The 57,671-nt window shown below is 62.5% G+C and carries 45 protein-coding genes and 2 pseudogenes (2 of these 47 cut by a window edge); 31 read left to right on the top strand and 16 right to left on the bottom strand.

What is annotated here, in order from left to right; translation table 11 throughout:
• Nucleotides 1-232, top strand: the 3' portion of a protein-coding gene (locus M0D65_RS13195) for a DUF3597 domain-containing protein (protein ID WP_266253052.1). It extends 170 nt beyond the left edge of the window; only the last 232 of its 402 coding nucleotides appear in the window; its start codon lies beyond the left edge, outside the window; its stop codon occupies nucleotides 230-232.
• A 99-nt stretch (nucleotides 233-331) separates the two neighbouring features.
• Here M0D65_RS13195 and M0D65_RS13190 read toward each other — a convergent pair whose 3' ends face one another.
• Entirely contained in the window at nucleotides 332-1,246 is a 915-nt protein-coding gene (locus M0D65_RS13190) for a LysR family transcriptional regulator (RefSeq protein ID WP_266253051.1), read from the bottom strand.
• 139 nt (nucleotides 1,247-1,385) lie between these two features.
• Between M0D65_RS13190 and mdlC the strand changes: the two genes are divergently transcribed.
• The 9 genes from mdlC (at nucleotide 1,386) to M0D65_RS13145 (ending at nucleotide 12,301) form a co-directional block, all read left to right on the top strand.
• Nucleotides 1,386-3,023 carry a benzoylformate decarboxylase gene (gene mdlC, locus M0D65_RS13185; RefSeq protein WP_266253049.1) on the top strand — a complete coding sequence of 546 codons (1,638 nt, stop codon included), beginning with the start codon at nucleotides 1,386-1,388 and terminating at the stop codon, nucleotides 3,021-3,023.
• A 49-nt stretch (nucleotides 3,024-3,072) separates the two neighbouring features.
• On the top strand, nucleotides 3,073-4,524 hold the full coding sequence (locus M0D65_RS13180) for an aldehyde dehydrogenase (RefSeq protein ID WP_266253047.1): 1,452 nt from the start codon (nucleotides 3,073-3,075) through the stop codon (nucleotides 4,522-4,524).
• A 124-nt stretch (nucleotides 4,525-4,648) separates the two neighbouring features.
• Nucleotides 4,649-6,061 carry an MFS transporter gene (locus tag M0D65_RS13175; protein ID WP_266253046.1) on the top strand — a complete coding sequence of 471 codons (1,413 nt, stop codon included), beginning with the start codon at nucleotides 4,649-4,651 and terminating at the stop codon, nucleotides 6,059-6,061.
• 582 nt (nucleotides 6,062-6,643) lie between these two features.
• Complete coding sequence (locus tag M0D65_RS13170) at nucleotides 6,644-7,696, top strand: glycosyltransferase family 2 protein (protein WP_266253045.1); 1,053 nt, start codon at nucleotides 6,644-6,646, stop codon at nucleotides 7,694-7,696.
• A 63-nt stretch (nucleotides 7,697-7,759) separates the two neighbouring features.
• Nucleotides 7,760-8,803, top strand: a complete 1,044-nt coding sequence (locus M0D65_RS13165) for a hypothetical protein (RefSeq protein WP_266253044.1) — start codon at nucleotides 7,760-7,762, stop codon at nucleotides 8,801-8,803.
• Nucleotides 8,800-9,573, top strand: a complete 774-nt coding sequence (locus tag M0D65_RS13160; protein ID WP_266253042.1) for a hypothetical protein — start codon at nucleotides 8,800-8,802, stop codon at nucleotides 9,571-9,573. The genes M0D65_RS13165 and M0D65_RS13160 overlap by 4 nt, the downstream gene beginning before the upstream one ends.
• The gene (locus M0D65_RS13155) at nucleotides 9,570-10,688 is read left to right on the top strand and encodes a hypothetical protein (protein ID WP_266253041.1); all 1,119 of its coding nucleotides are present in this window, start codon (nucleotides 9,570-9,572) and stop codon (nucleotides 10,686-10,688) included. The genes M0D65_RS13160 and M0D65_RS13155 overlap by 4 nt, the downstream gene beginning before the upstream one ends.
• Before the next feature lie 28 nt (nucleotides 10,689-10,716).
• Complete coding sequence (locus M0D65_RS13150) at nucleotides 10,717-11,349, top strand: phosphatase PAP2 family protein (protein ID WP_266253040.1); 633 nt, start codon at nucleotides 10,717-10,719, stop codon at nucleotides 11,347-11,349.
• On the top strand, nucleotides 11,336-12,301 hold the full coding sequence (locus M0D65_RS13145; protein WP_266253039.1) for a fatty acid desaturase family protein: 966 nt from the start codon (nucleotides 11,336-11,338) through the stop codon (nucleotides 12,299-12,301). Before M0D65_RS13150 ends, M0D65_RS13145 begins: the two co-directional genes overlap by 14 nt.
• Nucleotides 12,302-12,314: 13 nt before the next feature.
• On the opposite strand, the gene gabD is transcribed toward M0D65_RS13145, so the two are convergent.
• Both gabD and M0D65_RS13135 read right to left on the bottom strand, forming a co-directional pair.
• Complete coding sequence (gene gabD / locus M0D65_RS13140) at nucleotides 12,315-13,775, bottom strand: NADP-dependent succinate-semialdehyde dehydrogenase (RefSeq protein WP_266253038.1); 1,461 nt, start codon at nucleotides 13,773-13,775, stop codon at nucleotides 12,315-12,317.
• Nucleotides 13,776-13,856: 81 nt separating this feature from the next.
• Nucleotides 13,857-15,140, bottom strand: coding sequence for a 4-aminobutyrate--2-oxoglutarate transaminase (locus tag M0D65_RS13135; protein ID WP_266253401.1), 1,284 nt, complete (start codon nucleotides 15,138-15,140; stop codon nucleotides 13,857-13,859).
• Nucleotides 15,141-15,317: 177 nt separating this feature from the next.
• Between M0D65_RS13135 and M0D65_RS13130 the strand changes: the two genes are divergently transcribed.
• Nucleotides 15,318-16,823 (top strand): PLP-dependent aminotransferase family protein, encoded by a 1,506-nt coding sequence (locus M0D65_RS13130; protein WP_266253037.1) that lies wholly within the window; start codon nucleotides 15,318-15,320, stop codon nucleotides 16,821-16,823.
• A gap of 7 nt (nucleotides 16,824-16,830) precedes the next feature.
• On the opposite strand, the gene M0D65_RS13125 is transcribed toward M0D65_RS13130, so the two are convergent.
• The gene (locus M0D65_RS13125; RefSeq protein WP_091007646.1) at nucleotides 16,831-17,715 is read right to left on the bottom strand and encodes a LysR substrate-binding domain-containing protein; all 885 of its coding nucleotides are present in this window, start codon (nucleotides 17,713-17,715) and stop codon (nucleotides 16,831-16,833) included.
• 180 nt (nucleotides 17,716-17,895) lie between these two features.
• Here M0D65_RS13125 and M0D65_RS13120 point away from each other — a divergent pair, with 180 nt between their 5' ends.
• Nucleotides 17,896-18,534 carry a hypothetical protein gene (locus M0D65_RS13120; RefSeq protein WP_266253035.1) on the top strand — a complete coding sequence of 213 codons (639 nt, stop codon included), beginning with the start codon at nucleotides 17,896-17,898 and terminating at the stop codon, nucleotides 18,532-18,534.
• A gap of 13 nt (nucleotides 18,535-18,547) precedes the next feature.
• On the opposite strand, the gene phnE is transcribed toward M0D65_RS13120, so the two are convergent.
• The 3 genes from phnE to phnC are packed head-to-tail and all read right to left on the bottom strand — an operon-like array spanning nucleotide 18,548 to nucleotide 21,293.
• Nucleotides 18,548-19,399, bottom strand: coding sequence for a phosphonate ABC transporter, permease protein PhnE (phnE, locus tag M0D65_RS13115; RefSeq protein WP_266253033.1), 852 nt, complete (start codon nucleotides 19,397-19,399; stop codon nucleotides 18,548-18,550).
• Nucleotides 19,396-20,361, bottom strand: coding sequence for a phosphonate ABC transporter substrate-binding protein (phnD, locus tag M0D65_RS13110; RefSeq protein WP_266253032.1), 966 nt, complete (start codon nucleotides 20,359-20,361; stop codon nucleotides 19,396-19,398). The genes phnE and phnD overlap by 4 nt, the downstream gene beginning before the upstream one ends.
• A 53-nt stretch (nucleotides 20,362-20,414) precedes the next feature.
• The gene (phnC, locus tag M0D65_RS13105) at nucleotides 20,415-21,293 is read right to left on the bottom strand and encodes a phosphonate ABC transporter ATP-binding protein (protein WP_266253030.1); all 879 of its coding nucleotides are present in this window, start codon (nucleotides 21,291-21,293) and stop codon (nucleotides 20,415-20,417) included.
• 262 nt (nucleotides 21,294-21,555) lie between these two features.
• On the opposite strand from phnC, the gene M0D65_RS13100 reads away from it, so the two are divergent.
• From M0D65_RS13100 to M0D65_RS13085, 4 genes are all read left to right on the top strand, one after another.
• Nucleotides 21,556-22,590: a M14 family zinc carboxypeptidase gene (locus tag M0D65_RS13100; RefSeq protein WP_266253029.1), complete on the top strand. Its 1,035-nt coding sequence runs from the start codon at nucleotides 21,556-21,558 to the stop codon at nucleotides 22,588-22,590.
• The gene (locus tag M0D65_RS13095; RefSeq protein ID WP_266253027.1) at nucleotides 22,587-23,360 is read left to right on the top strand and encodes an alpha/beta fold hydrolase; all 774 of its coding nucleotides are present in this window, start codon (nucleotides 22,587-22,589) and stop codon (nucleotides 23,358-23,360) included. The genes M0D65_RS13100 and M0D65_RS13095 overlap by 4 nt, the downstream gene beginning before the upstream one ends.
• A 68-nt stretch (nucleotides 23,361-23,428) precedes the next feature.
• A complete protein-coding gene (locus tag M0D65_RS13090; RefSeq protein WP_266253026.1) occupies nucleotides 23,429-28,312 on the top strand; it encodes an NAD-glutamate dehydrogenase in 4,884 nt (1,627 codons plus the stop codon).
• Between the two features lie 77 nt (nucleotides 28,313-28,389).
• The gene (locus M0D65_RS13085) at nucleotides 28,390-29,298 is read left to right on the top strand and encodes a cation diffusion facilitator family transporter (RefSeq protein WP_266253025.1); all 909 of its coding nucleotides are present in this window, start codon (nucleotides 28,390-28,392) and stop codon (nucleotides 29,296-29,298) included.
• Nucleotides 29,299-29,322: 24 nt separating this feature from the next.
• On the opposite strand, the gene M0D65_RS13080 is transcribed toward M0D65_RS13085, so the two are convergent.
• Nucleotides 29,323-30,021: a glutathione S-transferase gene (locus tag M0D65_RS13080; RefSeq protein ID WP_266253023.1), complete on the bottom strand. Its 699-nt coding sequence runs from the start codon at nucleotides 30,019-30,021 to the stop codon at nucleotides 29,323-29,325.
• Between the two features lie 94 nt (nucleotides 30,022-30,115).
• Between M0D65_RS13080 and M0D65_RS13075 the strand changes: the two genes are divergently transcribed.
• The 5 genes from M0D65_RS13075 (at nucleotide 30,116) to M0D65_RS13055 (ending at nucleotide 37,061) form a co-directional block, all read left to right on the top strand.
• The gene (locus M0D65_RS13075; RefSeq protein WP_266253022.1) at nucleotides 30,116-30,691 is read left to right on the top strand and encodes a TetR/AcrR family transcriptional regulator; all 576 of its coding nucleotides are present in this window, start codon (nucleotides 30,116-30,118) and stop codon (nucleotides 30,689-30,691) included.
• 312 nt (nucleotides 30,692-31,003) lie between these two features.
• Entirely contained in the window at nucleotides 31,004-32,215 is a 1,212-nt protein-coding gene (locus tag M0D65_RS13070) for an aminotransferase class I/II-fold pyridoxal phosphate-dependent enzyme (protein ID WP_266253021.1), read from the top strand.
• Nucleotides 32,208-33,428, top strand: coding sequence for an MFS transporter (locus M0D65_RS13065; RefSeq protein WP_266253020.1), 1,221 nt, complete (start codon nucleotides 32,208-32,210; stop codon nucleotides 33,426-33,428). The genes M0D65_RS13070 and M0D65_RS13065 overlap by 8 nt, the downstream gene beginning before the upstream one ends.
• A 110-nt stretch (nucleotides 33,429-33,538) precedes the next feature.
• Nucleotides 33,539-35,089 (top strand): carboxyl transferase domain-containing protein, encoded by a 1,551-nt coding sequence (locus M0D65_RS13060; RefSeq protein ID WP_266253400.1) that lies wholly within the window; start codon nucleotides 33,539-33,541, stop codon nucleotides 35,087-35,089.
• A 4-nt stretch (nucleotides 35,090-35,093) separates the two neighbouring features.
• Nucleotides 35,094-37,061: a biotin carboxylase N-terminal domain-containing protein gene (locus M0D65_RS13055; protein ID WP_266253019.1), complete on the top strand. Its 1,968-nt coding sequence runs from the start codon at nucleotides 35,094-35,096 to the stop codon at nucleotides 37,059-37,061.
• A 55-nt stretch (nucleotides 37,062-37,116) separates the two neighbouring features.
• On the opposite strand, the gene M0D65_RS13050 is transcribed toward M0D65_RS13055, so the two are convergent.
• Nucleotides 37,117-38,229 carry a serine hydrolase gene (locus tag M0D65_RS13050; protein ID WP_266253018.1) on the bottom strand — a complete coding sequence of 371 codons (1,113 nt, stop codon included), beginning with the start codon at nucleotides 38,227-38,229 and terminating at the stop codon, nucleotides 37,117-37,119.
• A gap of 250 nt (nucleotides 38,230-38,479) precedes the next feature.
• On the opposite strand from M0D65_RS13050, the gene M0D65_RS13045 reads away from it, so the two are divergent.
• Complete coding sequence (locus tag M0D65_RS13045) at nucleotides 38,480-38,944, top strand: GNAT family N-acetyltransferase (protein ID WP_266253399.1); 465 nt, start codon at nucleotides 38,480-38,482, stop codon at nucleotides 38,942-38,944.
• Nucleotides 38,945-39,019: 75 nt separating this feature from the next.
• Nucleotides 39,020-39,712: an aspartyl/asparaginyl beta-hydroxylase domain-containing protein gene (locus tag M0D65_RS13040; RefSeq protein ID WP_266253398.1), complete on the top strand. Its 693-nt coding sequence runs from the start codon at nucleotides 39,020-39,022 to the stop codon at nucleotides 39,710-39,712.
• On the opposite strand, the gene M0D65_RS13035 is transcribed toward M0D65_RS13040, so the two are convergent.
• The 5 genes from M0D65_RS13035 to M0D65_RS13015 form a co-directional block, all read right to left on the bottom strand.
• Nucleotides 39,713-40,945, bottom strand: a complete 1,233-nt coding sequence (locus M0D65_RS13035; RefSeq protein ID WP_266253017.1) for an MFS transporter — start codon at nucleotides 40,943-40,945, stop codon at nucleotides 39,713-39,715.
• Nucleotides 40,942-41,271 carry a hypothetical protein gene (locus M0D65_RS13030; protein WP_266253016.1) on the bottom strand — a complete coding sequence of 110 codons (330 nt, stop codon included), beginning with the start codon at nucleotides 41,269-41,271 and terminating at the stop codon, nucleotides 40,942-40,944. Before M0D65_RS13030 ends, M0D65_RS13035 begins: the two co-directional genes overlap by 4 nt.
• A gap of 2 nt (nucleotides 41,272-41,273) precedes the next feature.
• Nucleotides 41,274-41,837, bottom strand: a complete 564-nt coding sequence (locus M0D65_RS13025; RefSeq protein WP_266253015.1) for an isochorismatase family protein — start codon at nucleotides 41,835-41,837, stop codon at nucleotides 41,274-41,276.
• Nucleotides 41,838-41,865: 28 nt separating this feature from the next.
• Nucleotides 41,866-42,318, bottom strand: coding sequence for a MarR family winged helix-turn-helix transcriptional regulator (locus tag M0D65_RS13020; protein ID WP_266253014.1), 453 nt, complete (start codon nucleotides 42,316-42,318; stop codon nucleotides 41,866-41,868).
• 171 nt (nucleotides 42,319-42,489) lie between these two features.
• Entirely contained in the window at nucleotides 42,490-43,470 is a 981-nt protein-coding gene (locus tag M0D65_RS13015; protein ID WP_266253013.1) for an aldo/keto reductase, read from the bottom strand.
• A 291-nt stretch (nucleotides 43,471-43,761) separates the two neighbouring features.
• On the opposite strand from M0D65_RS13015, the gene M0D65_RS13010 reads away from it, so the two are divergent.
• Nucleotides 43,762-44,832 (top strand): purine nucleoside permease, encoded by a 1,071-nt coding sequence (locus tag M0D65_RS13010; RefSeq protein WP_091007585.1) that lies wholly within the window; start codon nucleotides 43,762-43,764, stop codon nucleotides 44,830-44,832.
• A gap of 188 nt (nucleotides 44,833-45,020) precedes the next feature.
• Here M0D65_RS13010 and M0D65_RS13005 read toward each other — a convergent pair whose 3' ends face one another.
• Complete coding sequence (locus tag M0D65_RS13005) at nucleotides 45,021-45,332, bottom strand: DUF4148 domain-containing protein (protein ID WP_266253012.1); 312 nt, start codon at nucleotides 45,330-45,332, stop codon at nucleotides 45,021-45,023.
• A gap of 1,080 nt (nucleotides 45,333-46,412) precedes the next feature.
• Entirely contained in the window at nucleotides 46,413-47,417 is a 1,005-nt protein-coding gene (locus tag M0D65_RS13000; protein WP_091007577.1) for a LysR family transcriptional regulator, read from the bottom strand.
• Nucleotides 47,418-47,587: 170 nt separating this feature from the next.
• On the opposite strand from M0D65_RS13000, the pseudogene M0D65_RS12995 reads away from it, so the two are divergent.
• From M0D65_RS12995 to M0D65_RS12965, 7 genes and pseudogenes are all read left to right on the top strand, one after another.
• Nucleotides 47,588-48,427: pseudogene (locus M0D65_RS12995) on the top strand (alpha/beta hydrolase); the annotation flags it as partial.
• Nucleotides 48,428-48,540: 113 nt separating this feature from the next.
• Nucleotides 48,541-49,812, top strand: a complete 1,272-nt coding sequence (locus M0D65_RS12990) for an efflux RND transporter periplasmic adaptor subunit (RefSeq protein ID WP_266253011.1) — start codon at nucleotides 48,541-48,543, stop codon at nucleotides 49,810-49,812.
• Nucleotides 49,813-49,906: 94 nt separating this feature from the next.
• Complete coding sequence (locus M0D65_RS12985) at nucleotides 49,907-53,092, top strand: efflux RND transporter permease subunit (protein WP_266253010.1); 3,186 nt, start codon at nucleotides 49,907-49,909, stop codon at nucleotides 53,090-53,092.
• 13 nt (nucleotides 53,093-53,105) lie between these two features.
• Nucleotides 53,106-54,635, top strand: coding sequence for an efflux transporter outer membrane subunit (locus tag M0D65_RS12980; protein WP_266253008.1), 1,530 nt, complete (start codon nucleotides 53,106-53,108; stop codon nucleotides 54,633-54,635).
• 424 nt (nucleotides 54,636-55,059) lie between these two features.
• Nucleotides 55,060-55,905 (top strand): annotated as a pseudogene (locus M0D65_RS12975) (MetQ/NlpA family ABC transporter substrate-binding protein).
• A gap of 37 nt (nucleotides 55,906-55,942) precedes the next feature.
• Nucleotides 55,943-57,337 (top strand): LLM class flavin-dependent oxidoreductase, encoded by a 1,395-nt coding sequence (locus tag M0D65_RS12970; RefSeq protein ID WP_266253007.1) that lies wholly within the window; start codon nucleotides 55,943-55,945, stop codon nucleotides 57,335-57,337.
• Nucleotides 57,334-57,671: the start of a methionine ABC transporter ATP-binding protein gene (locus M0D65_RS12965; RefSeq protein WP_266253006.1), read on the top strand. The gene runs 835 nt beyond the window's last position; only the first 338 of its 1,173 coding nucleotides appear in the window; the start codon lies at nucleotides 57,334-57,336; its stop codon lies beyond the right edge, outside the window. The genes M0D65_RS12970 and M0D65_RS12965 overlap by 4 nt, the downstream gene beginning before the upstream one ends.

Raw genomic sequence — 57,671 nt, 5'->3', positions numbered from 1 at the left:
CCAGGCGGTTGCGGATAGCGGTCAAACGCTGAACTGGCGCACATCGATCGTCGATACGATGAAGGCGCTCGGTGTCGACAGCAGCCTCGAACACCGCAAGCAGTTGGCCCAGGAACTCAAGTACGACGGCGACACGAACGATTCAGCGAGCATGAACATCTGGTTGCACAAGCAGGTCATGCAGGCGCTGGCAGCAAACGGCGGCAAGTTGCCGGCGGATCTGGCGGGCTGAGTTCGTTTCGAACCGTGCCTCAACAAGGGGCGCTGCGAAAGTCGTGTCATGCGAAGCATGCGCAACTTTCGCAGCGCCCCTTTTCATTAGTACTCGCCGCTAAGGCTGCTTGTATTCCGGCACGATCGTATTGAGTTGTTCCAGCAACTTCAAAGCCGGACTCGGCAAAATCCCCTGACGTCTGCGGAACGCCGTCAACGTGCGCCGCCCGACCAACCCCGGAATCGGCAGCGTATCGAACACGCCCGCGGCGCTCTCCGTGTCGTACATCGGCGCGGCCATCCAGCTCAGAAAACCGGCTCGCGTGACGAGACTCTTCAGCACCGTGATCGAACGCGTTTCGACCGCGATAGCGGGCATGCCCAGTCCATGTTCGGCGAATACCTGCTGCATATGCTCGAACGGACCTGTGCCGCGCGGCGGCGCGCACCATTGCTGATCGAGAGTATCGGCGAGACATAAATCCGCTTTGCGGCGCAACGGATGATCGAGCGCGGCAACCACATGGCTCGTGTCTTCCCAGCGGCAACTGGAGATCGCGACGATCTCGCTGGTGTCGGGCACAGCCATGCTGAGCACGAGATCGATCTCGTGCTTCATCAGGCTATCGGCCAACCGGTCCCACACACCTTCGACGATCTCCACACGCAGATTCGGCCAGCGCGCAAGTACGCTGCTCACCGCGAGCGGCAGCACGAGCGTGGCGATGCTCGCCACGGCGCCGACGCGGATCGTGCCCTTCGCGAGGCCGCGCATCGCGTCGATTTCCTCGTGAGCGCTTTCGGCTTCCCGCAGCAGCAACGTTGCGTGCGGCAGCAGCGCTTCGCCGATCGCGGTCAACCGCATGCCTTTCGAATGACGTTCGAATAGCGCGGCACCGAGCTCCGTTTCGAGTTTCTTGATCGTACGACTGAGGGCAGGTTGCGTGATATGGAGCGCGTCCGCGGCGCGACCGAGACTGCCGCTCGAAATGATCGTCGTGAACGCCTGAAGCTGCGGAAAACTGAAGTTCATCGCTGGCCTACATCGAACTCGGGGAAAGTCATGCCAAAAAGTAATGCCTTTTCGTTAAAAAGGCAATTTCCAGTCTGGCATCGGGGCCTGGATAATGGCGCGATCAAAACCACAACGCACATCCACAGGAGCCCATTGCATGACCCGTAGCGCGCCTCATCCCGATCTCCCGAACACCCGTCGCGAGGCACCCTTCACGGTGCGCGACGCCGTGATCGACCTGCTGCGCAGACTCGGCATGACATCGATCTTCGCCAACCCCGGCTCGACCGAGCTGCCGCTGTTTCGCGATTTCCCCGCCGATTTCCGCTACGTGCTGGGCCTTCAGGAAGCGGTCGTGGTCGGCATGGCCGATGGCTTTGCGCAAGCCAGTGCGAACGCGTCGTTCGTCAATCTGCATTCGGCGGCGGGTGTCGGCAATGCCATGGGCAACATCTTCACCGCCTTTCGCAACCGCACACCGATGGTGATTACCGCCGGCCAGCAGGCGCGTTCGATCCTGCCATTCGATCCGTTTCTCGCGTCGACGCAGGCCACCGAACTGCCGAAGCCCTATGTGAAATGGAGCATCGAACCGGCGCGCGCCGAAGACGTGCCGCTCGCGATCGCGCGTGCGTACCACGTTGCGATGCAGGAGCCGCGCGGGCCGGTGCTCGTATCGATTCCCGTCGACGACTGGGATCGTCCCGCCGAGCCCGTGCCGTCGCGCATCGTCAGTACCGCGACGCGTCCCGATCCTGAACTGCTCGAGCGGATCGGCGCGGCACTCGATGCATGCGAGCGCCCCGCGTTCGTGATCGGCGGTGCGGTCGATCGTGCAGGTGCATGGGATGACGTCGTGCGCCTCGCTGAACGTCATCGGGCGCGCGTCTACGTCGCGCCGATGTCGGGGCGCTGCGCTTTCCCGGAGGACCACCGGTTGTTCGCCGGTTTCCTGCCGGCCATGCGCGAACAGATCGTCGAATTGCTCGGCGGTCACGATCTGATCTTCGTGATCGGCGCGCCGGCTTTCGTCTATCACGTCGAAGGCCATGGCCCGCATGTGCCAGACGGCGCTTCGCTCTATCAACTGATCGACGATCCAGGCGTCGCTGCGTGGACACCGGTCGGCACGGCTGTGGTCGGCAATATCCGGCTCGGCGTGGTCGATCTGCTGGCGCGTCCGGCGCCGAAACTGCGCGCGTTGCCTGCGCCGCGCGAGGTACCGCCGCGCGCGCTGCCGCCGGTGTCATCGGCGCCGTCGGAGCGGATGTCGGTGGCATTCGCCTTGCAGACGCTCGCCGAACTGCGCGATGCTGCCGATATCGTCGTCGAGGAAGCGCCCAGCTCGCGCGCGGCGATGCAAAGCTATCTACCGATCACGCGCAGCGGCACGTTCTTCACGATGGACAGCGGCGGCCTCGGCTACGGCATGCCGGCCGCCGTCGGCATCGCACTCGCGAAACGCGGCACGCGCGTCATCGCGCTGATCGGCGACGGTTCCAGCATGTATTCGATCCAGGCGTTGTACAGTGCCGTACAACTGAATCTACCGGTCACGTTCGTGATTCTGAACAACGCGCGCTATGCTGCGCTTCAGGAATTCGCACCGGTGTTTGGCTTCGCAGCAACCGATCCGGTGCAGGGCACCGCACTTCCGGGCATCGATTTCGTCGCGCTTGCCGCGGGCATGGGTTGTCCTGGCGTGCGAGCGAACGATGCCGACACGTTGCGCGACGTGTTGCGCGACGCACTGGAAGCACGTGCTCCGCGACTCGTCGAGGTCGTAGTCGCGTAACGCGATTGAGCAAGCCAAGGTTTCGCAGAAAAAAGACAGGAGACAAACGATGCAAAACATTTCGATGCTGATCAACGGCGAACGCGTGCAGGCGCGCAACGGCGCGAGCTTCGAGCGCCGTAATCCACTCGATGGCGAAGTCGCCACGCGTGCGCCGGCAGCCACCGTCGACGACGCGCTCGCCGCTGTCGATGCTGCCGCAGCCGCGTTCCCTGCATGGTCCGCCAGCGGCCCCAGCGAGCGCCGCGCGCTGCTGATGAAAGCCGCGCACGCGATCGAAGCGCGCAGCGACGCCTTCGCCGCCGCGATGGCGGCAGAAACCGGCGCATCCGGTATCTGGGCCGGATTCAACGTACACCTTGCCGCGGGCGGCCTGATCGAAGCCGCCGCACTGACGACGCAGATCGCCGGCGAGCTGATTCCCTCCGATGTGCCCGGCAGTCTCGCGATGGGCGTGCGTCAGCCCGCCGGTGTCGTACTCGGTATGGCGCCGTGGAACGCGCCGGTAATCCTCGCGGTGCGCGCGATCGCGTTGCCGCTCGCGTGCGGCAATACGGTCGTGCTGAAGGGCTCGGAGGTGTGTCCTGCCACGCACGGATTAATCGTAGAGGCGTTACAGGAAGCGGGCTTGCCGCCCGGCGTGGTGAACTTCGTGACCAACGCACCGGCCGATGCGGCCGCGGTAGTCGAAGCGATGATCGCGCATCCGAAAGTGCGGCGCGTCAACTTCACGGGATCGACTCACGTCGGCAGGATCATCGCGCAGAGTTGCGCGCGTCATCTGAAACCGGCCGTGCTCGAACTGGGCGGCAAGGCGCCGCTCGTCGTGCTCGACGACGCGGACCTCGACGCCGCCGTCGCGGCGGCCGCGTTCGGTGCGTTCGCCAATTCAGGCCAGATCTGCATGTCGACTGAGCGGATCATCGTCGACCGGCGCATCGCCGACGCGTTCGTCGACCGGCTCGCAGCGAAAGCGCGCAGCCTGCCGCTCGGCGATCCACGTCAGGGGCCGGTCGTGCTCGGCTCGGTGGTCGATATGCGGACCGTCGAACGTTGCAACGCATTGATCGACGATGCGCTCGCGAAAGGCGCGACGCTCGTATGCGGCGGCAAGGCCGACAGCACGTTGATGCCGGCCACGCTGCTCGATCACGTCACGCGCGAGATGAAGATCTACACCGAGGAATCGTTTGGTCCGGTGAAGGGCATCGTGCGCGTCGACGGTGAAGAAGCGGCGCTTGCATGCGCGAACGACAACGAATACGGTTTGGCGGCGGCGGTATTCAGCCGCGATATCGCGCGTGCGATGAACGTCGCGCGGCGCATCGAATCGGGTATCTGCCACGTGAACGGCCCGACCGTGCACGACGAAGCGCAGATGCCGTTCGGGGGCGTGAAGAGCAGTGGGTTCGGGCGCTTCGGCGGTCGGGCCGGGATTGCCGAATTCACCGATCTGCGCTGGATCACGGTGCAGACTACGCCGCGGCACTATCCGTTCTGAGCGCGGATCGGTAATTCGCAAAGCAGGTCGGCGGCACCCTTACTGGACGGATGATAAAAAGCGCGGACGCAGGCAACAGGTACGCTTGCGTCGATCGATACGCGCCACACATGGAGACACGAAAATGAACAGCTACGTTCCGCCGACGGAATTTGCCGGCTCGCCAGGCAGCGCGTCCGATGCGGCCGGCGCGGCCGGTGTTTCCGATGCCGACCCGCGCGCAGTCGACATCGGCCGCACGCTCGACGACGGCCCTTACACGGCGCTACAGAAATGGGTAGTGCTGCTGGCGGCGCTGTCGATTGTCGTTGACGGATTCGACGGTCAGTTGATCGGCTTCGCGATTCCCGTGTTGCTCAAGGAATGGAATCTTGCACGCAGCGCGTTCGCTCCGGTGGTTGCGGCGGGGTTGTTCGGGATGGGTATCGGCAGTGCGTGCGCGGGGATTTTTGCGGACCGCTTCGGTCGGCGCTGGGCGGTGATCGGCAGCGTGCTGCTGTTCGGCGTGGCCACCTGCTGCATCGGCCTTGCACCCGACATCGTGACGATCGCCGTGTTGCGTTTCATTGCAGGACTCGGCATCGGCGGCGCGCTGCCCAGCTCGACGACGATGACCGCCGAATTCACGCCGGCGCGCCGCAGAACGCTCGCGGTGACGGCAACGATTGTCTGCGTGCCGCTCGGCGGGATGCTCGCGGGGTTGTTCGCGCATGACGTGCTGCCGGCGTACGGCTGGCGCGGTCTGTTTCTGATCGGCGGGGTGTTGCCGATTGTGCTTGGCGTGCTGCTGCTGTTCGCACTACCCGAGTCGCCGCGCTTTCTTGCCCGCCGTCCGGCGCGCTGGAGCGAACTGGGGCGCTTGCTCAATCGCATGTCGCGTCAGGTCCCCGCCGATGCCGTATTTACCGATGTCCGCGAGCAGGCCGCCGAGCAACATCGCGGCGTGAGCGCGCTTTTCATGCAAGGGCGCGCGCGGGACACGATTGCCATCTGGATCGCGTTCTTCATGTGTCTGGTCGCGGTGTACAGCGCATTCAGCTGGTTACCGACGATGCTGAGCGCGCAGGGCCTGTCGCTCTCGGTGGCCGGCTCGGGGCTGACTGCGTACAACCTCGGCGGCGTAGTTGGCGCGCTGGCGTGTGCCGTGGCGATCGCGCGCTACGGGTCGCGCTGGCCGTTACTCATTTGCGCGCTCGGCGCTGCATTGAGCGCGGCACTGATGCTCGGCCTCGATGCGAAGAGCAACACCGCGTTGCTGATCTTCGGTCTCGGCGTGCACGGTCTGTTCGTCAACGCCGTGCAGTCGACGATGTACGCGCTGTGTGCCTACATGTACCCGACCGGAATGCGTGCGACTGGCACCGCTTCGGCGCTCGCGTTCGGTCGATTGGGCGCGATTACGAGTGCGTTTGCGGGCGCCGCGGTGATCACCACGGGCGGCGCGTTCTCGTATCTCGCGATGCTCGGTGCGGCGATGGCGGTGGCGATGATCGCGCTTGCGGTTGTGCGGCGGCATATTCCCGCGCGAGTTCACTGACGTGGGGTCGTGAATCGAAACGCCAGGCGGTGTGCGGGGGCAGGGCGTTTCGGTTCAACAGCACTTCAGGCTTCGACGATATTTACGACACGCCGGAAAACCAGAAGAACGGCAAGAACTGAAAAATGGAAGAATCTATATTGGAGTATCTGGACACGACTGCTTCATATCTATTTTTTGCAATACCGCGTGACAGACAACCTGATTTTGCTAGAATCGCCCGAACAGAAACAGAAAGAACTGGATTAACCTTGCAATAGCCTTTTGCAAGGAAGGTAATCCAGACGAAATTCGGGAGCTCGCCATGGTTTATTCCGGTTGTTACGCGGATTTTGCAAGCCGCGCTCCCCAATGTGATTATCGGGGCGGCGCTTTCGCAGACCCGGTGGGGACTTTCATATCCGTCCACGCGTTATTTCCACCTGTTCAACGCCCATTCGAGCGACCGGACAATCCACCGGGACGAGGCTGATTTCGCGTCCGGTTTCATGCATCGGATAACGGACGACTTTTCAAACCCTACACGTACCAAGAGCATTCCCGAAACAGGCAAAAACCGCTGTCATCGCTGAGGATGTCACCATGCATCAGTCCGAAGGAGCAGTAAATCGCGCGGCTACCATCGCAGCCAGTACGGCATTCGTACTGGAAACCAATAATCTGCGCGGCGGTGGCGATATACGTAAGGCCATTGCGAGTCTTAAACGGTTGATTGTGCGGCTCGCGCAACAAACCGTGCCGCCGTCGTCCTTCGCCCAGTGGATCATCACGCACGATGGCTTGCCGCCGCAGGAGCGCGACGAGATTGCCAGGCTGGCGGGGCGCCCGGTGGAGTTTGTCGAGATCGGCCCAGACACCGGTTACTACGACGCAAAAAATCTCGGCTTCGAGAGAGTCGATCCGGCGCGCTGCACCTACGTGGCATTCGGCGACGCCGATTGCGTGCCGGACGGCGACTGGCTCGTCCAGTTGCTCGTGCCCTTCGACCAGCCGGCCGCAGTTGCACCGATCGCCGTCGCCGGACGCACCAGCTACGCCGCGAGCATCGCAGGCACCGCGTTGACGACGATCGATTTCATGTACTTCCCGAGTCCGCTGCGCGACGGAGCCACGCGCAACTTCTACGCGAACAACGTTGCGTTTCGTCGCGAGGTGTTCGAGCGCTACCGCTATGAACCGCTCGACGGCGTCTATCGCGCGCATTGTCAGGTCATGGGGCTGCGTCTGCAGGCTGCCGGGCTGGCCGTGCACTACGCGCCGCTCGCGCATACCGAACACCGGCTACCCGATACGCGCCGCGAAATCGTCAAGCTGCGCTGGATGCGCGGCGAAGACAGCGTCGGCCTCACGCCGTACCTCGTGCGTGCGTACATGCCGGACTGGCTGCAATGGCTTGGACGCAGCGGTCCGCTGGGCCCGTTGTGCGTGATGGCGGGACGACTCCTGTTCAGCTTGCGCGCACTCAACCATCAGGAGCTGCCGCCGGTGCACGGTTTGCGCCGGATAGCGGCAACGGGGTTTGTCGTTGGGGTGTCGCTGCTCGATACGCTGGGCGCGGTGGTGCGCGGTATCGGTCTGGGTGCCCGCCACGCAGTGGGGCGCGACGCCGATGCGCTGTCCTATCACCGCCACTGATCACGCGCCGCACGTTATCGTCGCGCTCGCTGCGCATCCGTCATCTGCCTATCCGGGGTTGCCATGAAAAGAATCTACGCTGTCTCCTTGCCGGTTCGTCACGCCGTCGTTGCTGCGTTCATGCTGCTGAGTGCGGGTGCTCATGCCGCGACGACCGACTTTACGGGTCGCGGCGTGTTCCACTTCGAATCGAAAAGCGGCTGTCCGCTTGCGAGCACCGATCAGAGCGCCACAGACTGCAATCGCGTCGCGCTCGACCTGGCCGACGTCCACGCCGCGGTCGACACCGCAGCGAACACGATCGTGTTTTCGAGCGGAGCGGCGGACCATGACGGCGCTGTTGTCGGCGACGTGTTGTTGCAAGGCAGCGGTGTCGCCACCGACGGCCGGCGCGTTCCGTTGAGCCTGCATCTGCTGCTGCGCCAGTCCGGCAGCAAGTGGAGCCCCGACATTTACGTGCATGCGCCCGTGCGCGGCAAGTTCACCGACGTCAAGATGGACCCGTATCGGGTGAGTGTGCGCGAAGGCACGACGGAGCATGTGGTGCTGACGCCGCAGCAGGCGCTCGACGTCCTCACTCATCCGTCGCTGGCTTCGCGGGTGGCGCGAGAGTTCGTCGCCGTGCGCCCGAGCGATGCGAAGAACCCCACCGCCGACGACATCACAATCGCGCTCGGCCTGGGGCGTCTGTCGAAATCGGTGGCGCGGGCCAGTTTTTCGGCGAGCGGCGCCGATGCCGACCTGAACCAGACGCTCGCGAGCGGCACATGGACGATCGAAATCGAAGCACTGAGTGGCCAGATTCCGTTGTGGGTCACCCAGCGCGAGCTGTTTCTCTTCGGGCTCGACGACAGCGCGCTGCTGCAGGATCTGCGCACGCACGGCTTCCACTCGCACGACAAGCTCGTACTGGGTGCTCGCGACGGCAAAGGGTATCTGAGTTTCAACGGGCATGAAGAAGCCTTCGCCGGAGCAGCCGCTTCGGGACGCTCGTTCATGCAGGACAGTTTCATCGGGCTGATCCTCGCTTCGCACCGCGACGCTGATGTGCAACGCACATCGAACGCGCCGCGGACGAAGGATGCGACCGGCAAGCAACCCGCATGAGCACCATCGATCACGCGCGCGCCGTGCACGAGGCGACTGCTGTCTACGACTGCCTCGCCGCACCCGTGCCACATGGCATCGCGGCCTTGCAGGCATGGCTCGTCGATCGCATCAAGCGCGCGGCGATCCGGCTCCTGCATGACAGTCGGCGCGGCGAACAGCTTCTGCTGCGCATGTATCTCGCCGGCGAAGAGGCAACCGAACAGGCGTTGCATGAGGAACTCATGCCGCAACCGCCCGCGTGGCTGGCGCGCCAGGTCGAACAGCATCTCGCCGATGAACGGCGCCACGCGCAAGCCTTCGCCGACGCACTGCATGCAACCGGTGCCAGCAGCATGGTGCGTCTCGCGCCCGACTGGGTCAGTCGTCGCAAGATCGTGCGCTGGCAGCGTCTTGCGCGTCGCCATGCGCCGCACTTCTCCTGCGGTCTGCTAGTACCGGCGTATGCGACGGGCCTATGCGCCGAACAGATGGCAGAGCGCGTGTTGCGTCGTCATTGCGAGGTGATCGGGACCGCGCACGCCATGTACCCGTTGCTGTCGGGCGTACTGGAGGACGAACGCCGGCATGTGCGTCTTTGCTCGCGTACGCTGCAACACGTGGTGGCGCCGCACGAGCAGGAGCGGCTGGCGCGACTGCTGGCCGAAATACGCGCGATCGAGGCGGGCTTCGGCGTAACGGGGGCGCTGGCGATGTACGCGGCCGGTTGGATGCACAGTCTGTCGGGCGGACGGCAGGTCGGTTCGCGCTCACCCATCGTCCATCGATGACGCCACGCATCGTCTACCTGGCCACGGCCGATGCGCGCGGCCATCTGATGCGTGCGCAGTTGCTCGTGCACGCTTTGCGCCAGGACGGCGCGCAGGTCGAAGTACTGACCACATCGGATGCAGGGCAGCGCTTTCTCGCGGGCTTCGGTATCGAAGCAGAGATTCTGTCGAGCCACTACGCGGTGCAGTTCGACAGCCGGCAGAACATGCTGCGCGGCGCGACCAATCGCAACGTTGCGCACTACATCTTTCGGCCCGGCAGGATGCTGCGCGATATCGTGCGCATGCGCCGAGTTGCCCGGCATGCCGACCTGATCGTCAACGATTCGTTTCATCCAGCATTGTTGTTCATGGGCACGCTGCCTGGCTGGCGACACAAGGTGCTGCACGTGTACGGAGGAAGTCTCAAGGCCGCGCTGCTCGGCAACTTCGACGGTGTGCGGCCACGCAGCGCGGGGCGCGCGTTTGGGTGGATCGTCGGCAGGCAGATCGAGGCGGCGCGGTCGTGCATCGAGCACGACTTTGCCTACGAGCTTGCGGCAACGGAGCGTTCGTCGCGCTACCGGTTGCCTACGCCGGTGCCGCTTGTCGGTCCGCAGCCGCACGCGGAACAGGACGGTGCGGCGGTTTATCTGAATCCGCACTTCAGCGATCCAGGTCTCGCGGACGCCTTATGTGCGGGTATTGACGATGCCGGGTTGACCTCGCATCGGGTCGGCGAAGGGTATGCGGGGCAGGACGGCTGGCTTGCTGTCGATCCCGACTGGGCGAGCCGCGCGGCACACGCGCAGTTGATCGTGTCGGCGCCGGGGATGGCGGCGCTATCGATTGCGCTGATCTACCGCCGTCCGATCATGCTGGTCTTGACCGATCAGCCCGAGCAGGCGACCAATGCCGCGCGGGCCGCGCAGCTGGGGCTCGTGCATCGGGTGGTCACATGGCACGGCGATGCCGACGATTTTCGCGAGCAGGTCGCGCACGCGGCAACCGAGTTGACGGCGAGCGGCAAGAGCGCGGAACAGACCGTGCCGGCGGGCCGGGAGCGCGCCCAGGCACGCGTCGATGCATGGATCGCACGGTTGCTCGCGCTGTGTGGCGAGCACGCGCGACGATAGCAACGCACCAGTCATTCGAGGTCTCACGATGATGAATCTTCGCCGGCTCACAGGACGTCCGGACTACCGGCAGGCGCTGGTTGCGCTGCTCGGCATGCTGGTAGGTCTGAGCATTTTCTTCGCGCTCGAGCGAGCAATCGTGCCGCGCTACAGCTTCGTCACGCCCGTGGATAGCTACATTCCGTTCATCCCGGTGTCGTGGTACGTCTACGTGCTGTTCTTTCCGTTCGTGGTCGCACTGTCGGCCTATGCACCGGCCAGCGACTTCAACGCGTTCAAGAGCGCGACGCTGCTTGCGTTTGCCATCGGTATCGTTTCTTTTCTCATGTTCCCGGAGTTCATTCCGCGGCCCGATACCGCGCTGATCGAAAATGCTTTTCTGCGCCAGCGGTTGTCGCGCATGTGGCGCCTGGACTTGCCGTCCAACGGTTTTCCGAGCCTGCACGTGGCCGTGACCTGCCTTGCGTGTTTGATGCTGCGATCGAGCCGGCACTGGTGGCTCGTTGCACTTGCCGGAGCGCTGATCTGTCTGTCGACGCTTACCCTCAAGCAGCACACGGTGGCCGACGTTGCGGGTGGCGTGCTGCTGTCCGCGGTATGCAGCTTCCTCGCGCATAAACATAAACGGCAGAACGTAGGAGCTTCGCGTGAGATCGCCTAGATCGCATGCTGGGAGCAATGAGGCGCTGAACCGCTTCGTCCCGGATACGCGGCTCTTCCAGATGAAGCCGTGGCGTGCGTTGGGTGCGCTAGCCGCCGACTGGGGTTTGATTGCCGTGTCGCTACTGGTGGTGGCGCTGTGGCCGAATCCACTGGTGTATGTGGTTGCGGTCGTCGTTGTGGCCCGCAGCCAGCTTGCGCTTGCGGTGATGATGCATGAGAGTGCGCACGGGGTGTTGCTGTCTCGCCAGTGGCTGAACGATATCGTCGGGCAGATGTTTGCCGCGGGGCCGCTGTTCCTGTCGCTGCAAACCTATCGGGCAGGGCATCTGAAACACCACCTCGCGCCGATGGCGCATGACGATCCGGTCGCGGTGGTCTTCGGCATCGACGACTATCCTGTCTCACGCGGCAGGTTGGCGGCGAGGCTCATCGCCGATCTATGCGGCGTGTCCTACTTCGTCAGCGCTACCAGAATGCTGCGCGGTGTCTATCGGGATGTGCTGCCAAAGGTGGCGAAGTCACACCGCGATCAGTTTGTCGAAGTGGCATCGATGCTCGTCAGCAACGGCCTGTTAGCCGGCGTGCTGGCGTGGTGCGGACATCCGTTGCTATACGTTGGCTTGTGGTTGCTGCCCGCAGTGACGCTGTTGCCGCTGATGGGAAGAATCCGCGCGATCCTCGAGCATGCCGGCCTGCCCGCCAGCGACGATCAAAGCCAGAATGCGCGCACCATCACACACGGCTCATGGCAGACGTTCCTGTTCGGTCCGCATGCGATCCACTATCACATCGAACATCATCTCTACGTGCGCATGCCGTTCTATCACCTGAGTACCGTACACCGGCAACTCGCTGCGCAGCAGCTGTTGCCGGCGAAGAATCTCTACAGCGGCTACGGCGCCGTTCTGCGCGACGTGAGCGATCCGGCGTTGCGACCTCGCGTGCCGTGATCGCCCACTGCGTTTAAATCCCACCCATACACAGATACTTGATCACGACATAGTCGTCGATCCCATAGTGCGACCCTTCACGGCCAAGCCCTGACTGCTTGACGCCGCCAAACGGTGCGACTTCGTTCGAGATCAACCCGGTGTTGATACCGACCATGCCGTATTCGAGCGCTTCGGCAACACGCCACACACGGCCGATGTCGCGGCTATAGAAGTACGCAGCAAGACCGAACTCGGTATCGTTGGCGAGCTGAATGACTTCTTCGTCGGACGAGAAGCGAAACAGCGGCGCGAGCGGGCCGAACGTTTCGTCGCGCGCGACCTTCATCGCAGGCGTGACGTCGGCAAGCACGGTCGGCTCGAAGAAGCCGTGGCCGAGCGCATGACGCTTGCCGCCGGTGACGATACGCGCGCCTTTCGCCAACGCATCTTCGATATGCGATTCGACCTTTAGCACGGCCGCTTCGTTGATCAACGGACCTTGCGTGACACCTGCATCGGTCCCGTCGCCGACCTTCAACTGGCCCACCGCATCGCGCAGCTTCGTGGCAAACGCGTCATAGACCTTGTCGTGCACGTAAAAACGATTCGTACACACGCAGGTCTGCCCGCTGTTGCGGTACTTCGACGCGATCGCGCCGGCCACCGCGGCATCCAGATCGGCATCGTCGAACACGATGAACGGCGCGTTGCCGCCGAGTTCGAGCGACACCTTCTTGACGGTCGGCGCGCACTGTTCCATCAGCAGACGGCCCACCGGCGTCGAACCGGTGAACGACAGCTTGCGCACGATCGGGTTGCTGGTCATCTCGGCGCCGATCGCACGCGGATCGCCGGTGATCACGCTGAACACGCCGGCCGGCACGCCCGCACGTTCGGCGAGCACTGCAAGCGCGAGCGCGGAGAACGGTGTGGCCTCGGCGGGCTTGACGACGATCGGACAACCGGCGGCCAGCGCGGGGCCGACCTTGCGCGTGATCATCGCAGCGGGGAAATTCCACGGCGTGATCGCAGCGCATACGCCGATCGGTTCTTTCGTGACGACAATGCGGCGGTCACTGGCCGGCGACGGAATCGTGTCGCCGTTCACGCGTTTTCCTTCCTCGCCGAACCATTCAAAAAACGATGCCGCGTACTGGATCTCGCCTTTTGCTTCGGCAAGCGGCTTGCCCTGTTCGATGGTCAGAATGAGCGCGAGGTCGTCGGCGTGCTGGAGCATCAGGTCGCTCCACGTGCGCAGGATCTTGCCGCGTTCTTTTGCGGTTTTTGCGCGCCACGCCGGCCATGCCGCGTTTGCCGCTTCGATGGCGCGGCGGGTTTCCTGCTGGCCCATCTTCGGTACGGAACCGATCGTTTCGCCGGTGGCGGGGTTATTCACGTCGAACGTCTTTTCGTCGTCGGACGATAGCCATTGGCCTGCTACATAGGCCTTGTTCCGCAGCAGCGCGGGGTCGTTCAGTTTGATTGAATGCATGGTCGTCTCGCAGCGGGGCAAGAGAAAAACGGGGATACGGCAGCGCAATGACGGACATCGCGCTGCCGCAAAAGGAAGGTGTCAGGCCGTTGCGACGATGCTTTCCTTCAGCACTTCCTGGAGGATCGTCAGTGCTTCGTCGAATACGTTGTCCTGGATCGTCAGCGGGAACAGGAAGCGCACAACGTTCGAGTACACGCCGCACACGAGCAGCAGCAAGCCGCGTTCGAGTGCACGCGTCTGTACGCGCTTCGTGAACTCCGCATCCGGCTCGTGGCCGCCCGGTTTGCAGAATTCGACGGCGATCATCGCGCCCGGACCGCGCACTTCGGCGATCTGCGGTACGTCGCGTTGCAACGCGTTGAGCGTCGCTTTCACGCGGTCGCCAAGCTTGACGGCGCGCTCGCACAGTTTTTCTTCGTCGATGATATCGAGCACAGCGTGCGCCGACGCGACGGCGAGCGGGTTACCCGCATACGTACCGCCGAGTCCACCCGGCGCCGCCGCATCCATGATCTCCGCGCGGCCGACCACGCCCGACAGCGGCATACCGCCGGCGAGGCTCTTCGCCATCGTCATCAGATCGGGCACGACGTCGTAGTGATGCATCGCGAACAGCTTGCCGGTGCGCGCAAAGCCGGTCTGCACTTCATCGGCGATCAGCAGGATGCCGTGCTCGTTGCACAGCTTGCGCAGCGCGCGGACGAATTCGACCGGTGCCTGATAGAAGCCGCCTTCGCCTTGCACCGGTTCGAAGATGATTGCCGCGACGCGCTTCGGATCGATATCGGCCTTGAACAGGAATTCGATTGCCTTCAGCGAGTCTTCGACCGAGACGCCGTGCAGCGCATTCGGGAACGGTGCGTGGAATACGTCGGATGGGAACGGTCCGAAGCCGAGCTTGTACGGCGCGACCTTGCCTGTCAGCGCCATGCCCATCATCGTGCGACCGTGGAAGCCGCCCGTGAAAGCGATCACGCCTGGCCGGCCGGTAGCCGCGCGCGCAATCTTGATCGCGTTTTCGACGGCCTCGGCACCGGTCGTGAAGAAGGCGGTCTTCTTCGGATGATCGCCGGGCGCGCGGCGGTTGATCTTCTCGGCCAGCTCGACATATGACGCGTACGGCACGATCTGATACGCGGTGTGCGTGAAATGATCGAGCTGTTCGCGGATCGCCGCGACGATCTTCGGGTGGCGATGGCCGGTGTTGTTCACCGCGATGCCGGCGGCGAAGTCGATATAACGGCGACCTTCGACGTCCCACAGTTCCGAGTTCTCAGCGCGCTCCGCGTAGAAATCGCACATCACGCCGACGCCGCGCGGGGTGGCGGCATCTTTGCGGGTTTTCAGTTCGGCATTCTTCACGTCGATCTCCTTCATGTCCGGTGGGCGCCGGTGGGTCGTGTCTGGATGGGATGGCTTGTGCCGCGCGCGTTGCATCGACGCTCCGATGCTCAGCGAGGGTCGCCACATGCTGCGACTATAATCAGATTTGGCTCTTGCTTTCAGAGCCATTTCAATAAAAATGTAGGAGCCAATTTCATGCGCGCGAGCGTTTTGTCCGACTGGCTGGCGCAGCGGCTCGATCGGGGCAACGGCCAGCCGATCTACCGGCAGCTGCACCGGCTGTTGCAGCAGGCGATCCTGTCGCGCGAACTGCCCGCCGGCACCAAGGTGCCGTCATCGCGGCTGCTCGCCGCCGAGCTGGGCATTGCGCGCAATACGGTGACGCAGGTGTTCGAGCAACTGGTGCTGGAAGGCTATGTGACGTCGGCAACCGGGCGCGGCACGTTCGTTGCGGAAAGCGCACCGGACGAGATCGTCGGCTCGCTCGATGCCGCGCTGGAACAGACATCGTCCTTACCGGCAGCAACGTCCGCCGAACCCGCGCTGTCGGTGCGCGGCGCGCGGCTGATTGCCGGTGCGGGGGTCTCAAAACGGCAGGGCGGCGCGTTCATGCCAGGCGTGCCGGACGTGTCGCGGTTTCCGGCGCGCGTCTGGAGCCGGTTGCACACGAAGTACTGGCGGCGCCCGCGTCCCGACCTGCTGACCTATGCGCCGGGCGGCGGCCTCGCGTTGCTGCGCCACGTGCTGGCCGACTACCTGCATACGGCGCGCTCGGTGCGTTGCACACCGGGGCAGATCATCATCACGACCGGCATACACCAGTCCGTCGATCTCGCGGTGCGGCTGCTCTCCGATCCGGGCGACCTGATCTGGACCGAAGACCCGTGCTACTGGGGCGTGCGCAGCGTGCTGCACGTATCGGGATTGCAGTCGCGGCCGATCCCCGTCGACGATGAAGGCATCAACCCGTCGCCCGCCGATCTCGCCGCGCCGCCGAAGCTGATGCTCGTCACGCCGTCGCACCAGTACCCGCTCGGCATGGTGATGAGTCTCGCGCGCCGCCGCATGCTGCTCGAGTACGCGCGCCAGAACCAGTGCTGGATCATCGAGGACGACTACGACAGCGAGTACCGCTACGGTAGCCGGCCGCTCGCGTCGCTGCAGGGGCTCGATACGGCGGGGCAGGTGATCTACGTCGGCAGTTTCGGCAAGACGCTGTTTCCGGGCTTGCGGGTCGGCTATATCGTGGTGCCCGAGGCGCTTGCCGAAAGCTTCGCAACTGCAAGCGCGGAGCTGTATCGCGAGGGGCAGTTGTTGCAGCAGGCGGTGCTCGCGGAATTCATCGCGGAAGGGCATTTCACGTCGCACATCCGCAAGATGCGCACGCTGTACGGCCAGCGCCGGCAGACGCTGCTCGATGCCGCTGCGCAACGCTACGGCAGCGGGTTTTCGGCGGTGGGCGGCGATGCCGGCCTGCATCTGGTGATGCAACTGCCCGACGGCACCGACGACCGCGCGGTTGCTGCCGCCGCGCTCAAACGCAACATCGTCGTGCGCGCATTGTCGGGCTACTACGCGGAGCCGGCCAGCGCGCCGTTGGGTTTGCTGCTCGGCTATGCGTGCGTGCCCGACGACGAGATCGCGCCGGCCTTCAACACGCTCGCCGATGCCGTCGACGAAACTTTGAGCCAGTTGGCCTGACGCAGCCTCACGCTGCGCTCGCGAACAACCAGTCGAGAAACACATTCAATTCGCGGTCGTGCGGCGCGTCGCGGTACAGGCAATGAAACGGCGCGCCTTCGAGCTGCACCTCGGGAAACAACTGAACGAGCCGTCCCTGCTGGATATCGTCCTCGACGATCGCCTGCGGCGCGAGCCCGATGCCGAGCCCGCTCGCCGCGGCCTGCACCAGTAGAAAGAACTGGTCGAAGTAGCGCCCACCGAGCGTTTCGCCGGTCGCCACGCCGGCGCTATTGAACCAGTACTGCCACGCATCGGAGATGTCGGTGTAGTGCAGCAGCCGCGCGCTGCGCAGATCGGCGGGTTCGTGCAGACGGGCGAGTTCGCGTAACCGCGGCGAGCAGATCGCGATTGCACGGTTGGCGATCAGCGGTCGCGACGCATAGCCGTAGCGCCGGAAGTTGGGCTCGTACCGACGCACGACCGCATCGCTCGATTCGTCGACCTGCTCGATGCCGAGTTCGGCCGACACGGTGATCTGCACGTCGATGCCCGCATGCAGCTCCTGAAAGGCGGCGAGCCGCGGAATCAGCCAGCCATGCGCAAACGACATCGACGTGTTGATGCGGATCACGCGGGTCGCTTCTTCGCCGCTCATCTGCGCCGTCGCTTCGGTAAGCCGCCCGAGGCAACTGGCAACATCGGCGAGGTAGTGGCGCGCGCGCGGTGTCATCTGCAGTGTGCGGCCGTTGCGCTCGAACAGCTTCTGGCCGAGATAATCTTCGAGCACGCGGATCTGCTGGGTGATTGCGCTATGCGTGACGCACAGCTCTTCGGCGGCTTTCGAGAGGCTTTTCAGGCGACCGGCGGCTTCGAAGCTGCGCAGGGCGTTCAGCGGGGGCAAACGACGCATCGACGGCTCTCATATCCAAGTATTGCTTTTATTTCTAGCAGAATTTTTCAATTGGCGAAAGCAGGGGATCGCCCGCAGAATGGCACTCTCCCCTTGAATGGCTGGGCTCTCATGCCGATTGGCTCAAGTCGAAAATCCGAGTTTTTCTATTGTCTTCGAATGACGCCGCGTGGAGCGTCCGTGGCGGCCGTCGTTGGAGCGTTGCTGCTGCTTGGCGCCTGCGCGGACCCGAATGCGGATTCGAACGAGCGCGTCACCGGTTCGGGCGGCAAGGCGGTTCGCTACAGTTCGCGCCAGGTCACCGTCGACCTGACCGCGGAAGAGCACAGCACGCTGGAAAAGGTTCGTGACCACACGTATCCGAACGCGACAGGGCCGCAGGCATTGCATGCCGTCGTCGCGGCGCTGGAGGCGGACGGCTACGCACCGGTGACCTCGGAAGCGGATACCGGGATTGCCCAGGGCGGGCACGGCGAGACGCTGGTTCCGAAGTGGCGCGAGGTGTTGCGCGGTGTGGTCAAGGCAAAGTTCGGGTTCTTGCCCGCGAAGCCCGACCATCAATACACGACCGCGCTCGTCAGCGTGCGGGCTGCCGAACACGGTCACGGTGTCGTCGTCAGGGCGCGCTTCGACAACACGGTGTATGACACCAACGGCGATTCGCAGACGAAGACGGTGATCAAGCCCGACGCCTACGATGACTTCTTTGCGCTCACCGCTCGTGCATTGAGCGGTGAGAATCTCGCCAATCTCAATGCGACTGCTAGCGCATCGGCGGCGACGGCCGCACCGCATAGCCCGGCTGCACTACCGCAGTGACCGGGCTGCGCTCCTAGATCACCCGTTCCCGCAACCACGCAGACACCAGATCGATCGCCGTGACGACCACGATCACCATGATCATCACTGCCGCAGTCTGCGCATAGTTGAACGAGCGGATTGCCTCGTACAGCACGACGCCGATGCCGCCCGCGCCGACCATGCCGACCACCATCGCCGAACGCACGTTCGACTCGAAGCGGTACAGCACATACGAAATCCACAGCGGCAGCACTTGCGGCAACACGGCGTAGATAATCTCGTCGAGCCCGGTCGCGCCGGTCGCGCGCACACCTTCGGCGGGGCGCGGATCGATCGCTTCGACGGCTTCGGCGAAGAGCTTCGCCAGCACGCCGGTGGTATGCACCCACAGCGCCAGCACGCCAGCGAACGGACCGAGGCCGACGGCGACGATGAACAGCATCGCGAACACCATCTCGTTGATCGCGCGGCACGCATCCATGACCCGGCGCACCGGCTGCACGACCCATACCGGCGCCATGTTGCGCGCCGACAGCAGGCCGCACGGAATCGCGCAGACGACCGCGAGCACCGTGCCCCACACGGCGACTGCGAGCGTCACGAGCAACTCCTGAACGTAGATGCGCCAGTCGCCGAAGTCGGGCGGAAAGAAGTCTTTCGCGAACTGCCCCATGTTGCCCGAGTCGGACAGCAGATCGAGCGGGCGCATGTCGGCGCCGCGCCACGCGGCGCCCAGCACCGCTAACGCGACGATCCAGCCGACCAGCGACAACCAGCCGCGCTTGCCGGCCGCATCCGCAGTCGCAGCCGCGGATGGGTTGGATAGGTCCGCAAGCGCCGTATCGCGCGGCGTCCGGCTCGCGGCCAGCTCGGCGGCGTTCATTGCTTCGGCGCAGCCGCGTCGAGCGCGGCGAGTTTCGCATCGAGCGCGGCAATCTGCGTCTTGCGATCGCCGTCCGACAGATGCGTATTGCTCTCGAGCTTCTGCTTCTGCTGGAACAGGGCCACCTGACGGATCGGCAGCAACTGCGCATCCGACGATGCCGCGAAACCGCCATACCCCGTGATGTTCGCCATCACCTGTTTCTCATGCGCATCGGTCTTCGCGTAGTTCAGGAAGAAATTGCGCAGCTTGTCCTTGGTCGGTTGCGGCAGATCGCGGCGCCAGACCAGCGGATCGGATGCAATGAGCGGCGACTTCCACAGCACGCGCACCTGCGCGAACTTGTCCGGATGCAGCTTCTTTAGCGTGTCGAGCATCTCGGTGTTGTTCGTCGCAATATCGATCTTGTTGTTCACGACGGCCAGCAGGTTCGCTTCGTGGCTCGACGGCAGCACGGTCTTGAACGACGTGTTGACCGGCGCATTGTGTTGCGCAAACAGGTAGTAGCCGGGAATCAGCGAACCCGACGTCGAGTTCGGATCGCCGAAGCCAAGCGTCACGTCTTTCGTGTTCTTGAACACATCGTCGAGCGTCTTGAAACGGCTGTTCACATTGGTGATCAGCACCGAGTAGTAACCGGCGTCGCCGTTCGCATAGACGATCTTCGCAAACACTTCGCCGTTCGAGCGGTCCACCGCTTCCATCGCCGAGGCATTGCCGAAATAGCCGATCTGCACCTTGTTGAAACGCATCCCTTCGATGATCCCCGAGTAGTCGGTGGCGAAGAACGCTTTCACGCTGAGGCCGGTTTGCCGGTTCAGGTCGTCGATCAGCGGTTGCCAGCGTTGCTTGAGCACTGCGGACGAATCGGTCGAGATGATGCCGAGGTTCAGATCCTCGGCATGCGCGGCGAGGCACGCAAAGGCGGCGACGCCTGCGATCAGGGTACGGAGAAATTTCATCGGGTTGTTCCTGTGGTGAAGCTTATGTAGCGAATGAGATTGTGTGTGGTGAATCAGGTGGAATGCGCGGGATCGAGTGCGAACGCGTACGGCGACGCGGTGGCTGGCGCGCTGGGTGTCGTGACGGCGCGACCTTCGTCGGTGGCCGCGGCGGCCGGTTCCTCGAACAGCTCGCGCGCCGCATCGCCGTACAGCTTTTGCAGCAATGCTGGCGAGAGCGCCGCCGACGGTCCGTCGTAGACGACCTTGCCCTGTCGCAGCGCGATCGTACGCGGGCAGAACTGCATCGCGATGTCGACCTGATGCAGCGACACCAGCACGGTCAACTGATGGTTGGTATTGAGCGCGCGCAGCATCTCCATCACACGGCGCGACGATTCCGGATCGAGCGAGGCAATCGGTTCGTCCGCGAGAATGATGCGCGCCCGCTGCACGAGCGCCCGCGCGAGTGCCGCGCGCTGTTGCTGGCCGCCCGACAGATTTGCTGCGCGTTCGGTCGCATGCCCGCTAATGCCGACTTCGGCGAGCGCGGTCATCGCGAGCGCACGTTCGCTGCGCGGAAACGTGCCGGTGAGCCGGCGCCAGAACGGCAGCCGCGCGAGTGCGCCGATCAGCACATTGGTCTGCACCGACAGCCGGTTCACGAGATTGAACTGCTGGAAAACAAAGCCGATATCGCGGCGAATGCTGCGTACTTCACGAACCAGCTTCCCGTCGTGCTGGATCGGACGACCGAGGATCGAGATCCGCGACGGCTGCGCATCGGAGACAGCAAACCCCGCAATGTGTCGCAACAGTGTCGACTTGCCCGAGCCGGAGGCGCCGATCAGCGCGACCATTTCTCCGGGCTCGATACGCAGGCCGATTTCGTCGAGCGCCTTGCGACCGTTGCTGAACGTCTTGCTCAGACGTTCGATAAGGATTGCTTCCATAGATGCCTCGCCATTGCATCCGGCCGATACCGGAGCGATGCGGCTCATTCTAGGAAGCGACTATGACTATTGAGTGAAGGGATCATAACGTCTAGATGACTATATCTTCCAGGGCGTCACGCGATTGTCAATATGACGCGTCCGTGACAGATCACAGTTACCGTGCGTGACATGTCATGCATTGTTTACCTCGACCGGGCTATATTGCGGGTATCGGCACAAGCCGTCCCCAATAACCTTGCACTTCGTATACAGCGCTGCCATGCAGGCACTGAGCTTTCTTCCCGATAGTTTCGCGGAGTACGAGGATCTCAAATCGATCCTCGACGACGGCAGTGCGATCTTCGATATCGGCACGGCCTGCGAAACACGCGTGCATGGCAGAACGTTTGCGGTCCATACGGCGAGCATTGGCTCGCGCGATCCGCAGGCGCCGGCAATCGGGTTTTTCGGCGGGATTCACGGCCTCGAGCGCATCGGCACGCAACTCGTGCTCGAGTACATGCGTGCGTTGCTCGCGCGCCTCGAATGGGACGAACTGCTGGTGCAGCAACTGCAGTCGATTCGTCTGATCTTCATGCCGATCATCAATCCTGGCGGTATGTGGGCCGCGACGCGCGCGAATCCGAACGGTGTCGACCTGATGCGCAACGCGCCGCAGGATGCCGATGCACGCGTACCGCTGCTTGCGGGCGGCCAGCGGCTCGGTGCGTGGTTGCCGTGGTATCGCGGGCGGCGCGGTGCGCCGATGGAGTGCGAAGCCGCAGCCTTGCTCGATGTCGTGCAGCGCGATCTGGCCGCGCGTCCGCTCAGTCTCGCGCTCGATTGTCATTCCGGCTATGGCTGGCGCGACAGCATCTGGTTTCCGTATGCGCGCACTCGTCGCACGATGTCGCATCTACCGGAGATGTACGCGCTAAAGACGATGTTCGAGCGCGCGCATCCGCATCATGGCTACATGTTCGAGCCGCAGAGTCATCAATACCTGCTGCATGGCGACCTGTGGGACTGCGCCTACGACCGTGCGCCCGCGCAAAACGTGTTCCTGCCGATGACACTCGAACTCGGCTCGTGGCTATGGATCAAGAAGAACCCGCGGCAGATCTTTTCACGCCAGGGCATGTTCAATCCTGTGAAGGCGCATCGCACCGCGCGCGTGCTGCGGCGTCACGCAAACCTGCTCGATTTTCTGACACGCGCCGCGTACGCCTCGCAGCGCTGGCTGCCCGAAGGCGCGCGGCGTCAGCAACTGCAGCAACGCGCAATCGATCATTGGTATCGCAAGGCCGGCGCATGAGCACGTGGGTTTTGCTGCGTGGCCTGACGCGCGAGACGCGGCACTGGGGCGCGTTGCCGGCTGTGTTGCGCGATAGAACCGACGCCGGTGATCCGCTGTTGATCGATCTGCCAGGCAACGGCGAGTTCGCGCGGTTACGCTCGCCGGCGAACGTGGCGAGCACGGTGGGGTTCGTGCGTCTCGCCGCGTTGCAGAGCGGTGCACCGGCGCCGTACCGCGTACTCGCGATGTCGCTCGGCGGCATGGTGGCGACTGCGTGGGCGCAGCAGTATCCGCACGAGATCGAACGGCTCGTGCTGATCAATACGAGCATGCGGCCGTTCAGTCGCGCAGTCGAGCGGCTGCGACCGCAGGTGTGGCCCGAGGTATTGCGGATCGCCGCGCACTGGCGCGACGCGCCCGTAGCGGAAGCGGCGATTCATCGCCTGACATGCAACCGTCACGACACGCTCGCTAGCGATCTCGCCGACTGGATCGCGATACGCGAACAGGCACAGGTGTCGCGGATGAATGCGTTGCGTCAGTTGTGGGCCGCCGCGCGTTTCCGGGCGGACGATCTTGCGCCGCGTTGCGCGACGCTCGTGCTGTCGTCGGGTGGCGACCGGCTGGTCGATCCGGTGTGCTCGGAAAAACTCGCGGCGGCGTGGCAGGTGCCGCATATTCGGCACGCATGGGCCGGCCACGATCTGCCGCATGACGATGTCGTGTGGACTGCCGAGACGATCGCCACGTGGCTCGCGCAGCATCCGGAGCAATCCGAGATGTCCTGATGCACTAGTCTGGCGCATAATTCCCTTCCCGACGATGCAGTCGATAGTCGCCCGTTGCGGAGGACGTCATGCAAGCGAAGAACGAAGAAGCCGTCGCGCACCTGTTCAACGATATCGTCGAGTTCGCCCGCGGCCGGTTGCCCGAACCGGCCTTCGCCATCGTCGAACCCTTTCTGCGGCATTACTACGACTTCGTCGATGCGGACGACCTGCATAGTCGCGGCGTCGCCGATCTATACGGCGCGGCGATGGCGCACTGGCAAACCGCGCAGCGCTTCGTGCCCGGTACCGAACGTCTGCGCGTTTATAACCCGATACTCGAACAGCACGGCTGGCACTCGGACCACACGGTGATCGAGATCGTCAACGACGACATGCCGTTTCTCGTCGATTCGGTATCGATGGCGGTGAACCGGCTCGGGCTCGCGCTGCATTCGGTCGTGCATCCGGTGTTTCGCATCTGGCGCGGCAGTGATGGTGCGATTGCGCGTGCGGCGGAAGGCGGCGAGGAAGTCAACGATACGGGCGACGCAGCGGCGGAGCTGCAATCACAACTCACATCCTTCATTCATTTCGAAGTGGACCGTTGCGGCGATGCGGCGCGACTCACGGCACTGTCCGACGATATCGCGCACGTGCTCGGCGATGTTCGCGCAGCCGTCGAAGACTGGCCGAGGATCGTCGAGATCGCCCACGCAACGATCAAGGAGATGAAGCTTCGCGAGAAGGGCGCGGAAGGCCTCGAAGCCCGCGCGTTCCTCGAATGGATGGCTGCCAATCACTTTACGTTTCTCGGCCAGCGCGACTACGAACTGGTCGCGCATGGCGATGGCTTTGGGCTGCGCGGCGTGCCTGGATCGGGGCTCGGCATCTTGCGCGATGCGCTGCGCGAACCCGGCAGCGCGGATGTCACACCATTGCCGCCGGCCGCCGCGGAAATTATCCGCGGAGCGTCGCCGATCTTTCTGACCAAGGCGAACTCGCGCGCGACCGTGCATCGACCCGGCTATCTCGACTATGTCGGCGTGAAGCTCGTCGATGCCGACGGCAACGTGAAGGGCGAACGGCGCTTCATTGGCTTGTACACGTCGACCGCATATATGGTGTCGAGCGCGGAGATTCCGATCGTGCGGCGCAAGTGCGCGAACATCGTGAAGCGCGCGGGCTTCCTGCCGAAGGGCCATCTCGGCAAGTCGCTTGTCACCGTGCTCGAAACCTATCCGCGTGATGAACTGTTCCAGGCCGACGAGAACGAACTCTATGACATCGCGCTCGGCGTGCTGCGGCTGCAGGAGCATCAGCGCACGCGGATTTTCGTGCGACGCGATCGCTTCGACCGGTTCGTATCGTGTCTCGTGTTCGTTGCCCGCGACAAGTACAACACCGATCTGCGTCGTCGCATCGCGTTGCTGCTGACCGACGCGTTCAATGGCGCAACGGTCGAATTCACACCGCTACTGTCCGAGTCGACGCTCGCGCGGATTCACTTCGTCGTGCATGCGCAATCCGGTGCGATGCCGGAAGTCGACACGCACGAACTCGAAACGCGACTCGTGCAGGTGACGCGGCGCTGGCAGGACGATCTGGCCGATGCATTGCTCGACGCATCCGGCGAAGAGCAAGGCAACCGATTGTTGCAACGCTATGCCGATTCGTTTCCCGCGGGCTATCGCGACGACTATCCGGCCCGCACGGCAGTGCGCGACATCGAATTGATCGAGCGTGTGCAGGGCAGCGAACGGCTCGCGATGAACCTGTATCGCCCGATCGAAGCAGGGCCGCGCGCGTTTCGCTTCAAGGTTTACCGCGCAGGCCAACCGATTGCGCTGTCGCGCAGCCTGCCGATGCTCGAACACCTCGGCGTGCGTGTCGACGAAGAGCGGCCCTATCTGATCGAAACGCCGCACGCCACACCTGCATGGGTGCACGACTTCGGCCTCGAACTGGCCGACGACGCCGAGTTCGACATCGAGCGCGTGAAGGACCTGTTCGAGAACGCATTCGAACAGGTGTGGACCGGAGAAATCGAGAACGACGACTTCAACCGGCTCGTGCTGCGTGCGCATCTGAGTGCGCGCGAAGTGACGATCCTGCGTGCGTATGCGAAGTACCTGCGCCAGGTCGGCTCGACGTTTAGCGACGCGTATATCGAGCGCGCGTTGACCGGCAATCCGGCAATTGCGCGCGGATTCGTCGAGCTGTTCATCGCGCGTTTCGATCCGTCGCCAGACGATGCACCGGAAGCGCGCGAAAGCCGAACGGCGCAATTGAGAAAGGGCATTGAAGCCGCGCTCGACAAGGTGCCGAATCTCGACGAAGACCGCATCCTGCGGCAGTTTCTCGGTGTGATCGGCGCGACGCAGCGTACCAATTACTACCAGCGCGACGCGGAAGGCAAACCGAAGCCGTATCTGTCGTTCAAGTTCGATCCGTCGCAGGTGCCGGGTTTGCCTGAGCCGAAACCGATGTTCGAGATCTGGGTGTACTCGCCGCGTGTCGAGGGCGTGCATCTGCGTGGTGGGCGCGTCGCACGTGGTGGCCTGCGCTGGTCCGATCGACGCGAGGATTTCCGCACGGAAGTGCTCGGGCTGATGAAAGCGCAGATGGTGAAGAACGTCGTGATCGTGCCGGTCGGTTCGAAGGGTGGATTCGTCGTGAAGAACCCACCGCCGCCCGGCGATCGCGAAGCGTGGTTGCGGGAAGGTGTCGCGTGCTATCAGACGTTCCTGCGCGGGCTGCTCGATCTGACCGACAACCGCGTGGCCGGTGCGATCGTGCCGCCTGTCGATGTCGTGCGGCACGATCCCGACGACCCTTACCTCGTCGTCGCCGCCGATAAAGGCACGGCAACCTTCTCCGACTACGCGAACGCGATCTCGCAGCACTACGGCTTCTGGCTTGACGACGCGTTTGCTTCGGGTGGATCGGTGGGCTACGACCACAAGAAGATGGCGATCACCGCGCGCGGTGCGTGGGAATCGGTGAAGCGGCACTTTCGTGAGATGGGCGTCGACACCCAGGCCACCGACTTCACGGTAGTCGGCGTCGGTGACATGTCCGGCGATGTGTTCGGCAACGGCATGCTGCTGTCGCCGCACATCCGTCTGGTCGCTGCGTTCGATCACCGGCATATCTTCCTCGACCCGAATCCCGATGCCGCCGCGAGTCTCGCGGAGCGCAGCCGGCTCTTCGCGCTCGAACGTTCGAGTTGGGCCGACTACGATCCGGCACTGATCTCGGCGGGTGGTGGGGTGTTCCCGCGTAGTGCGAAGACGATCCCGGTGTCGACGGCGATGCAGGTTGTGCTCGGCATCAACACGGCTGCGCTGGCGCCCAACGATCTGATCCGCGCGCTGCTGCTCGCACCGGTCGACCTGCTGTACAACGGTGGTATCGGCACTTACGTGAAGGCGAGCCGCGAGACGCACGCGCAGGTGGGCGACCGCAGCAGCGATGCCGTGCGCGTGAACGGCGCGGAACTGCGCTGCAAGGTGGTCGCGGAAGGCGGCAATCTCGGCCTCACGCAACTGGGGCGCATCGAGTTTGCGCAGCACGGCGGCCGGATCAATACCGATGCCATCGACAATTCGGCGGGTGTCGATTGTTCGGATCACGAGGTCAACATCAAGATCCTGCTCGGCCTCGTGGTCGCGGACGGCGAGATGACCGGCAAGCAGCGCAATACGCTGCTCGCGGAAATGACCGATGAAGTTGGCTTGCTCGTCCTGCAGGACAACTACTACCAGACGCAGGCGCTGTCGATTGCGGGTCGCTACAGCGTCGAACTGCTCGATGCGGAAACACGCACGATGCGCTGGCTCGAGCGCGCGGGGCGCCTTAACCGCTCCATCGAGTTTCTACCCTCCGACGAGGAAATCGCCGAACGTCAGGCTGCGAAGCTCGGCCTGACGTCACCTGAACGCGCGGTGCTGCTTGCGTACAGCAAGATGTGGTTGTACGACGCATTGCTCGACTCCGATCTTCCCGAAGATCCGCTCGTGGCCGGCATGCTGGTCGACTATTTTCCAAAGCCGCTGCGTCAGCGTTTCAGCGAACCGATGCGACATCATCCGTTGCGTCGCGAGATTCTGGCTACATACCTGACGAATGCACTGATCAATCGCGTTGGTTGTGCGTTCGTGCATCGGCTGATGGAGGAAACCGATGCGCAGCCCGGCGACATCGTGCGTGCTTGCCTGATGGCGCGCGACGTATTCGATCTCGACCGCGTGTGGCGCGACATCGACGCGCTCGACAACCGCGTCGCCGACGACGTGCAGGCGCGCATGTTCGTCGAGGTTGCGCGGCTGCTCGAGCGTGCTGCGCTGTGGTTCCTGCGTCAATTGCAACTGGGCGCGGTGCAGGACGGCGGCATGGCGGGGCTGCTCGCGCGTTGCCGCGAGGCGGCGCAGCGGCTTGCACCGCAATGGCCGGCGCTGCTGCCGCAAGACGATCTCGATGCGCTTTCCGCGCGGCAGTGCGAGCTGGTCGATGCCGGGGTGGACAGCGAACTTGCGGTGCGGGTCGCGAGCGGCGAGATTTCGGCGGCGCTGCTCGATATTGCCGAAGTCGCGGCGACTGCCGGGCGCAGTCTTGAGCTTGTCGCGGGGGTGTACTTCGCGCTGGGCACGCAGCTGAACTACGGCTGGATTGGCGAGCGCGCAGCGGCACTGCTGACGCCCACGCACTGGGACCTGCTTGCACGCGCCGCCGCGCTCGCGGAGCTCGCACGGCTCAAACGTGCGTTGACGGTGAGCGTGCTCGGGCAGCAAGACGATACGCACGAGCACGTGGAAACACCGGACACGCTCGTCGAGACCTGGTGCGAACGACGAGCGGCCGCTCTGGAGCGATATGGGCGACTGCTCGCCGATCTTCGTGCAACCGGCGGCGCAAGTCTGTCGATGCTGCTCGTAGTCGTACGCGACATGGCCGTACTCGAGCGCGCCTGATACCACCGCAGCAGGGGCGGGCGGTTGTGTTAAAAAGGCGGTTCCCTTGATCGCACCACAACCTGCCCGCCCCGACGATGACAGAAGAATCGCCGAAAGCCATTTTCTACGCGCTCGCCGCCAACCTCGGCATTGCGGTCTGCAAGTTCGCCGCCGCGGCATTCACGGGCTCAGGCTCGATGTTCGCCGAGGCGATCCACTCGACCGCCGATTGCGGTAACCAGTTGCTGCTGCTGTTCGGGCTGCGCCAGGCGCGCCGGCCCGCGACCGTGCTGCATCCGCTGGGTGCCGGTCGCGCCATTTACTTCTACTCGTTGATCGTCGCGTTGCTGCTGTTTTTCGTCGGCGGTGCGTTCTCGGTTTATGAGGGGATTCACCGGCTGCTTGAACATGAGCCGCTGTCGCATGCGTTCGTCGCGCTCGCGGTGCTAGGTATTTCGGTTGTACTCGAAACGTTCTCGCTGATGGGCGCGATCCGCGAGATTCGCAAACAGCATCCGGATAAATCGATGTGGCGGTGGTTTCGCGAAACGCGCGAGTCGGACCTGCTGGTGGTGGCGGGCGAAGACATTGCCGCGCTGGCGGGGCTCGCTATCGCGTTCGTCGCCGTGCTGCTGACGATGGTCACCGGCAACCCGATGTACGACGCGCTCGGCTCGATCGGCGTCGGTGTGCTGCTGATGGTGATTGCATGGCTTGTCGCACGCGAAGTGAAGTCGATGATGATGGGCGAATCGGCGAGCCCGGAAGTGCGGCGAGCGATCGAAGCGCATCTGCGGGCGCGCAGCGAGATTCGCAGCATCATCAATCTGATCACGCTGCAATGGGGCCGACATATCGTCGTCGCGGTGCAGGCCGAGATGATCGACTACGCGAGCGGCCGCGCGATGGTCGATGCAATCAATGTGATCGAAGCGGATTTGCAGGCCGCGTTCCCGCAGGCTAAGTGGGTGTTTTTCGAGCCCGATGTGCCGCGGGTGAAGTAAGCGGCCGTGTTTGCAGCGGCGACTTCAAGCGGGCGCTTGAGCCGGCTCCGACATCGTCACGCGGTTCTTTACGCTGGGCCGCTTCTGCATTCTCGCGTACCAGGCTTGAAGCGCTTCACATTCGTCGGGTACCGGCAAGTTCACAAGCCCCGCAAAGATCAGACCGCCAATAACCGTGATGTCGGCCATCGAGAAAACCGCACCGGCCACGAACGGTTGCTTTCTTAAAACACCATCGAAATAGCGCATCCCTCTCAGCGCTTTGTCGCGCTGACGGAATCCCCACTCGGCGTTCTGATAAATCTCGACCTCGGGTCCAAGACCTGGGGTTGCGTGATGGAAGTAGACGCTAATGGCGTCGAGCAGCTCCAGTTCGGCGCGCTTGCTCATCATGTGGATCAAGCCCCTCTCGCGCGGCGTTCTGCCGGTCAGTGTCGGCGTGCCGTCGAGCGCATCGAGGTATTCGGTAATCGCCGTGCATTCGGCAATGAAAGTTCCATCGTCGAGCTCGAGTACCGGCAGCGTGCCTGAGTAGTTCTTGACCAGAAATCCGACCTTCTTGTGCTCGCCTTTCCAAAGATCGACCGTCACAAACTGAACCTGCGACTGCAGGCTCTTCTCGGCTAACGCTATACGCACGCGAGCCGGATAAGGGCCGGTGGGCCAGTCGTGGATCTTCATCACAGCGCGCGTCGTTGCATCGAAATCGATGGTGGAATTCATAGCTATCCTTGTCTACCTAACACTTGGTAGGTTGAAATATAGGAGCTAGAATGATCCTCGTCAACGTCCATTTTGGCTTTCGAGGTCCGCAGCAATGAGAAACGAATCGAGCTCAAGCACCAGCGAGAGCATCCTGGCGGCCGCGAAGGCGATTGCGCAGGCGCACGGCTACAACGGATTAAATTTTCGCGACCTTGCGGACGATGTGGGCATTAAGGCCGCCAGCATCTACCACCACTTTCCGAGTAAGGCCGATCTCGGCGCGGCTGTAGCGAAGCGTTATTGGGAGGACTCAGCGGCTGCGCTCGATGCATTGCTGGCCGAATCGGCAGATCCGCTCCAATGTCTGCGCCAGTATCCCGATACGTTTCGCAAGGCGCTCGAGCGCGATAACCGTATGTGCCTCTGTAGCTTTATGGCGGCCGAACACGATGATTTGCCTGAAGTCGTGATGAAAGAGGTCCGGACGTTTGCCGATGTGAATATTGCGTGGTTGAGCAAGGTTTTGTCCGCTGCCGCCCTAGTCGATTCTAAAGAGGCTGAACGGCGGGCCGGTGCGATTTTCGCTGCTATAGCAGGCGCTCAGCTTATGGCGAGGAGTCGCTCGGATATCTCGCTTTACGACGCGTTAATTGACGGCTATCGCACGGCGGGCCTCCTGCCTGCATAGATGCATTTAAGAGGCGACGCGAGAAAATCTGTCAATAGAATAAAACTTCGATAAAGCGTAAGCGCGCGAGTTTCTGGTGAAAACCGCATGGGTGTCCAATAGCTTGTAAATATAAATATCGTTATGCCGAAAAGTTGCTTAGTTTCTCCGGGAGGAAAAGCTAGGCTTGCCGCATTGAATGTCAGTCTTGCAGTTCCGGTTCATTCTGATTTTTAACCTGCGGCCAACGGACTCGATAAATAACCATATCGCATAGCGTGATCTGTATCTTCGGATGCGGATCGGCGCCGGCTGGTCATCTCTGGAAATTCCATGCATTTATTCACTAATACAAAAAAGGCCATCCAGATCAGCAATAGCTTCTGGGACGTTACCACCCAGGCTGGACTGGCCAATATCGTCTCCCGCAATCTAAACGACGGCGTACATGAAGCGCTTGCCACGGGTAAATCGTTTCTCAACATGTCGTCCTATTCGTACCTCGGCCTCGATTCTCACCCGGATATTTTGCGGGCAGCCGCCGACGCCGTACTGGAAACAGGTTCTCTCAATACGTCCATTTCCAGAATCCGGGTTCAATTCGATATTCTGCAACGCGCGGAGCAGGCGCTGGCGGAACTCGTCGAAGCCGATGTTCTGACCACGCCCTCGTGTGCCGCGGCTGCAGCGGCGAGCTTGCCCTTGCTGGCCTCGGGTGCGTTGACCGACGATGTCGCGCCGCTCATGGTCTTCGACAAGAACGCGCATTTCTGCCTGAACATGATGAAGCCGATTTGCGCCGACGAAGCGGAAGTCGCCACCATCCGGCACAACGACCTCGATGCGCTGGAGGACTTGTGCAAGAGTCGGCCGAGGGTCGCTTATGTTGCGGATGGCGTGTATAGCACGGGTGGCCAGGCGCCGGTCAAGGAGCTGCTGCAACTGCAGGACAAGTACGGTCTGTTCCTGTTCTTCGACGAGGCACATGGCTTTTCGACCTTGGGGCGGCATGGGCGTGGGCTGGTGCTCGAAGAGATGGGGGCGATCAATGACCGGACTCTGATCGTCACTTCGTTGAACAAGGGCTTCGGCGCATCGGGTGGGGCCATCTTCCTTGGGCCGCGTCACAATCTCCACCGCCACAATCTGGCTACGCGTTTCGGCGGTCCGATTACCTGGTCGCAGCGAATCAATACGGCGGGCCTGGGCGCGATCATCGCGTCCGCCGCCATCCACCGGTCCGATGCATTGCCGCGCCTGCAAAACCGCTTGCAGGACAACGTCCGCTATTTCGACGAGCTGATCGAATCGGAAAGCCGCGGCGATGGATTGCCGATCCGCTTCATTTCCATCGGCTCAGAGGACAACACGATCGTCTTTGCCAAGAGCCTGCTGGAGCAAGGTTTCTACACTTCGCCGATCTTCTTCCCGGTGATCGCGAAAGGGCGTGCCGGCTTGAGAATCATGATCCGGGCAAACATGCAGCAGGAAGACATCCGGCGCTTTGCCGCGAGCCTCAACCAGCTCAAGGCCGACCATGAGTGACAAGCCCGCTCTCGCTGCCGATACGCCACTGGAAAACGCCGCATCGGCCTTTCGCGCGATGGCGCTGGCGTGTCTGATCGTATTCATGGCGCAGATGGCGACGACGGTTTATCTACCGTCGCTACCCATCGTCATGCGCGATCTGAAGATGACTCAGGGAACGGTCGAGCTGTCGATCTCCGCCTATGTGATCGGCGCGGCGCTGCCGGTACTGTTCTGGGGTGCCGCCGCGGAGCGCTGGGGCAGACGCGGCCCTTTGCTGATTTCGCTGCTGCTGTTCGTGGGCGCCAGTCTGCTGCTTGCAGGCTGTACTTCAGCGCTGGAGCTGCTGGTGTTGCGCGCCATACAGGGCATCGCGGGTGGCGGCGCGGCGATCATCGCCAGAATTATCGTGCGGGACAATTGGCGTGGCGACGAACTGGCGCGACGACTTTCCGTGCTGTCTATCGCCTTCATCACGGCACTGGGCGGAGGGCAGTTTATCGGCGGTCTGATCGGTCAGTACAGTCACTGGCAAGCGGGTTTCGTGCTGATGGCGCTGACCGCCGCGCTGGCGATCGGCATGTCATATTCGTTGCCTTTGAAGACGGGGCGCCGCACAGCAGTGACCTCGGGTATGGCCGGCACGTACTGGAGCGTACTGCGCCGCCCCGGTTTTCTGTGGCCCGCCTGCGCGGGCGGATTGGGATTCGCCACGACCGTGACGTTGCAGGAAGTGAGTCCTTTTGTGTTCCAGGAGCATTTCGGCCTGGCCGTGACGGGCTTCGGCAGTATCGGCTTGCTGATCGGTGTTGCGTATTTCAGTGGTGCGATGCTGGTTAATCGCCTGGTGAAGCGGCTCGGCGGTGTACGACTGATGCATGCCGGCGCGACGTTGATCGCTGGCGCGACCACGCTGATGCTGGTGTCCTCGCTAGCTGGCGTGCTCAATCATTTCGCCGGGCTGTGGATTTTCATCGGGCTGTATTGCCTGACGATTTTTGGCCAGGCGGTGCTGTTTCCCAACAGCATGGCGACCGCCGTCAGCGATGCCCACGACTACGGTGCCCACGCGATGGCCTTATGCGGCTTCCTGCAGCAAGGACTAGCGGGCATAGCCGCGACCGCGTCGGTGTTACTGCATCACGACGGTACGTGGACCTACGCTGTGTTCGCACTCGGTGCGCTGACCTTGCTTCAGGTGAAATTGAAAGTACGAACCCGGCACGTGTGATGCGTCGGAGCCGGTCCGATTTTCGGTTGCTCCAGTTAAAAAAAGGAATACCAGTCATGTCACGTATCGAATCGCGTATCCCGTCGACGGGAGAGGCGTTTATCAGGAATATGGCGGCTTTCGGGGAATTGCGCGCGCAGATCGATGCTGTGCGCGAGGCGGCTGTGCTGGGTGGCGGCAAGGAAGCGCAGACACGTCAGCGAGCCAAAGGCAAGCTGGCGCCGCGGCAACGCATCTCGCTGTTGCTCGACCCGGGTACGCCGTTCATGGAGATCGGCCAGACCGCGGCCCACGACGTCTACGACCACGCGGTGCCATGCGCGGGCATTGTCACGGGTATTGGCGTAGTAGAAGGGCATGCGGTCGCGATTTTTGCCAACGACGCGTCCGTGAAGGGCGGCACGTACTACCCGCTGACCTTGCGCAAGCACTTGCGCACCCAGCAGATTGCGCGAGAACAGGGGTTGCCGTGCCTGTACCTGGTCGATTCGGGCGGTGTCTATCTGCCGTTGCAGGAAGAGATATTTCCGGACGAGCACCACTTCGGCAAGATCTTTCGCAATATCGCCGAAATGTCCGCTTTGGGCTTGCCGCAAATTTCCGCTGTGATGGGTTCGTGCACCGCGGGCGGCGCCTACATTCCCGCGATGAGCGACGAGACGATCATCGTACGTGGCAACGGTTCGATTTTCCTCGGCGGCCCGCAACTGGTCCGGGCCGCAACCGGCGTGATCGTCGATGCGGAGACGCTGGGCGGCGCCGACGTGCATACGCGCGATAGCGGTGTCGCCGATCATTACGCCAACAGCGACGAACACGCCATTGTGCTGATGCGCGAAATCGTCTCGCGCCGGGGGCGCGGCAAACTGACGCCACCGCCGCAAGCACCGCTGCCGCCGCGACACGATCCTGAAGAATTGCCCGGCATCATCAGTGCCAATCCGCGCGAACACATTCCCGCCCGTGAAATTCTGTCGCGCCTGCTCGATGACAGCGAGTTCGCGGAATACCGTGCGCGCTTCGGTACCACGATCGTCTGCGGTACGGGTCATATAGGCGGTTATCCGGTGGGTGTGCTGATCAACGACGGAGTGTTGTTCTCGGAAAGTGCGCAGAAGGCGACCAACTTCATCGAGCTTTGTTCGCAGCGACAGATTCCGCTGCTGTTTCTGCACAACATCAACGGCTTCATGGTCGGTGCGGAGTACGAGTCGGGCGGCATCGCCAAGCATGGCGCGAAGATGGTGAACGCGGCGTCGTGCGCGCGGGTGCCGAAGTTCAGCATCCTGATTGGCGGCAGTTACGGTGCGGGCAACCTCGCCATGTGCGGCCGCGCGATTGGTCCTCAGTTCATGGCGATGTGGCCTAACGCCAAGACCTCGGTGGTGGGCGGCGAACAGGCCGCTACCGTGCTGGCCCTGATCCGCGCGGAACAGGCGGCCAAACAGGGCACCACGTTTACGCCCGAAGAGGAAGAGGCATTCAAGCGCCCGATCCGCGAGTCCTACGAGCACCAGGGGCAAGCCCTCTATGTCGCGGCGAGGATGTGGGTGGACGCCATTATCGATCCCGCCCGGACTCGCGAGTGGCTGACCTTGAGCCTCGCTCTCGCCGCGGCAGCGCCGCCCCAGGAAACCCGCTTCGGCGTCTTCAGGATGTAACCCCATGTTCAAACGGATACTGATTGCCAATCGCGGCGAAATAGCGCGCCGCATCGCCCGAACCTGTCGGCGCCTCGACGTCGAGTACGTGTCGGTGTATTCGACTGCGGACCGGAATGCGGCACATCTGGCGGGCGCGGTCGACACTCAATTGATCGGCGACGCCCCCGCCAGCAGCAGCTACCTGAACGCGCAAGCGCTCATCGCCGCTGCGCTTCGCACGGGCTGCGAAGCCATTCATCCCGGCTACGGCTTCCTTTCGGAAAATGCGGATTTCGCGGCTGCGGTCGCACGGGCCGGCCTGGTCTTTATCGGACCGGATGCACACACCATCGACAGCATGGGTAACAAGGCAACGGCCAAGAAACTGCTGGCTCATGCCGATGTGCCGGTGGTTCCGGGTTCGAGCGAGGCGACCGAGTCGCATGGTCTGATCCGCGAGGCTTGCGAGGCAGTCGGTTACCCGGCCATTCTCAAGCCGGTGGCGGCCGGCGGCGGCAAAGGCATGCAGGTAGTCACGCAGGACAGCGAACTGGACGCTGCAATCGACGCGGCGATCCGCATCGGCAAGGCGAATTTCGGCGATGGTCGTTTGCTGGTGGAGCGCTATATCGCTACGCCGAGGCATCTGGAGGTTCAGATATTCGGCGATAGCCACGGCAACGTCGTGCATCTGTTCGAGCGCGAGTGCTCGTTGCAGAGACGTCACCAGAAAATCATCGAAGAAGCTCCCGCCACCAACCTGCCGGCGGATGTGCGCGCCAGATTGCTGGCCGCGGCCGTGCGCGGCGCGCAGGCGATCGGGTATGTCAACGCGGGCACATTCGAGTTCATTCTTGCGCCAGATGACCAGTTCTATTTTCTGGAGGTCAATACGCGTCTGCAAGTCGAACACCCGGTGACCGAAGCGATTACCGGTCTCGATCTGGTCGAGTGGCAATTGCGGGTGGCGGCCGGTGAGGCGTTGCCATTGCAGCAGGATGCGATCGGGTTTTCCGGCCACGCGATCGAATGCCGGGTCTATGCGGAAGACCCTGACCAGAATTTTTGCCCGATGCCGGGCGAGGCTTTGCTCGTGCAGTGGCCGGATAGCTGCCGGGTGGACGCTGCGTTTGACGCGCGAGGGCAGGTGCCGTCCTTCTACGATCCGATGGTTGCGAAGTTGATTGCGTATGGCACGGATCGTCCGGATAGCTTGCGGCGGCTGTCGGCCGCAATCGAACAAACAACCTTGCTTGGCTTGACGAGCAACCTCGGTTTTGCCCAACGCCTGTTGCAGGATCCGCGCGTGCGTGCGGGACAGGTCGATACGCATCTGGTGGACGATTTCATCGCGCGCACTGTGCCGCTGGCGGCGCTCGATCTGGCCGCCGCATGCGCGGCCTTCGTGGATAGTGCGGACGTCGCCGGGCAGGATGTCCGTTCGCCCTGGGCCGGCAGTATCGGCCCGTTGGACCGGATCGCACTCGACCCTGAAGCACCGCTGGGTCGACTGAGTTACCGGTTTCAGAATCAGACGTTGCAGGTCGGCCTGCTCCGGCGCGATTCTCAAAGCGCCGAAGTTGCGATCGGAGAGCGGCGTTTCGAGGTCAGTGGCGCGCGCTCCGGCGATGTGTGGAAAGGCCGTATTCGCGAGTGGGTCTGGGTCGCCGCCAGGTTTGGCGATGAGCTGGAACTGAGCGTCGCGGGTACGCGAGTCCAGTTGCTGACTCGCAAGGACATTGCAGACGAACTCGACACGTCGAAGGGCGGCGATGTCGTCACGCGCATGCCCGGTGCTGTGGTTGCGCTGCCGATCGAGATCGGCAGTCGGGTCGAACAGGACGATGTGATTGCGATCGTGGAAGCGATGAAGATGGAAAATCGCATCTACGCGCCGGCGGCGGGTACGCTGAGCGCGCTGCACTGCCGGCTTGGCGAGATCGTTTCGGCGGGACAAACGCTGGCCAGTATCACCACGGTGGCTGCGTAGCGAGTCGGGATTGCCGCGCGTGCAGCAGGCGCGGCATTTTGCGGCGCGTGTGTCGTTACCCTTTCGGATCGACAGGGCCAGCAGCCGGGTCGGCAGCGGGATCGCTGACATGCGCCGCCGCATAGATCAACCGCATCAAACGCCCCATTTGCCCTTCGGTGACCCTGGCCTTATCCGCATCGGTCTGGTGAACGACGACCAGATCGTGCAACGGATCGACAATCACGTACTGACCGTTATGACCATCGGCCCAGAAGCCACCGATCGGAAGATCCATGAGGGCCGCGCCGCGATCCGGAAACCCGGTCCACCAGAGGTAACCATAGCCCGAATGAAGGTAGGTTTCCGACCACGCATGGGTGCTCTCCGCAACCCAGCTTGCGGGAACAATGGTTTCGGTATTCCATCGGCCGGAGCGAAGGTAAAGCAGGCCGAAGCGCGCCAGATCGCGCGCGCTCATACGGAACGGGTAAGCCGGAAAATTGGAATCCGCGCCGCGGATATAACGACCATCCTGCGGACGGTAGTCCTGCATCCCAATCGGCCCAGCAATGCGCTGCCGGAAGCTTTCGAAAATCGATTCGCCGACCGCGCGCTCGTAGATCGTACCGAGCACATTGAAATCCCAGTTGTTGTAATACCAGAACGTGCCGGGAGCATGACTGCCGCGCGCCGGGCGACGTTGCTTCTCGCTGAGCGTTTCGTAAAGAGCCGGATGATAGACACCGGAACGTGCCTGCAGTAACTGCCGCACAGTTGCCTGCTTTTCGGCGTCGGTGAGGCTGGGAGCGGAGTCGTCGATACTCAGGCTCGCGAGGGTTGCGTCGAGATCGATCTTGTTCTCAGCAACGGCGATGCCGATCAGCGCACTGAGCAGGCTCTTTCGTATCGAATGAATCCCGCGCTTGCGAACGATGTCTCCAAAGCTGTCGACCATGCGACCGCGATGCACGATGACGAGCGCCGCTGTATTGACCGACTGGGCGTAGGCGTGAGCCTGCGCGAGCGCATCGGTCGACCATCCGGCTTGTTCGGGCGTGATGGGGTCCCATTCGACTCCCGGCCAGTCCAGCGCATCAGGCGACTGATCTGCAAAGGAGACTGACGAGGTTTGCGCCATCAGCCCGGCTATCGCAAGCGCGAGGAAATCCCTTCGGCTAACTTTCAAACCCTTCTCCTGTCGTAGGTGGAAAGCGTGGTTATTCGGGCGAAGTTCGATGTAGGGATCAACGCATGCGTCGGTGCTTGTCGAAAACGGACCGAAGTCTTTTCGTGTAAGGATCTTTAAACGGTAGATGGATCGAAAATCCGTCGGCGGATGGGCTCACGGCTTTAAACTTGTGCGAAATTCTCGTGAAGTGGTGACGGTCATGACGGATATGGACGGTACGAACCGGGTGCTCATCAAAGGGCGCGAAATGCAGCATCAGTTTGTTATTCGAGCGGCTCATCCCTCGGACGCGGACGAGCTCACGAAGCTCGCCTTTCTTTCGAAAGCGCACTGGGGTTACCCCAAAGACTGGCTGGACTTGTGGCAGGACGATCTCACGATTACGCCCGAGGCGATCGAAGGAGCGATCGCCTATGTTGCCGAGCTTAAGGGAAGAATTGTCGGGTTCTGGGCGAGAGCATCGCTGGATTCAGATCAAATGACTTCGGGGTGGCTGTTCGTTCACCCCGACCATATGGGGCAGGGGATCGCTCGCGCGCTGTGGTCGGCGCTCCGGGAAGAGGCAAGCGCGAGAGGGATCAGAAGTTTTGTGATCGAAGCCGATCCCAATGCCGTGCCGTTTTACCTGTCGCTCGGAGCGGAAAAGATCGGCGAGAGAGAATCGACTGTCATTCCAGGAAGATTTATTCCCATCCTGCGGATACCGATCTGATTAGTGCGTGAATTGATAATGCATACCCGCGTTCGTTCGGCAGCCAGAACCGTTGCCATTGCCGCAACTACTGCCATGGGCCGGCTCTACGACAGCGGCGCGCGGCTCATGCGCCGCATCTACGACCGGCGTTTGCACGACGCAGCCGTGCTGGATGCCGCGCGACATTTCCCCGATGCTGTGTCCTTCGAGACGAACTGGCAGGCCATTCGAACCGAGGCGCTGCAGGTCGCGGCAAGCATCGCCAGCATCCCGCGTTTCCACGAAATCATGCGCGAGCAAGCCGATATCTCGGCCAACGACGGACGCGACTGGCGCATGTACATCATGCAAGCCTACGGTGTGCGCTTCCCGCGTAATCTCGCGCGCTGCCCGACGCTTGCCGCGCTCGTCGCTCAATCGCCCGATGTGCTCTCGGCCTCGTTTTCGTTTCTTGCGCCGGGCAAGCACATCCCACCGCATCGCGGACCGTTTCGCGGCATCCTGCGCGGCTATCTCGTCCTGTCGATGCCGCTCGACTCTGAAGGCAGACCCGCCGCCACGCTGACCGTCGACGGCCACGCGCATCGGTTGCACGAAGGCGAGTTCATGCTGTGGGACGATACGTTCGAGCATGAGGTACTCAATGCGAGCGACGAGGTGCGCATCGTGTTGTTGCTCGATATCCGCCGCCGCAGCATGCCGCTCGATTTACGGCTGCTGTCGAACGCCGTGATTGTGCTCGTGCGGCTAGGCATCCGCGTGCGCGGTTCGAGGATTGCGGTTTAGCTAGCGGTCGTGACGTGGCCGATGTATCTGCCGCGTCAAAGCGTAAATGCCCACAAGCGCCGCGGCAAAACCCGAAGCCGCACCCACACCGAGTGACCATCGCGGGCCAGGATGATCCGCCACCCAACCGACGATCGGCGCACCGATCGGCGTCCCCCCGAGCGCAACGCCAATACGCATCGCCATTACCCGTCCGCGCATGGCGGGCGCGGTCGACAGCTGCATCAGGCTGTTGGTCGTGTTGGTAAAGGTCAAGGCGGCGACGCCGATCACCACCAGCGCGCTGCCGAACAGCCAGTAGCCCGGCGCGATAGCGGCTAGCGTGCAACCGACTCCGAACATCGCGGCGCCGATGATCAACGATGTGAACTGTGGCCTGTCGCGACCGGCAGCCAGCAGCGCACCGGAGACGGTACCGATAGCCATCATCGACGACAGCAGACCATAGCCTCGCGCATCGGCGTGAAAGACGCCGACGGCCATCGTCGAAATGAAGATCGGAAAGTTCAGGCCGAACGTGCCGATCAGGAACAACATGACCAGAATTGCCAGCAGATCCGGACGCGACCACACGTAGCGGAACCCTTCGGTGAAACCTCCGGGCGTGCGGCGCGCCCTCACGTTGGGGCGTAGTTCGGAAGCGCGGAACAACGACAGCGAAGCGAGCACCGCAACGAAACTGGCGCCGTTGATCAGAAACGCCCAGCCAGTACCGACCGATGCGATGACGAGGCCAGACGCGGCCGGTCCAATCATGCGCGCGGCGTTGAACGAGGTCGAGTTGAGTGCAACGGCGTTCGGCAGATCCGCGTCGCCGACCAGTTCGGTGACGAAGGTCTGGCGCACAGGCGCGTCGAACGCCGCCGCGCAACCGAACAGAAACGCGAACACATATACATGCCACAACTGGACGATGCCGGTCACCGTCAGCAGTCCCAGTGCGAGCGCCAGCGCGCCCATCGTTGCCTGCGTCGCGATCAGCAGTTTGCGCTGGTTGTAGTGATCGGCGGCATAGCCGGTCCAGGGCAGCAGCAGAAGCTGCGGTCCGAACTGCAGCGCCATGACCGTGCCAACCGCCGACGCGTTGTGATGCGTGAGCTGAGTCAGCACCAGCCAGTCCTGGGCCGTGCGCTGCATCCATGTGCCTACATTGGACACCAGTGCGCCGGCTGCCCAGACCCGATAGTTGAAGCTTTTCAGCGAACGGAAGACACCCGTTGCAGGAATGCTCACGAATGCTCCGGTGTATTGCCGCCGTTAAAGCGCCCAAAATGCCGCGCGGCGAACAGGCTCATGACGAGGATGCCGAGCCCTAGCGGGACCACATCGACGGTGTCGCCCAGATTGAAATCGCCGACGCGACAGACGAGCAGATAGCCGACGATCAGGTTGAGAAACCCCCACAACGCATTCACCGTCGATGACGAAAACCCTTCTCCGCGAGGCGTGGCAAAGGGGCTCTGAAACTGCCTGCCCATCAAGCCGCTAACCAGATGCGGCACGGCGTTCGCAAGCACTGCGCCGCCGAAAAACCATGACACGAGATGATGCCAGTTCATTTTCAGGCACTCCTTGTTTTGAGCAGATCGATGATGTCCTGGGCCGTGCCGGTTTCGCCGAGCCGCGGAAAGACGTTGTTGATGCTGTAGTCGTGTGCTTCGGCGCGCCCGTCGGTCATCGCATCGAGCGCGAGCGTCACGTTGAACCCCAGTTCATAAGCCTGGCGAGCGGTCGATTCGACACCGGTTCCGGTCGCCACACCCACGATGACGACCTGGGTCACGCCCAGCTTCTTCAACTGGTCTGCGAGATCGGTGCTGGCGAAGGCACCCCAGGTGTGCTTCGTGACGACGATGTCACCAGGTTGTCGATCGAGTTCGGCAATAAGCTCGGTCCAGTCGGGCGGGAACGGCGCGCCCTGACGCGGCCGTTCGACGCGGCCCGGTGCGCCGCCTGCGACGTTGACCAGGACGACCGGTAAACCGCGTTCGCGAAACGCATCGAGTAGCGTGCGCGATCGTTCTACGACTGCGTCGATGGAGTGAACGAGCGGGAGAGCGACGATACCTTTTTGCAGGTCGACGACGATGAGGGCGGTGTCGGGATCGAGTGTGGTGAGGGCCATGTGTTTCCTGCGAGAGCGAAGGGAGGACTCAGAAGTCGGCAAGCCGTTGCAGCAGTTTCACCGCAGCGGCGAGTTGCTCCTGTTCCTGTGTGGACAGTTGCGCTTGCAATGCGTGGACGAGCCAGTCTTCTTTGGCGGCGCGGCTCGCCTTGACGGTCTTCCGGAAAGTGGAGGTCAGCGTGATCAGGGTTTGCCGGCCGTCATCCGGATCGGGTTCGCCACTGATGGCGCCCATCGCCTCGAGACCGGCGACCGTAATGCGCATGGACTGCGGTCGCACGCTTTCGGCACGGGCGAGGGCGGACACGGTGGCGGGCCCGTCGCGCTCCAGACGCAGCAGCACCGATTGCTGCGACGAAGTGAAATCGCCTGCGGAGGCCTGCTCCCGTACTCGACGAATCAGCTTGCTTAGGGAAATGCGCAGTTCGCCGGCTAGAGCGGCGAGCTGGGCGGCTTCGGATGTGAGTGCTTGTTTGACCATGGGCGGAGCATAGCATATGTACAGTTTAACTGTACAGTTTTGCTGTGCACGCTACGAGGTCGCATGTGGCCGATGATGTGACCGCTGTCGCGATGAAGTTGTGTGCTTCGGCAGCGTTGACGAATTCGCGGAACCTGGCGAGTGCGCCCGGTTCCGCGTATATATGTATTTTTATTTGAACCCGGCCACCGCGTGCGGCACGTAAAGCTCTTCGAGTTTTGCGATCTCGTCGCTGCTGAGTTCGAGCGACAGCGCAGCCACCGCATCGTCCAGATGATGTAGTTTGGTTGCACCGACAATCGGCGCGGTGATGGGTTTCTTCTGCAGCACCCACGCGAGCGCAACCTGTGCGCGCGGCACACCGCGTGCGGCCGCGATTTCGCCGACCCGCTCAACTACCTTGCGATCGGCCTCTTCGGTGTGCGCGTACAGCGTGCGGCCGTATTCGTCGGTTTCCGAACGCGCGCTGCTCGTGTTCCATTCGCGCGTCAGGCGACCACGGGCAAGCGGACTCCACGGGATGACACCGATGCCTTCGCTTTCGCACAGCGGCAGCATCTCGCGCTCTTCCTCGCGATACAGCAGATTCACGTAATTCTGCATCGTGACGAAGCGGGTCCAGCCGTGCTGCTCCGCGACATGCAGCGCCTTCGAGAATTGCCATGCGTACATCGACGACGCGCCGATATAGCGCGCCTTGCCGGCTTTCACGACGTCATGGAGCGCTTCCATGGTTTCTTCAATCGGCGTGTGATAGTCCCAGCGATGAATCTGATAGAGATCGACGTAGTCGGTACCGAGCCGGTGCAGACTGGCGTCGATTTCCGCCATGATTGCCTTGCGCGACAGGCCGGCGCCATTCGGTCCTGGACGCATCCGGTTGAAGACCTTGGTGGCGAGTACGATCTCGTCGCGACGCGCGAGATCCTTCAATGCACGACCGACGATTTCCTCGCTCGAGCCGAGCGAGTAGACGTTGGCGGTATCGAAGAAGTTGATGCCGTGATCGAGCGCCTGCTTGATGAACGGACGTGCCTGCGCTTCGTCGAGTGACCACGCGTGCGCGCCGCGATCGGGGGCGCCATAGCTCATGCAGCCGAGACACAGACGCGAGACGTCGATGCCGGTGCGGCCGAGTTTGACATAGTCCATCGTGCTGCTCCTGTGGGAAAGTTCGGGAACGAACCAGGAAGGCGTTCGCTTATAAGAAGCGGCGCGCCGCGACTGACGAGCCGATCCGCATAAATTACTGAATCAGATTTGATAATGACGTGGACTGCGTAAAAAATGCGTGATGGCAAAAGAAATGCGGCCACGTATACTTGGTTCCGCTTTACGTCACCCCTCGCAGGAGGCGCCGGACCTTATCCGGCATCCTGCCGCATCTGCAATACAGGCAAGTTATTCCTCCCAACGCTGCATAGAACAAAGGAAGGACCTCCTATGTTGATCCGTACTTTTAGTGCCATCCCGGCCTTGATGCTGGCGGCGTGCGCTGTTTCGCCACTAGCGGCGAATGCCGACGACAGCAACAGCTTCGCACAAAACGACTCGGGCTCGCAGGCACGCCATGTGAAGGTGATGATCATCTCCATGTTTGCGCCGGAGGGCCAGGTCTGGCTCGACCATCTCGGACCGTGGCAGGAAATCACAGTGGCCGGATTGTCGCCGGACTATCCGACCGTGCATTGCAACAAGCAGGACATCTGCGTGATGACGACCGGCATGGGTCACGCGAATGCTGCCGCTTCGACGATGGCGCTGACGTTCTCGCCGAAATTCGATCTGCGACATACGTACTTCATGGTGGCGGGCATTGCTGGTATCGATCCGTTGCGCGGCACTGTCGGTTCCGCGGCGTGGGCCAAATATCTGGTCGACTTCGGCATTCAGTGGGAAATCGACGGACGCGAAATTCCGCCGGGCTGGACCACCGGTTATCTCGGCATCAACACGACGGGCCCGACGCAAAAACCGCCGCTCGACTATAAGACCGAAGTGTTCCAGCTCAATACGCAGCTTGCGGATGCCGCATTCGCGCTGTCGCGCAACGTGACGCTCGAAGACAACGCTCAGGCACAGGCCGCACGCGCCAAATTCAGCTATGCACCGGCGAACCAGCCACCGAGCGTCATTCAGTGCGACACGCTGGCGGGCGATACATGGTGGTCGGGTACCGATCTCGGCCAGCGTGCACGCGACTGGACCAACATCCTGACCGACGGCAAGGGCGTGTATTGCACGACGCAACAGGAAGACAACTCCACCTATGAAGCGCTGACCCGTGCGGCGACGGTGAAGCGTGTCGACCTGAGCCGCGTAGCGGTGCTGCGTTCAGGGTCCGATTTCGACCGGCCGTATGCGGGCCAGACGAGTGCGGACAATCTGTTGAACTACGCGGCGCAGGGTGGTTTCTCGATTGCAGTCGACAACCTGTATAACGCGGGCAATCCGCTGGTGCAGGACATTGCGACGCACTGGGGCGAGTGGCGCGACGGCGTGCCGCATCGGTAAGGCAACACTGCCCGTGTGGTGATTCAATGCGCGCGGTAGGGCGTCCACACGGGCGTATCGGTTGACCAGTCGTCGAGTTCGGATGGGTTCATGATGAGCTCCTTCGAGTGATGTGTGTCCGGTGTTGGTGTGTGCGCCGGACACGCGCGATGTTTCAGATCGATGTCGCACGTAACGCGAACGCTGCGTTACTCGCCTCGCGCGACACGGGTGGCGTTGTCGGCGTTGCGTTCCTGCGCGGCGATACGCTCCGCTTGCGTGCTGGCGATCAGGCTTTTGTTCGGATACACGTTTCGGCTGAGGGCTGGCAGCGAGCCGTCGCGATAGGCCTGCGCGAGTTCCGCGCGAACTTCTTCGCGGGTTTTCGGTGCCTGGGTGGCGTTGCTGTTGGCCCACGTGTAATCGTTGTAGGTGCCTGCCCGGCCGATGCCGCCGTCGGCGAATGCTGCTGTGCTTGCGGCGAGAGAGAGCAGGAGACCTGCGATTAGGTGGTGTTTCATGGTTCACTCCTGTGATTCGTTTGCAACGCTCGTTAGTCGGCGTTGCGACAGGGTGAAATGTAGGCCTTCGTGCTCCGGCGATAAATCGCGGTTTTGTGAAATGAATTGTCGTCGAAATGGAACAATGGTTTTTCTGCCCTGGCAGGTGGCTGTCCTTTGTCCTTGCAGGCGGCTCGTTGTTAGCGCCTCGCGGCTGGTTTGTTTGCCTGTGCAGGCGGCTTTGTTTTAGCGCCTCGCGGCGCAGGCGTTGCCCCTGTGCGGGGCGGCACCTTCTTTCTTTGCCGCGGCAAAGAAAGAAGGCAAAGAAAGCCGCTCGAGACGTTACCGTGTCCTTTCCATGTGCAGTCTTCGTGGCCCGCACCTAAGTGTCGCCATCGCACTGAAACGGTAGTGGTTCGAGACGAGACCATCCCTCGCACCGCACCCGTTAGTGACCAGGCGGTCATTCATCCCGCTCGCACTACGTGCTTGCAGTCGGGTGACCACAACGGAAACCCGACCTGGGGCGTGAGACGTTAAAGCCGTAGGCGAACGTTGAAAACAGTTTAAACACCAGGCCTGAACAGGAAGTCCGTGACGAGATTAAAGACGCAACTGAGGGACAAAGAGCCAGGCTGAAGGCCAAAGAAGAGGGCTTAAATCGAAGAGGTCAAGACACGCTAAACGAGAGCGGTTATGTCCATCGGCGGCGAAGCGCGCCGGAACGAATGAGCGCCTTGTCACTACCGCTCGCGGCGCGAGGTGCGATCTCGTCTCGGACCGCTGGAGTGTCAGTGCGAGGGCGACACTTAGGTGCGCGCCACGAGGGCGGCACACGGAAAGGACACGGTAACGTCTCGAGCGGCTTTCTTTGCCTTCTTTCTTTGCCGCGGCAAAGAAAGAAGGTGCCGCCCCGCACAGGGGCAACGCCTGCGCCGCGAGGCGCTAAAACAAAGCCGCCTGCACAGGCAAAAACAAACCAGCCGCGAGGCGCTAACAAGAAGCCGCCTGCACAGGCAAACAATCCAGCCGAGAGGCGCTAAAGCTAGGCCGCCGGCCAAAGCAAACGACAGCCGCCTGCACAGGCAAACAAACAAAACCCTATGCGACCCATTCAGTCATAACAGGAGTATCCAGCGCAGAAGCCGCCTCCCGCTGCTCAGGCGTGCGCATCGTACAAGTCTTATCAAGACTTGCCCGCCCACTCAACAACGGACACCGATCGAACACCTCGGCAATCCAGTCGACAAACACCCGCACCTTCGACGACAGATGCCGGCTATGCGGATACACCGCCGAAATCGGCATCGGCAGCGGCTTCAGATGCGGCAGCACCTCCACCAGTTGCCCCGACTGCAAATGCGGCAGCACCATAAAGCGCGCCGGCTGGATCAAACCGAATCCCTCCAGCCCACAGGTGACATAAGCATCCGCATCGTTGACCGACACGATGCCCTGCATCTTCGCCTCGACTTCCTTGCCGTCCACCAGAAAAGCCCAGTCGATCACACGTCCCGTACGACTCGAAAAGTAATTCACAGCCTTATGCTGCTCGAGATCTTCGAATGTCTGCGGTGTGCCAAACTTTGCGAGGTAATCGGGCGACGCGCACGACACGCCTTCGAATAACCCGATACGTCGCGCCACCAGCGACGAATCCTGCAGCGCGCCCACGCGCACCACGCAATCCACACCCTCCTGCAACAGATCGACCGGCCGGTCCGTTAAACCGAGCTGCAGATCAATATCCGGGTAGCGAGTGTGGAATTCGCACAGGGAAGGAATCACGATCAACCGGCCGATCGAGCCCGGCATGTCGATACGCAGCTTGCCGTGCGGCTTCTTGTTGCCGCTCTGGAAGCTTGCTTCGGTTTCCTCGACATCCGCGAGAATCCGCACGCAACGCTCGTAGTAGGCGGCGCCATCGGGCGTCAGCGAGAGGCGCCGGGTGGTCCGGTGCATCAGGCGTACGCCGAGAAACGCTTCGAGATTCTGAATGATGGTCGTGACCGACGCGCGCGGCATGTCGAGCGTTTCCGCTGCGCGCGTGAAACTGTTGGTGTCGACGACCCGGGTGAACACTTGCATGGCCTGAAGCCGGTCCATTGCAGACCTCCGAAAGGGCAGGTGCATCTGGAGAGAAGCCGCCCAGCCGATAAGCGAGGCGATTGTTCAGGTGCACCGAATTGTGTTGCCGGATTATAGGCATTTATTTGCGAGTCTGCTGAACCCACAATTCGCACCATCGCCTTTCTGTGCGCATTGCGCTGCTCGACATGGATGCATTCAAATCGCCGTACTCCTTCACTCCCTCGGCCTCGGGCCTCGCGGAGGACGGCACCTCGCTGGAACTCACCGATGTACAGATCGAGGGCTACGCACAGCCGATCACGCTGCGTCTGTACCGGCCTGCCGCCAAGTCGGGGCTGCCGGTGCTGCTGTACTTCCACGGCGGGGGTTTCGTGCGCGGTTCGATCGATGCCGCCGACACCGCCGCACGCTATTTAGCAGAGCGCTTACCGGCTCTCGTAGTGTCGGTCGGCTATTCGCTCGCGCCGCGCTTTCCGTTTCCCGCCGCGCCTGAAGACGCACACCTCGCGGCGCTCTGGGCGCAGACCAACGCGCGCACGTTCGGCGGCAATACGCGGCGTCTGGGCGTGGCGGGCCATGACGCCGGCGGGCAACTGGCCAACTGTCTCGCGTTCATCGGGCGCGATCGCGGCGACGTGCGCATCGACGCGCAGGCGTTGTTCGGTCCGATGCTCGATCCAAGCCTCACACGGCTTGGCGACGAGCGTCGGCTCAGTTCGGACATCACCGCGAGCGAGTGCGCAGCCTGCTACCGCGCGTATTTGCCGCAGGCGTCGCAACGCATGCATCCGTATGCTGCGCCACTCGAATCGGCGCGGCTTGCCGGTTTGCCGGCCACGCTGGTCATCACCGCACAAAACGATGTGCTGCACGTCGAGGCCGAGAAGTACGCGAGCAGCCTGATCGACGCGGGTGTGCTGACCCAGGTGGTGCGCTACCCGAGCGTGTCGCATGCCGCCGTCGCCGAACATCCGGCCGCCCTGGAGGAAGCCGTGCGCTTCTTCCAGTGCCGCTTCGAGATGCGCGATACCCGCGATGTCCGTGACAGTCGCGAGGCCCGCGATGCACGCGAGGCCCGTGAAACGCGCGCAGCCAAACAAACAACTTGATCGACTACAGAAACCACCTTGGAGCCAACATGTCCATTCTTCCGCTCTCCCGCCCCCGTCTGGCAATCGCCACGGTTGCTGTCCTCGTCGTAGCCGGGCTCGGTACGCTGGGCGCGATCCGCGTCGATGCACGCGCGCCGGCGCAGTCCGCGTCGGCAATCGTTCCCGAAGTCGACGTCGCGACGGTCGTCCAGAAGACGATCACCGACTGGCAAAGCTATTCGGGCCGCCTCGAAGCCATCGAGAAGGTCGACGTGCGTCCGCTGGTGTCGGGCACGATCGTCTCGGTGAATTTCAAGGACGGCGCGCTCGTGAAAAAGGGCGACACGCTGTTCGTCATCGACCCGCGGCCGTATCAGGCCGAAGTCGATCGCGCGGCGGCGCAGCTCGCCGCCACGCAGGCACGCAGCGGCTATGCGCAAAGCGACTGGGAACGCGCACAACGCCTGCTCAGCGACAACGCAATCGCGAAACGCGACTACGACGAGAAGCAGAACGCGTCGCGCGAAGCGAATGCAAACCAGAAGGCCGCTGAAGCCGCGCTCGAAACCGCGCGCATCAACCTGGGCTACACGAAGATCGTCGCGCCGGTGTCGGGTCGCGTATCGCGTGCGGAAATCACGCTTGGCAACGTCGTATCGGCGGGCGCCAGCGCCGCGCCGCTCACGACGCTCGTTTCCGTGTCGCCGATCTACGCATCGTTCGATGCCGACGAACAAACCTATCTGCAGTACATCAGCCGTGTGAAGGACGGCAAGGTACCGGTCGAACTCGGCCTCGCCGACGAAACCGGTTACTCGCGCAGCGGCACGATCGAATCGGTGGACAACCGGCTCGATACGTCGTCAGGCACGATCCGCGTGCGCGCGCGTTTCGATAACGCGGACGGTGTGCTCGTGCCAGGGCTGTACGCACGCGTGAAGGTCAGCGGTAGCGTGCCGCATCCGGCGGTGATGATCGACGATGCTGCGGTCAATACCGATCAGGACAAGAAGTTCGTGTTCGTCGTCGACAAGGATGATCACGTTGCGTACCGCGAAGTGACACTCGGTGCGCAGCAGGAAGGCCTGCGTGTCATCAAGAGCGGTCTCGCGGCTGGCGATCGTATCGTCGTGAATGGTACGCAGCGTGTGCGACCCGGCGACCAGGTGCGCGCGCACATGGTGCCGATGAACGCCGACGTCGATCCGAATGCGGCACCGGTTGCCCAGACGAAAACGCCTGCAGCGAAGCCCGCACCGGCCCAGGCAGACGCGCAAGCCCCGGCCCAGCCGCAAGCGAAGACGGAGAAGAATTCGTGAACCGCGGACGCGATCTGTCGTCCAGGCTGAACGGCGCGAGCCATGAGCTCGCACCGTTCGACACGCGCAAGCGCTCCAACATCAAGAGCCTCCAATGAACATATCTAAATTCTTTATCGACCGGCCAATCTTCGCGGGTGTGCTGTCGGTCCTGATCCTGCTGGGAGGCGTGATTTCGCTGTTCCAGCTGCCGATCTCCGAATATCCGGAAGTGGTGCCGCCTTCGGTGGTGGTTCACGCGCAGTATCCGGGTGCGAACCCGAAGGTGATCGCGGAAGCGGTCGCGTCGCCGCTCGAAGAGCAGATCAACGGCGTTGAGAACATGCTGTACATGCAGTCGCAGGCGAATAGCGACGGCAACCTGACGCTCACCGTCACGTTCAAGCTCGGTACCAACCCGGACCTCGCCACGCAGCTTGTGCAGAATCGCGTGAACCAAGCGTTGCCGCGTCTGCCGGACGACGTGCAGCGGCTCGGCGTGACGACGATCAAGAGTTCGCCGACGTTGACGATGGTGGTCCACCTGATCTCGCCGAACAACCAGTACGACATGACGTACCTGCGCAACTACGCGCTGCTGAACGTCAAGGACCGGCTCGAACGGATCAAGGGCGTCGGCCAGGTGCAGCTGTGGGGCGCCGGCGACTACTCGATGCGCATCTGGCTCGATCCGCAGAAGGTCGCACAGCGCGACCTGACCGCTACCGATGTCGTCAATGCAATTCGCGAGCAGAACATCCAGGTCGCGGCCGGGACGATCGGCGCGTCGCCGTCGGTGCCGGGCACGCCGTTGCAGTTGTCGGTGAACGCTCGCGGCCGTCTGCGCACGGAAGGCGAATTCGGCGACATCGTCGTGAAGACCGCGCCCGATGGCGCCGTCACGTATCTGCGCGACCTCGGGCGGATCGAGCTTGCCGCATCGGAATACGGTCTGCGTTCGTTGCTCGACAACAAGCCGGCCGTCGCACTCGCGATCAACCAGTCGCCGGGCGCGAACTCGCTGCAGATTTCCGACGAAGTTCGGGCAACCATGAAGGAATTGCAGCAGGACTTCCCGGCTGGCGTCGACTACAAGATCGTCTATGACCCGACGCAGTTCGTGCGCTCGAGTATCGAGGCGGTCGTGCATACGCTGCTCGAAGCCATCGCGCTGGTCGTGATCGTGGTGATCGTGTTCCTGCAAACGTGGCGCGCGTCGATCATTCCATTGATCGCTGTGCCGGTGTCGATCATCGGGACGTTCTCGCTGCTGCTGGCATTCGGTTTCTCGATCAACGCGTTGTCGCTGTTCGGGATGGTGCTCGCGATCGGGATCGTCGTCGACGATGCGATCGTGGTGGTGGAGAACGTCGAGCGGAACATCGAAAGCGGGCTCAGTGCGCGCGATGCGACCTACAAGGCGATGCAGGAAGTGAGCGGGCCGATTATCGCCATCGCGCTCACGCTGGTTGCCGTGTTCGTGCCGCTCGCATTCATGACGGGCCTGACCGGTCAGTTCTACAAGCAGTTTGCGATGACCATCGCGATTTCGACGGTGATCTCGGCGTTCAACTCGCTGACGCTGTCGCCGGCGCTTGCATCGTTGCTGCTGCGCGACCACGGTGCGAAGCCGGACGTGCTGACGCGCGTGATGGATCGTGTGCTCGGCCGTTTCTTCGCCGGCTTCAACAAGGTGTTCCGGCGTGGTTCGACCGCGTATAGCCGCGGTGTGAACGGTGCGCTCAAGCGCAAGGGCGCGATGCTCGTCGTGTATGCGGTGCTGCTCGGCGCGACCGCGTTGATCACGCACGTCGTGCCCGGCGGCTTCGTGCCGGCGCAGGACAAGGAATACCTGATCGCGTTCGCGCAGCTGCCGAACGGTGCATCGCTCGATCGCACGGAGAAGGTGATCCGCGACATGAGCGCGATTGCGCTGAAGCAGCCGGGTGTGGAAAGTGCTGTGGCGTTCCCGGGGCTGTCGGTGAACGGCTTCACGAACAGTTCCAGCGCGGGCATTGTGTTCGTCACGCTGAAGCCGTTCAAGGAACGCGGTAGCAAGACGTTGTCGGCCGGTGCGATTGCCGGTGCGCTGAACCAGCAGTACGGCGCGATCAAGGATTCGTTCGTGGCGGTGTTTCCGCCGCCGCCGGTGCTCGGTCTCGGTACGCTTGGCGGTTTCAAGTTGCAGCTGGAAGACCACGGTGCGGTTGGTTATGCGGAGTTGAATAACGCAAGCCAGGCGTTCATCAAGAAGGCATCGACGACGCCTGAACTCGGGCCGACGTTCTCCAGCTATCAGATCAACGTGCCGCAGCTCAACGTCGATCTGGACCGTGTGAAAGCGAAGCAGCTCGGCGTGCCGGTCACCGATGTGTTCAACACGATGCAGATCTATCTCGGCTCGCTGTACGTGAACGACTTCAACCGCTTCGGTCGCGTGTACCAGGTGCGGGTGCAGGCCGATGCGCCGTTCCGGCAGCGCGCGGACGACATCCTGCAACTGAAGACGCGTAACGCCGCCGGCGATATGGTGCCGCTGTCGTCGCTCGTCACCGTGACGCCGACGTACGGTCCGGAAATGGTGGTGCGCTACAACGGTTACACGGCTGCGGACATCAACAGCGGTCCGGCGCCGGGCTATTCGACGAACCAGGCGCAGGCAGCGGCCGAACGCATCGCGGCGGAAACCTTGCCGCGCGGCGTGAAGCTCGAATGGACCGACCTGACGTACCAGCAGATGCTGGCGGGCAATGCCGGTATGTGGGTGTTCCCGATCAGCGTGCTGCTCGTGTTCCTCGTGCTCGCTGCGTTGTATGAAAGTCTGTCGCTGCCGCTCGCGGTGATCCTGATCGTGCCGATGAGCCTGCTGTCCGCGTTGACCGGCGTGTGGCTCACGCAGGGCGACAACAATATCTTCACGCAGATCGGCTTGATGGTGCTGGTGGGGCTGGCGTCGAAAAACGCCATCCTGATCGTCGAGTTCGCTCGCGAGCTCGAACACGATGGCCATTCGCCGCTGTCGGCGGCAATCGAGGCGAGCCGCATGCGGCTGCGTCCGATCCTGATGACGTCGATTGCTTTCATCATGGGCGTGGTACCGCTCGTGCTGTCGACCGGCGCGGGTTCGGAAATGCGCCATGCGATGGGTATCGCGGTGTTCTTCGGCATGCTCGGCGTGACGCTGTTCGGCCTGATGCTGACACCGGTGTTCTATGTGGTACTGCGTACGCTCGCTGGCGGCAAGATTCATGTGGCGCAGAAGGATTCGCCGCATCAAGCGTTGCCGGCGACGCACGCCTGAGGAGAAACCAATAATGAAAAGGCTTGAATCTTTGCCCGGCTGGAGCCGGGCGGCCGCGAGCGGCCTGCTGCTGATGTTGCTCGCCGCCTGCTCTGTAGAGCCGACGTACAAGCGGCCCGATGCACCGACACCGGCCGCCTTCAAGGAAGCGCCAGCGATCAGTGCGCAGGATGCGGGCACGTGGAAGCCCGCGCAACCGGCCGATGCCGAGCATCGCGGCGAATGGTGGACCGTGTTCGGCGATTCGACGCTGAACGATCTGGAGCAGCAGGCTGCGACGGCGAATCAGGATCTGAAGGCGGCGGCCGCACGCGTGCAGCAGGCGCGTGCGCTGACCCAGGCGGCTCGCTCCGCGTGGTTCCCGTCGCTCGATGCGGGCTTTGGGCCGACGCGCGAAACGGCGTCGGCGGCATCGCAGTTTCTGCCGCAGAACAATGGTTCGACGACCACGACGTTGTGGCGCGCGCAGGGTACCGTTTCTTACGAGGCGGATCTGTTCGGGCGGGTCGGATCGAACGTCAACGCGGCGCGTGCCGACGCACAGCAGAGCGAAGCGCTGTTCCGCTCGGTGCAGCTCGCGCTGCAGGCGGATGTCGCGCAGAACTACTTCCAGTTGCGCCAGTTCGACACCGATCAGGGGCTGTACCGCCAGACCGTCAAACTGCGTGAGGACTCGCTGAAGCTGACCGAACGCCGTTTCAAGGAAGGCGATATCAGCGAACTCGACGTCGCGCAGGCTCGCAACGAACTCGCATCGGCACGCGCCGATGCGGTGGGCGTAGCGCGTCAACGTGCAGCGTCGGAGCACAGTCTTGCCATCCTGCTCGGCAAGGCGCCCGCCGATTTCTCGTTCCCGGAAACGCCGCTCGCGCCGGTCGTCGCGCGTGTGCCGGCTGGGCTGCCGTCCGCGCTGCTCGAACGTCGTCCGGATATTTCGGCGGCCGAGCGCGCAATGGCTGCAGCAAATGCGCGGGTCGGTCTGGCGAAGTCGGCGTTCTTCCCGAAGCTCGATATCACCGGTGCGCTTGGTTATGAATCGGCGACGTTGGGCAGCCTGTTCATGTGGTCGAGCCGGACGTTCCTGCTTGGGCCTTTGGCCGGTACTGCGTTGACGCTGCCGATCTTCGACGGCGGTCGCCGCCGCGCCGGTCTCAGTCAGGCTCGCGCGAAGTACGACGAAGATGTGGCGCAGTATCGTCAGCAGGTGCTCGTCGCGTTCCGCGAAGTCGAGGACAACCTTGCCGATCTACGTCTGCTCGACGATCAGATCAGCGCGCAAAACGACGCAGTGGTCGCGTCGCAGCGCGCGGCGCATCTGTCGCAGACGCAGTACGAGGAAGGGCAGGTGAGCTATCTCAACGTGATCGACAGCGAGCGTTCGGTGCTGGTGTCGCAGTTGCAGGCGAGCCGTTTGACCGGTACCCAGGCTGTGTCGACGGTCAACCTGATCCGTGCGCTCGGCGGTGGTTGGGATGGAATGCCCGCTACGGCTGCGGCCGATGTAGCGAACAGCGATGCGCAACAGCAGATTGCGAAGCGTTAAGTTAATTCGGCGCGTCAAGCGCTAACGGTGGCTCCCACGCAGGTTCCTTCCAGGTTCCTTGTGTTAGCTGGCGATCTGGGTGCACCCGGCGGTGCTTCCAGGTCACCAGCTTTTTTTATTTCGCAGCGAAGGCGGCAACGCGACTGCACAGTTTCGCCCATCCATATCGCATTTCGCGATTTCCATTCGAAAATCCGTTCGTAGACCGCGTCCCGGAGCGGCCCTATCATCGTCTGCACCTCATCTGGAGAGAGGCGATGACCTGCCTGCATTTCCGCTGTCCGCGCTGATCCGCTAGTTCGTCTACGCATCGCGCATCAAGCGTCCCAAGCCGCCCACGGGTACGCCCGACACCGGCGGCACCGATCTCCGCTGTCAGGCCGGAAGCGGTACACCCCGACCAACCTCGTCGATTGAGTTCACCATGAAATTTTTCCTGTCCAGCGTGCGGCGCTTCTTCCGCGTGGCGGGGCGCTCGCCCATGCTCGCTCTGGGTAGCGCACTCGTGTTTGCGGCGTCCGCGTCTGCTGCCGTGGCCGCCGATCTACCCACGTTGAAGATCGGTACCGCGACGAGCCCGCAGATCGAAGCACTGAAAATCGCGGCGCGCGAAGCAAAAGATCAGGGCCTCGACGTGAAGATCATCGAATTCACCGACTGGAATACGCCAAACGCAGCGCTGGCGAACAAGGACATCGACGTCAACTATTTCCAGCACGTTCCGTTTCTCGAGAACGCGAAGAAGCAGGGCGGTTATAACTTCGTTGCCATCGCGCCCGGCACGATCATGAAGATCGGTTTGTACTCGAAGAAAGTGAAGCGCTTCGACGAGTTGAAAGACGGTGCCACCGTGGCGATTGCGAACGACCCGGTGAACGGCGGTCGCGGACTGCTGTTGCTGCAACGCGCCGGCCTGATCAAGCTGAAACCCGGCATTGACTACCGGGCGACCACGCTCGATATCGTCGACAACCCGAAACATCTGAAGATCGTGCAACTCGAAGCGTCGCAACTCGCCCGCTCGCTCGACGACGTCGATCTGGCACAAGGCTATCCGAGCTTCATCAAGCTCGCCGGCACGACCGATCCGAACAGTGCGCTGCTTTTCGACGGCACTGAGAACAAGATATTCGCGATCTAGTGGGTGGTGCGGCCCGACAGCGTGAATGATCCGCGCATCCGCAAGTTCATCTCGATCTATCAGCATTCGCCGGCGGTGCGCACCGCGCTCGACAAGGCGTTCGGCAATCTCTACGCCGTCGCGTGGTAACGGCAACGCAACGCAGCGAGCACGACGGAGCCACGCAATGACGAAGAAGAAAATCCTGCTGAACGCGTTCAATATGAATGCGGTCGGCCACATCAATCACGGTTTGTGGACACATCCGCGCGACCGCTCGGCGCACTACACCGATCTCGACTACTGGACCGATCTCGCGCGCACGCTCGAGCGCGGCAAGTTCGACGGAATTTTTCTGGCCGATATTGTCGGGGTGTACGACATCTATCAAGGCGGTCCGGATACGCCGTTGCGCGAATCGGTGCAGATTCCGATCAACGACCCCACGCTGATCGTGCCGGCAATGGCCGCGGTAACGAAGCACATCGGCTTCGGCGTGACGGCGAATCTGACCTATGAACCGCCGTATCTGTTCGCCCGGCGTATGTCGACACTCGATCATCTGACCAAGGGTCGCGTCGGCTGGAATATCGTGACCGGCTATCTGGACAGCGCTGCGCGCGGCATGGGGCTCACGCAGCAGATCGCGCACGACGACCGGTACGACCGCGCTGATGATTACATGGACGTCGTGTACAAGCTGTGGGAGCAGAGCTGGGAAGACGATGCGGTGGTACGCGATCGCGCGGCACGCGTGTTTTCGCATCCGGACAAGGTGCACCGTGTGAAGCACGATGGTCCGTACTATTCGATCGATGCGATCCACCTGAGCGAGCCATCGTTGCAGCGTACGCCGGTGTTGTATCAGGCAGGATCGTCGCAGCGTGGCGTCGATTTTGCGGCGCGTCATGCGGAGTGCGTGTTCGTTGGCGGTCAGAACAAGCAACTGACGCGTTCGATCGTCGATGACATTCGCGCTCGCGCCGTCCGCTTTGGTCGTGCGCCTGACGACATCAAGATCTTTGCCGGCATCACAGTCGTGGTCGGTGAAACCGAACGCGTCGCGCAGGAAAAATTCGAGGAATATCGCCGCTATGCGAGTGCCGAAGGCGGTATTGCGCACTTCTCCAGTTCGACCGGCATCGACTTCTCGCAGTACGAACTCGACGAACCGATTTCGTATGTGAAGACCGAGTCGATGCAATCGGCGGTCGAGGCGATTTCGAAGAAAAGTACCACCGGTGTGTGGACCAAGCGCAAGGTGCTCGAACAGATGACGTTAGGCGGTCGTGCGAAGCCGGTGGTCGGTTCGCCGCAGCAGATTGCCGACGAACTGGTGTCGTGGATCGAAGAGGCGGGCGTCGACGGATTTAATCTGACGCGTACTGTGATGCCCGAATCGTTCGTCGATTTCGTTGATCTCGTCGTGCCTGAGCTGCAGAACCGTGGGGTTTACAAGGAAGACTACGCTGCCGCGCCGACGCTGCGCGAGAAGCTGTTCGGCGCGGGTCGGGCGCGGTTGCCCGATGTGCACGTGGGTGCGCAGCATCGGCGTCGTGCGAACACGTCGGTTGAAGCATGACGTCGCTTTTCGATCGGCCCGGTTTTATCGAGGACGCGCCTGCGCGAGCCGCGGACCATGCGGCGCGCGATGCTGCGCTACCTGCCGTGCAGTTCGAAGGTATCGGCAAATCCTTTGCCGGCCCGCGTGGTGCGAATGCGAATGCCCTGGCGAACGTCGAGCTTTCGGTGGCACGCGGTGAAGTGTTTGGCATCATCGGTCGTAGCGGGGCGGGTAAGTCGACGCTGCTGCGTCTCGTCAACGGACTCGAAAAGCCGACGTCCGGCACCGTGCGCGTGAACGGTGTGAGCGTCGGAGGCCTCGACGAGCGCGGGCTGGTTGGCCTGCGGCGGCG

The sequence above is a fragment of the Paraburkholderia sp. CHISQ3 genome (assembly GCF_030464945.1).
GTDB classification, from domain to species: Bacteria; Pseudomonadota; Gammaproteobacteria; order Burkholderiales; family Burkholderiaceae; genus Paraburkholderia; species Paraburkholderia megapolitana.
Note: the sequence above shows the minus strand (reverse complement) of the source record. Positions and strands in the feature narration are given on the sequence as shown.

Excerpts from the sequence above, each read along its gene's own strand:
- gabD (WP_266253038.1), bottom strand. The coding sequence starts at position 13,775 with ATGCATTCAATCAAACTGAACGACCCCGCGCTGCTGCGGAACAAGGCC.
- M0D65_RS13175 (WP_266253046.1), top strand. The coding sequence starts at position 4,649 with ATGAACAGCTACGTTCCGCCGACGGAATTTGCCGGCTCGCCAGGCAGC.
- M0D65_RS13160 (WP_266253042.1), top strand. The coding sequence starts at position 8,800 with ATGAGCACCATCGATCACGCGCGCGCCGTGCACGAGGCGACTGCTGTC.
- M0D65_RS13075 (WP_266253022.1), top strand. The coding sequence starts at position 30,116 with ATGAGAAACGAATCGAGCTCAAGCACCAGCGAGAGCATCCTGGCGGCC.
- M0D65_RS13000 (WP_091007577.1), bottom strand. The coding sequence starts at position 47,417 with ATGGACCGGCTTCAGGCCATGCAAGTGTTCACCCGGGTCGTCGACACC.
- M0D65_RS13070 (WP_266253021.1), top strand. The coding sequence starts at position 31,004 with ATGCATTTATTCACTAATACAAAAAAGGCCATCCAGATCAGCAATAGC.
- M0D65_RS13170 (WP_266253045.1), top strand. The coding sequence starts at position 6,644 with ATGCATCAGTCCGAAGGAGCAGTAAATCGCGCGGCTACCATCGCAGCC.
- M0D65_RS12970 (WP_266253007.1), top strand. The coding sequence starts at position 55,943 with ATGACGAAGAAGAAAATCCTGCTGAACGCGTTCAATATGAATGCGGTC.
- phnC (WP_266253030.1), bottom strand. The coding sequence starts at position 21,293 with ATGGAAGCAATCCTTATCGAACGTCTGAGCAAGACGTTCAGCAACGGT.
- mdlC (WP_266253049.1), top strand. The coding sequence starts at position 1,386 with ATGACCCGTAGCGCGCCTCATCCCGATCTCCCGAACACCCGTCGCGAG.
- M0D65_RS13165 (WP_266253044.1), top strand. The coding sequence starts at position 7,760 with ATGAAAAGAATCTACGCTGTCTCCTTGCCGGTTCGTCACGCCGTCGTT.
- M0D65_RS13045 (WP_266253399.1), top strand. The coding sequence starts at position 38,480 with ATGCAGCATCAGTTTGTTATTCGAGCGGCTCATCCCTCGGACGCGGAC.
- M0D65_RS13090 (WP_266253026.1), top strand. The coding sequence starts at position 23,429 with ATGCAAGCGAAGAACGAAGAAGCCGTCGCGCACCTGTTCAACGATATC.
- M0D65_RS13130 (WP_266253037.1), top strand. The coding sequence starts at position 15,318 with ATGCGCGCGAGCGTTTTGTCCGACTGGCTGGCGCAGCGGCTCGATCGG.
- M0D65_RS13080 (WP_266253023.1), bottom strand. The coding sequence starts at position 30,021 with ATGAATTCCACCATCGATTTCGATGCAACGACGCGCGCTGTGATGAAG.
- M0D65_RS13040 (WP_266253398.1), top strand. The coding sequence starts at position 39,020 with ATGGGCCGGCTCTACGACAGCGGCGCGCGGCTCATGCGCCGCATCTAC.
- M0D65_RS13155 (WP_266253041.1), top strand. The coding sequence starts at position 9,570 with ATGACGCCACGCATCGTCTACCTGGCCACGGCCGATGCGCGCGGCCAT.
- M0D65_RS13095 (WP_266253027.1), top strand. The coding sequence starts at position 22,587 with ATGAGCACGTGGGTTTTGCTGCGTGGCCTGACGCGCGAGACGCGGCAC.
- M0D65_RS13180 (WP_266253047.1), top strand. The coding sequence starts at position 3,073 with ATGCAAAACATTTCGATGCTGATCAACGGCGAACGCGTGCAGGCGCGC.
- M0D65_RS13060 (WP_266253400.1), top strand. The coding sequence starts at position 33,539 with ATGGCGGCTTTCGGGGAATTGCGCGCGCAGATCGATGCTGTGCGCGAG.
- M0D65_RS13020 (WP_266253014.1), bottom strand. The coding sequence starts at position 42,318 with ATGGTCAAACAAGCACTCACATCCGAAGCCGCCCAGCTCGCCGCTCTA.
- M0D65_RS13015 (WP_266253013.1), bottom strand. The coding sequence starts at position 43,470 with ATGGACTATGTCAAACTCGGCCGCACCGGCATCGACGTCTCGCGTCTG.
- M0D65_RS13085 (WP_266253025.1), top strand. The coding sequence starts at position 28,390 with ATGACAGAAGAATCGCCGAAAGCCATTTTCTACGCGCTCGCCGCCAAC.
- M0D65_RS13150 (WP_266253040.1), top strand. The coding sequence starts at position 10,717 with ATGATGAATCTTCGCCGGCTCACAGGACGTCCGGACTACCGGCAGGCG.
- phnE (WP_266253033.1), bottom strand. The coding sequence starts at position 19,399 with ATGAACGCCGCCGAGCTGGCCGCGAGCCGGACGCCGCGCGATACGGCG.
- M0D65_RS12980 (WP_266253008.1), top strand. The coding sequence starts at position 53,106 with ATGAAAAGGCTTGAATCTTTGCCCGGCTGGAGCCGGGCGGCCGCGAGC.
- M0D65_RS13055 (WP_266253019.1), top strand. The coding sequence starts at position 35,094 with ATGTTCAAACGGATACTGATTGCCAATCGCGGCGAAATAGCGCGCCGC.
- M0D65_RS12985 (WP_266253010.1), top strand. The coding sequence starts at position 49,907 with ATGAACATATCTAAATTCTTTATCGACCGGCCAATCTTCGCGGGTGTG.
- M0D65_RS13010 (WP_091007585.1), top strand. The coding sequence starts at position 43,762 with ATGTTGATCCGTACTTTTAGTGCCATCCCGGCCTTGATGCTGGCGGCG.
- M0D65_RS13190 (WP_266253051.1), bottom strand. The coding sequence starts at position 1,246 with ATGAACTTCAGTTTTCCGCAGCTTCAGGCGTTCACGACGATCATTTCG.
- M0D65_RS13125 (WP_091007646.1), bottom strand. The coding sequence starts at position 17,715 with ATGCGTCGTTTGCCCCCGCTGAACGCCCTGCGCAGCTTCGAAGCCGCC.
- phnD (WP_266253032.1), bottom strand. The coding sequence starts at position 20,361 with ATGAAATTTCTCCGTACCCTGATCGCAGGCGTCGCCGCCTTTGCGTGC.
- M0D65_RS12990 (WP_266253011.1), top strand. The coding sequence starts at position 48,541 with ATGTCCATTCTTCCGCTCTCCCGCCCCCGTCTGGCAATCGCCACGGTT.
- M0D65_RS13030 (WP_266253016.1), bottom strand. The coding sequence starts at position 41,271 with ATGAACTGGCATCATCTCGTGTCATGGTTTTTCGGCGGCGCAGTGCTT.
- M0D65_RS13025 (WP_266253015.1), bottom strand. The coding sequence starts at position 41,837 with ATGGCCCTCACCACACTCGATCCCGACACCGCCCTCATCGTCGTCGAC.
- M0D65_RS13065 (WP_266253020.1), top strand. The coding sequence starts at position 32,208 with ATGAGTGACAAGCCCGCTCTCGCTGCCGATACGCCACTGGAAAACGCC.
- M0D65_RS13005 (WP_266253012.1), bottom strand. The coding sequence starts at position 45,332 with ATGAAACACCACCTAATCGCAGGTCTCCTGCTCTCTCTCGCCGCAAGC.
- M0D65_RS13100 (WP_266253029.1), top strand. The coding sequence starts at position 21,556 with ATGCAGGCACTGAGCTTTCTTCCCGATAGTTTCGCGGAGTACGAGGAT.